The organism is Methylobacterium guangdongense (assembly GCF_038442355.1).
Lineage (GTDB): Bacteria > Pseudomonadota > Alphaproteobacteria > Rhizobiales > Beijerinckiaceae > Methylobacterium > Methylobacterium guangdongense.
Genome location: NZ_JBBXMX010000002.1, coordinates 442710 through 498102, shown reverse-complemented (window position 1 = coordinate 498102; position 55393 = coordinate 442710). Strand labels below are relative to the sequence as shown.

General features: G+C 69.6%; 55 protein-coding genes and 1 pseudogene (2 of these 56 only partly in view). 23 read left to right on the top strand and 33 right to left on the bottom strand.

All coding sequences use genetic code 11. The features are described 5' to 3' along the window. Both AAHG09_RS06195 and AAHG09_RS06190 read left to right on the top strand, forming a co-directional pair. Positions 1-534, top strand: the 3' portion of a protein-coding gene (locus AAHG09_RS06195) for a CatB-related O-acetyltransferase (RefSeq protein ID WP_342106226.1). It extends 78 nt beyond the left edge of the window; 534 of the gene's 612 nt are visible here — the last part of the coding sequence; the start codon falls outside the window, past its left edge; it ends in the stop codon at positions 532-534. Between the two features lie 43 nt (positions 535-577). Next, positions 578-832, top strand: coding sequence for a DUF3297 family protein (locus tag AAHG09_RS06190; RefSeq protein ID WP_342106049.1), 255 nt, complete (start codon positions 578-580; stop codon positions 830-832). Here the strand turns inward: AAHG09_RS06190 and AAHG09_RS06185 are convergent. Genes AAHG09_RS06185 through aspS form a run of 4 tightly spaced genes read right to left on the bottom strand, consistent with a single transcriptional unit; the run spans position 802 to position 4934 of the window. Beyond that, positions 802-1134 carry a hypothetical protein gene (locus AAHG09_RS06185; RefSeq protein WP_342106048.1) on the bottom strand — a complete coding sequence of 111 codons (333 nt, stop codon included), beginning with the start codon at positions 1132-1134 and terminating at the stop codon, positions 802-804. The genes AAHG09_RS06190 and AAHG09_RS06185 overlap by 31 nt on opposite strands. Then, entirely contained in the window at positions 1131-2207 is a 1077-nt protein-coding gene (locus tag AAHG09_RS06180; RefSeq protein ID WP_342106047.1) for an acyltransferase family protein, read from the bottom strand. Before AAHG09_RS06180 ends, AAHG09_RS06185 begins: the two co-directional genes overlap by 4 nt. Then, the gene (locus AAHG09_RS06175) at positions 2204-3076 is read right to left on the bottom strand and encodes a glycosyltransferase family 2 protein (protein ID WP_342106046.1); all 873 of its coding nucleotides are present in this window, start codon (positions 3074-3076) and stop codon (positions 2204-2206) included. The genes AAHG09_RS06180 and AAHG09_RS06175 overlap by 4 nt, the downstream gene beginning before the upstream one ends. Positions 3077-3089: 13 nt before the next feature. Continuing rightward, complete coding sequence (aspS, locus tag AAHG09_RS06170) at positions 3090-4934, bottom strand: aspartate--tRNA ligase (protein WP_342106044.1); 1845 nt, start codon at positions 4932-4934, stop codon at positions 3090-3092. A gap of 157 nt (positions 4935-5091) precedes the next feature. On the opposite strand from aspS, the gene AAHG09_RS06165 reads away from it, so the two are divergent. From AAHG09_RS06165 to xoxJ, 6 genes are all read left to right on the top strand, one after another. Next, positions 5092-5499 carry a hypothetical protein gene (locus tag AAHG09_RS06165; RefSeq protein WP_342106043.1) on the top strand — a complete coding sequence of 136 codons (408 nt, stop codon included), beginning with the start codon at positions 5092-5094 and terminating at the stop codon, positions 5497-5499. Between the two features lie 75 nt (positions 5500-5574). Beyond that, a complete protein-coding gene (rnd, locus tag AAHG09_RS06160; protein WP_342106041.1) occupies positions 5575-6762 on the top strand; it encodes a ribonuclease D in 1188 nt (395 codons plus the stop codon). A gap of 110 nt (positions 6763-6872) precedes the next feature. Further along, positions 6873-7160: a hypothetical protein gene (locus AAHG09_RS06155; protein WP_342106040.1), complete on the top strand. Its 288-nt coding sequence runs from the start codon at positions 6873-6875 to the stop codon at positions 7158-7160. Between the two features lie 681 nt (positions 7161-7841). Beyond that, on the top strand, positions 7842-9647 hold the full coding sequence (xoxF1, locus tag AAHG09_RS06150) for a lanthanide-dependent methanol dehydrogenase XoxF1 (RefSeq protein WP_342106039.1): 1806 nt from the start codon (positions 7842-7844) through the stop codon (positions 9645-9647). Between the two features lie 132 nt (positions 9648-9779). Beyond that, positions 9780-10394: a c-type cytochrome, methanol metabolism-related gene (locus AAHG09_RS06145; protein ID WP_342106038.1), complete on the top strand. Its 615-nt coding sequence runs from the start codon at positions 9780-9782 to the stop codon at positions 10392-10394. Then, the gene (gene xoxJ, locus AAHG09_RS06140) at positions 10394-11239 is read left to right on the top strand and encodes a rare earth element methanol dehydrogenase accessory protein XoxJ (RefSeq protein ID WP_342106037.1); all 846 of its coding nucleotides are present in this window, start codon (positions 10394-10396) and stop codon (positions 11237-11239) included. Before AAHG09_RS06145 ends, xoxJ begins: the two co-directional genes overlap by 1 nt. 6 nt (positions 11240-11245) lie before the next feature. Here the strand turns inward: xoxJ and folK are convergent, their stop codons facing one another. The 16 genes from folK to AAHG09_RS06060 all read right to left on the bottom strand — a co-directional run bounded on the left by folK (position 11246) and on the right by AAHG09_RS06060 (position 25355). Next, complete coding sequence (gene folK, locus AAHG09_RS06135) at positions 11246-11716, bottom strand: 2-amino-4-hydroxy-6-hydroxymethyldihydropteridine diphosphokinase (RefSeq protein WP_342106036.1); 471 nt, start codon at positions 11714-11716, stop codon at positions 11246-11248. Next, a complete protein-coding gene (folB, locus tag AAHG09_RS06130; protein ID WP_342106035.1) occupies positions 11713-12090 on the bottom strand; it encodes a dihydroneopterin aldolase in 378 nt (125 codons plus the stop codon). Before folB ends, folK begins: the two co-directional genes overlap by 4 nt. Positions 12091-12092: 2 nt before the next feature. Continuing rightward, positions 12093-12929, bottom strand: a complete 837-nt coding sequence (gene folP, locus AAHG09_RS06125; RefSeq protein ID WP_342106034.1) for a dihydropteroate synthase — start codon at positions 12927-12929, stop codon at positions 12093-12095. An 81-nt stretch (positions 12930-13010) separates the two neighbouring features. Next, positions 13011-13373 (bottom strand): hypothetical protein, encoded by a 363-nt coding sequence (locus tag AAHG09_RS06120; RefSeq protein WP_243998166.1) that lies wholly within the window; start codon positions 13371-13373, stop codon positions 13011-13013. Then, positions 13354-14064: a hypothetical protein gene (locus AAHG09_RS06115; RefSeq protein ID WP_342106033.1), complete on the bottom strand. Its 711-nt coding sequence runs from the start codon at positions 14062-14064 to the stop codon at positions 13354-13356. The genes AAHG09_RS06120 and AAHG09_RS06115 overlap by 20 nt, the downstream gene beginning before the upstream one ends. Continuing rightward, on the bottom strand, positions 14061-15206 hold the full coding sequence (gene pqqE / locus AAHG09_RS06110) for a pyrroloquinoline quinone biosynthesis protein PqqE (protein WP_342106032.1): 1146 nt from the start codon (positions 15204-15206) through the stop codon (positions 14061-14063). The genes AAHG09_RS06115 and pqqE overlap by 4 nt, the downstream gene beginning before the upstream one ends. Beyond that, a complete protein-coding gene (pqqC, locus tag AAHG09_RS06105; protein WP_342106031.1) occupies positions 15203-16288 on the bottom strand; it encodes a pyrroloquinoline-quinone synthase PqqC in 1086 nt (361 codons plus the stop codon). The genes pqqE and pqqC overlap by 4 nt, the downstream gene beginning before the upstream one ends. Positions 16289-16605: 317 nt before the next feature. Beyond that, complete coding sequence (gene pqqB / locus AAHG09_RS06100) at positions 16606-17505, bottom strand: pyrroloquinoline quinone biosynthesis protein PqqB (RefSeq protein ID WP_342106030.1); 900 nt, start codon at positions 17503-17505, stop codon at positions 16606-16608. Between the two features lie 33 nt (positions 17506-17538). Then, positions 17539-17628, bottom strand: coding sequence for a pyrroloquinoline quinone precursor peptide PqqA (gene pqqA / locus AAHG09_RS06095; protein WP_012317526.1), 90 nt, complete (start codon positions 17626-17628; stop codon positions 17539-17541). 224 nt (positions 17629-17852) lie between these two features. Beyond that, complete coding sequence (locus AAHG09_RS06090; RefSeq protein WP_342106029.1) at positions 17853-18557, bottom strand: response regulator transcription factor; 705 nt, start codon at positions 18555-18557, stop codon at positions 17853-17855. After that, complete coding sequence (locus AAHG09_RS06085) at positions 18554-20188, bottom strand: sensor histidine kinase (protein ID WP_342106028.1); 1635 nt, start codon at positions 20186-20188, stop codon at positions 18554-18556. The genes AAHG09_RS06090 and AAHG09_RS06085 overlap by 4 nt, the downstream gene beginning before the upstream one ends. A gap of 197 nt (positions 20189-20385) precedes the next feature. Then, on the bottom strand, positions 20386-20592 hold the full coding sequence (locus AAHG09_RS06080; RefSeq protein WP_342106027.1) for a hypothetical protein: 207 nt from the start codon (positions 20590-20592) through the stop codon (positions 20386-20388). A 99-nt stretch (positions 20593-20691) separates the two neighbouring features. Next, entirely contained in the window at positions 20692-21486 is a 795-nt protein-coding gene (locus AAHG09_RS06075) for a formylmethanofuran dehydrogenase subunit C (protein ID WP_342106026.1), read from the bottom strand. A 3-nt stretch (positions 21487-21489) separates the two neighbouring features. Beyond that, entirely contained in the window at positions 21490-22437 is a 948-nt protein-coding gene (fhcD, locus tag AAHG09_RS06070) for a formylmethanofuran--tetrahydromethanopterin N-formyltransferase (RefSeq protein ID WP_342106024.1), read from the bottom strand. 207 nt (positions 22438-22644) lie between these two features. After that, entirely contained in the window at positions 22645-24291 is a 1647-nt protein-coding gene (locus tag AAHG09_RS06065) for a formylmethanofuran dehydrogenase subunit A (RefSeq protein WP_342106022.1), read from the bottom strand. Continuing rightward, positions 24285-25355: a formyltransferase gene (locus tag AAHG09_RS06060; RefSeq protein WP_342106021.1), complete on the bottom strand. Its 1071-nt coding sequence runs from the start codon at positions 25353-25355 to the stop codon at positions 24285-24287. The genes AAHG09_RS06065 and AAHG09_RS06060 overlap by 7 nt, the downstream gene beginning before the upstream one ends. A gap of 566 nt (positions 25356-25921) precedes the next feature. On the opposite strand from AAHG09_RS06060, the gene AAHG09_RS06055 reads away from it, so the two are divergent. From AAHG09_RS06055 to fae, 7 genes are all read left to right on the top strand, one after another. Continuing rightward, entirely contained in the window at positions 25922-26899 is a 978-nt protein-coding gene (locus tag AAHG09_RS06055; protein ID WP_342106020.1) for a beta-ribofuranosylaminobenzene 5'-phosphate synthase family protein, read from the top strand. An 86-nt stretch (positions 26900-26985) separates the two neighbouring features. Next, positions 26986-27879 (top strand): NAD(P)-dependent methylenetetrahydromethanopterin dehydrogenase, encoded by an 894-nt coding sequence (locus tag AAHG09_RS06050; protein ID WP_243998221.1) that lies wholly within the window; start codon positions 26986-26988, stop codon positions 27877-27879. Positions 27880-27895: 16 nt separating this feature from the next. Beyond that, positions 27896-29026: an ATP-grasp domain-containing protein gene (locus tag AAHG09_RS06045; protein ID WP_342106019.1), complete on the top strand. Its 1131-nt coding sequence runs from the start codon at positions 27896-27898 to the stop codon at positions 29024-29026. Between the two features lie 18 nt (positions 29027-29044). Next, complete coding sequence (mch, locus tag AAHG09_RS06040) at positions 29045-30019, top strand: methenyltetrahydromethanopterin cyclohydrolase (protein WP_342106018.1); 975 nt, start codon at positions 29045-29047, stop codon at positions 30017-30019. Positions 30020-30283: 264 nt separating this feature from the next. Beyond that, entirely contained in the window at positions 30284-31192 is a 909-nt protein-coding gene (locus AAHG09_RS06035; RefSeq protein WP_342106017.1) for an ATP-grasp domain-containing protein, read from the top strand. Continuing rightward, positions 31189-32022, top strand: coding sequence for a triphosphoribosyl-dephospho-CoA synthase (locus AAHG09_RS06030; RefSeq protein WP_342106016.1), 834 nt, complete (start codon positions 31189-31191; stop codon positions 32020-32022). Before AAHG09_RS06035 ends, AAHG09_RS06030 begins: the two co-directional genes overlap by 4 nt. Positions 32023-32259: 237 nt before the next feature. Next, positions 32260-32772 (top strand): 5,6,7,8-tetrahydromethanopterin hydro-lyase, encoded by a 513-nt coding sequence (gene fae, locus AAHG09_RS06025; RefSeq protein WP_091713492.1) that lies wholly within the window; start codon positions 32260-32262, stop codon positions 32770-32772. 1238 nt (positions 32773-34010) lie between these two features. On the opposite strand, the gene AAHG09_RS06020 is transcribed toward fae, so the two are convergent. The 4 genes from AAHG09_RS06020 to groES form a co-directional block, all read right to left on the bottom strand. Then, on the bottom strand, positions 34011-34826 hold the full coding sequence (locus AAHG09_RS06020; protein ID WP_342106015.1) for a S1C family serine protease: 816 nt from the start codon (positions 34824-34826) through the stop codon (positions 34011-34013). Between the two features lie 33 nt (positions 34827-34859). Beyond that, a complete protein-coding gene (locus AAHG09_RS06015; RefSeq protein WP_342106014.1) occupies positions 34860-35198 on the bottom strand; it encodes a hypothetical protein in 339 nt (112 codons plus the stop codon). Positions 35199-35528: 330 nt separating this feature from the next. Further along, on the bottom strand, positions 35529-37169 hold the full coding sequence (groL, locus tag AAHG09_RS06010; RefSeq protein WP_342106013.1) for a chaperonin GroEL: 1641 nt from the start codon (positions 37167-37169) through the stop codon (positions 35529-35531). Between the two features lie 72 nt (positions 37170-37241). After that, positions 37242-37532 (bottom strand): co-chaperone GroES, encoded by a 291-nt coding sequence (gene groES / locus AAHG09_RS06005; protein WP_007567860.1) that lies wholly within the window; start codon positions 37530-37532, stop codon positions 37242-37244. Positions 37533-37724: 192 nt separating this feature from the next. Here groES and AAHG09_RS06000 point away from each other — a divergent pair, with 192 nt between their 5' ends. Both AAHG09_RS06000 and AAHG09_RS05995 read left to right on the top strand, forming a co-directional pair. Continuing rightward, a complete protein-coding gene (locus tag AAHG09_RS06000; protein ID WP_342106012.1) occupies positions 37725-38711 on the top strand; it encodes a CorA family divalent cation transporter in 987 nt (328 codons plus the stop codon). Between the two features lie 202 nt (positions 38712-38913). Then, positions 38914-40374: a methyl-accepting chemotaxis protein gene (locus AAHG09_RS05995; protein WP_342106011.1), complete on the top strand. Its 1461-nt coding sequence runs from the start codon at positions 38914-38916 to the stop codon at positions 40372-40374. A gap of 83 nt (positions 40375-40457) precedes the next feature. Here the strand turns inward: AAHG09_RS05995 and pdeM are convergent, their stop codons facing one another. The 4 genes and pseudogenes from pdeM to AAHG09_RS05980 all read right to left on the bottom strand — a co-directional run bounded on the left by pdeM (position 40458) and on the right by AAHG09_RS05980 (position 44776). Further along, positions 40458-41171 (bottom strand): ligase-associated DNA damage response endonuclease PdeM, encoded by a 714-nt coding sequence (gene pdeM, locus AAHG09_RS05990; RefSeq protein ID WP_342106010.1) that lies wholly within the window; start codon positions 41169-41171, stop codon positions 40458-40460. Positions 41172-41209: 38 nt separating this feature from the next. Next, entirely contained in the window at positions 41210-43069 is a 1860-nt protein-coding gene (locus AAHG09_RS05985; RefSeq protein ID WP_459558965.1) for a helicase-related protein, read from the bottom strand. A 117-nt stretch (positions 43070-43186) separates the two neighbouring features. Then, a pseudogene (locus AAHG09_RS32040) lies at positions 43187-43841 on the bottom strand (DEAD/DEAH box helicase); the annotation flags it as partial. After that, positions 43820-44776, bottom strand: coding sequence for an alpha/beta hydrolase (locus AAHG09_RS05980; protein WP_342106009.1), 957 nt, complete (start codon positions 44774-44776; stop codon positions 43820-43822). The gene AAHG09_RS05980 and the pseudogene AAHG09_RS32040, both read right to left, overlap by 22 nt. A gap of 276 nt (positions 44777-45052) precedes the next feature. On the opposite strand from AAHG09_RS05980, the gene AAHG09_RS05975 reads away from it, so the two are divergent. Both AAHG09_RS05975 and AAHG09_RS05970 read left to right on the top strand, forming a co-directional pair. Beyond that, positions 45053-45406: a DUF6460 domain-containing protein gene (locus AAHG09_RS05975; protein ID WP_342106008.1), complete on the top strand. Its 354-nt coding sequence runs from the start codon at positions 45053-45055 to the stop codon at positions 45404-45406. Positions 45407-45457: 51 nt separating this feature from the next. Further along, a complete protein-coding gene (locus AAHG09_RS05970; protein WP_412759993.1) occupies positions 45458-46822 on the top strand; it encodes an MATE family efflux transporter in 1365 nt (454 codons plus the stop codon). A 29-nt stretch (positions 46823-46851) separates the two neighbouring features. On the opposite strand, the gene AAHG09_RS05965 is transcribed toward AAHG09_RS05970, so the two are convergent. Then, positions 46852-47205 (bottom strand): hypothetical protein, encoded by a 354-nt coding sequence (locus tag AAHG09_RS05965; protein WP_342106007.1) that lies wholly within the window; start codon positions 47203-47205, stop codon positions 46852-46854. 216 nt (positions 47206-47421) lie between these two features. Between AAHG09_RS05965 and AAHG09_RS05960 the strand changes: the two genes are divergently transcribed. Next, positions 47422-48315, top strand: coding sequence for an HpcH/HpaI aldolase/citrate lyase family protein (locus AAHG09_RS05960; protein ID WP_342106006.1), 894 nt, complete (start codon positions 47422-47424; stop codon positions 48313-48315). Between the two features lie 333 nt (positions 48316-48648). Here the strand turns inward: AAHG09_RS05960 and AAHG09_RS05955 are convergent, their stop codons facing one another. From AAHG09_RS05955 to AAHG09_RS05940, 4 genes are all read right to left on the bottom strand, one after another. Beyond that, positions 48649-48918, bottom strand: a complete 270-nt coding sequence (locus AAHG09_RS05955) for a hypothetical protein (RefSeq protein WP_342106005.1) — start codon at positions 48916-48918, stop codon at positions 48649-48651. Beyond that, complete coding sequence (locus AAHG09_RS05950; RefSeq protein ID WP_342106004.1) at positions 48915-51212, bottom strand: FdhF/YdeP family oxidoreductase; 2298 nt, start codon at positions 51210-51212, stop codon at positions 48915-48917. The genes AAHG09_RS05955 and AAHG09_RS05950 overlap by 4 nt, the downstream gene beginning before the upstream one ends. Positions 51213-51371: 159 nt before the next feature. Then, positions 51372-52448 (bottom strand): quinone-dependent dihydroorotate dehydrogenase, encoded by a 1077-nt coding sequence (locus AAHG09_RS05945; RefSeq protein WP_342106002.1) that lies wholly within the window; start codon positions 52446-52448, stop codon positions 51372-51374. Further along, positions 52445-52795, bottom strand: a complete 351-nt coding sequence (locus AAHG09_RS05940; protein WP_342106001.1) for a DUF952 domain-containing protein — start codon at positions 52793-52795, stop codon at positions 52445-52447. The genes AAHG09_RS05945 and AAHG09_RS05940 overlap by 4 nt, the downstream gene beginning before the upstream one ends. Before the next feature lie 311 nt (positions 52796-53106). On the opposite strand from AAHG09_RS05940, the gene AAHG09_RS05935 reads away from it, so the two are divergent. From AAHG09_RS05935 to AAHG09_RS05925, 3 genes are all read left to right on the top strand, one after another. Next, positions 53107-53739 (top strand): S24 family peptidase, encoded by a 633-nt coding sequence (locus tag AAHG09_RS05935; RefSeq protein WP_342106000.1) that lies wholly within the window; start codon positions 53107-53109, stop codon positions 53737-53739. Positions 53740-53843: 104 nt separating this feature from the next. After that, a complete protein-coding gene (locus AAHG09_RS05930; RefSeq protein WP_342105999.1) occupies positions 53844-54932 on the top strand; it encodes a two-component system sensor histidine kinase NtrB in 1089 nt (362 codons plus the stop codon). 145 nt (positions 54933-55077) lie between these two features. Then, positions 55078-55393, top strand: the 5' end (the start) of a protein-coding gene (locus AAHG09_RS05925) for a TIM44-like domain-containing protein (protein ID WP_342105997.1). It continues 644 nt past the right edge of the window; 316 of the gene's 960 nt are visible here — the first part of the coding sequence; its start codon is at positions 55078-55080; the stop codon falls past the right edge of the window.

Sequence of the window (55393 nt, the reverse complement as noted above, 5' to 3'; positions counted from 1 at the left end):
TTCTCCATAGGCGCGTACTCGTACGGCCGTCCAAAGGTGCGGTTCCCCGAGAGCGGGCGGCGGCTGACGATCGGCCGCTATTGTTCCATCGCCGACAAAGTCGAGATCCTGCTCGGAGGCGACCACCGGCTGGACTGGGTATCGACCTACCCGTTCGCAGCGATGCGCGGGCTGTTTCCGGAGGCGCAGGCGCCGGAGGATTTCCATGCGTCCCGGGGCGACGTGGTGATCGGGCACGATGTCTGGCTCGGATCGGGCTGCATGATCCTGTCGGGCGTCACGATCGGCCCCGGGGCCGTGGTGGCGGCCCACGCCGTCGTGACCCGCGACGTGCCCGCCTACGCGGTAGTGGCCGGCAACCCGGCGCGGGTGGTGCGGCACCGGTTCGATGCCGCGACCGTGGAGGCGCTCCTGGCGGCGGCGTGGTGGGACCTGCCGCACGCCGAGGTGACGCGGCTCGTGCCGCTGCTGCAGGGCGGCGACGTGGCGGCCCTGGTCGCCGGCGCCGTTGCGGCGGGGCGGGGGATTGCGTAATCCGCGGCGCATCTTTGCCGCTCAGGCAAACCGGAGCCCGATTATGTCCGATCCCGCGCTGCCCGACCGCCTCTCCGTCAACCCGGACAGCCCCTATTATGACGCGGCCCTGCTGGAGCGCGGCGTGGGCATCCGCTTCAAGGGTGTCGAGAAGACCAATGTCGAGGAGTATTGCGTCAGCGAGGGCTGGGTGCGCCTCTCGGCCGGCAAGACCCTCGACCGCGCCGGCAACCCGATGACGGTGAAGCTGAAGGGCCCGGTGGAGCCCTATCTGCGCGAGCCCGTCTCCGAGGCCTGATCAGCCTTCCGGGCGAGCGAGGCCTGGAAGTTGCGGATCGCCTCTGCGACCAGCGCCTCGATGCGCTCCGCAGAGCGCGGTCCGTCAATGACGAGGCTCGCGAGGATGTCGGTGCGCCGGGCGCGCTGCTTGGCGGTGCGGGCGTGGTTCGACAGGCGCAGATGCCACGGGCAGTCGGGCGGCCTGAGATAGAGGCTGTCGCCGCGCTCGTTGCGCGCGACGACCGTGAAGCCGTGGGCCTCGAGCCGGCGCGCAGCCAGACCAAGCGCTGCCGAGGGCGGGAGCGGTGCGTCGCGCTTCACGGCCCCGCCGGCTCGATCGTACCGAGGCGTCGGCGCCCGAGCGCCCGCGCCTTCAGCGCCAAGGCCGGCCGCTCGATCCCGTACCAGGACAGGGCCGCCACCGGCAGCGTCACCGCGAGGGCCGGGGCCAGCAGCGCGGGCCCCGACATCTGCGGCCACAGGGCGTGCAGGGCCTGCTGGATCGGCCAGCCGTACAGATAGATCCCGTACGACAGGTCCGCCCGCGGATCGAACAGCCCGCGCGCCAGCGGCCCGAGGGCGAGCCAGATCACGCCGTAGGCCTCCGCCAGGAACAGCAGAGGCGGATAGGCCGGCGTCCGTGCGAGGACGAAGGCCCCGAAGGCCAGGCAGGCGAGGGCCGCCCCCGAGATCCGAAGGCGCTCGCGCCAGAGATAGAGGCAGGCACCGGCCGCGAAGATCAGGGGCAGTCGCAGGGCCGTCTCGGTGCCCTTGGGCAGGTCGGCGCCCCGCAGGCCGCCCGCGATGGTGAGCGCCAGCGCGAGCCCGGCGACGATCGCGAGGGCCGACCAGCGCCGCTTCAGCAGACCGCACAGGGCTGCGGCGAGCACGCCGAGATAGCACAGCACCTCGTATTTCAGCGTCCAGACCGTGCCGAGCGGGGCCCGATACGGGTTGGCCTCGAACACCCCGGGGAGGGCGGCGTTGCTCTTGAAGGTCGTCAGCGTCCCGCGGATGAACGACCACAGGTGCGGATCGCGAAGATACTCGGCGACGGGCAGGCGGGTCAGCGCCGCGCCGAGGCCGAGCGCCACGACGAGGGTCGCGGCGACCAGCCCCGGCAGGATGCGCAACGTCCGGGCCAGCGCGTAGTCACGGATCCCGCGCCGGTCGCAGCTCATGGTCACGAGAAAGCCCGACACGGCGAAGAAGCCGTTCACCGCGTGCTCGCCCAGCGTGTAGCCGGTCAGCCGGACCAGGGGCTCGTCGCCGGCGGCGCCGGTCGCGACGCTGAACGTGTGGGACACCACCACGGCGACAGCCAGAGCGAGCCGCAGGCCGGTGAACCCGTTGCGCCCGGCCCCGAGCGCATCCGCGATGGTTCGGGCGCTCATCCGGGCAGGCCCTCGCGGGCCAGCGCGGTCCGGCCGCGCAGGAAGGCGAGGGCGCCGGCCGCCGAACCGCCGTAGCGCTCCATCCCGCTCCGGCGCAGCACCAGGGCCGAGAGCAGCGCCTTCGGCAGGTTGGTCATGAGGGCTGCGAGGCTCGGATCGGGCAGGCCGTATTTACGGCTGACATAGGCCCGCGACCACGCCTGATGCCAGCGGGTGCGGAACACGCGGCCCCGCTCGGGCGCCGAGGATCGACCGCGGCCATGCAGCGCCTCGGCGGCGTGAACATGGATGATCGCCCGGCCGGTTTCGGCGATGCGCCGGCACAGGTCGTCGTCCTCGTAGAACAGGAAGATCCGCTCGTCGAAACCGCCGAGGTCCAGGAACAGGCGGCGCGGCATCATCAGGCAGGCCCCCGAGAGGAACGGCGCGCAGGCATCGCCCTCCGGCAGCGCGAGACGGCCGCCGGGATTGGTCAGGTACGGCGCGAGCAGCGAGCGCGGCTGGAAGAAGAAGCGGCCATCGGGCTCGACCAGCCGCGGGGCCAGCAGGCCGGCATCCGGCCAAGATCGGGCCGCCGCCGCCAGGGCCTCCACGGCCCCCGGGCGCAGGATCACGTCCGGGTTGACGATGAGGACGTGCTCCGCCGTCTCGGCGGCGCGGACGCCCCGGTTGTTGGCGCGGCCGTAGCCCTCATTGCGGGCGTTGCGGATCACCTGTGCGCCGGCCGCCTCCGCTACGGCGGCGGAGGCATCCCGGCTGGCATTGTCCACCACGATCGCCGGCACGTGCTGGCCGGCGAGGGCGGCGAGGCAGGCCGACAGCACCTCGGCGCTGTCGTGCGCGACGACGATGGCGACGAGGCGCGGCACCGCCCGGCCGGGCTTACGCCTTCTTCTCGGGCAGGTTGAGCCGGATGTGCAGCTCGCGCAACTGCTTGGGCGTCGCCTCGGAGGGCGCACCCATCATCAGGTCCTCGGCGCGCTGGTTCATCGGGAACAGCACCACCTCGCGGATGTTCGGCTCGTTGCACAGGAGCATGACGATGCGGTCCACCCCCGGCGCGATGCCGCCGTGCGGCGGGGCGCCCATGCGCAGCGCGTTCAGCATGCCGCCGAACTTCTGCTCCAGCACCTCTTGGCCGTAGCCCGCGATGGCGAAGGCCTTCTCCATCACGTCCGGACGGTGGTTGCGGATCGCCCCGGAGGACAGCTCCACGCCGTTGCAGACGATGTCGTACTGGAACGCCTTGATATTGAGGATCCGCTTGGTGTTCGGGCCGTTCTCGTCCTCGGCCGACAGGGCATCGAGGTCGAGGGCCAGGAACTCCTCCCGGTCGATGTTCGGCATCGAGAACGGATTGTGGGAGAAGTCGATCCGCTTCTCCTCCTCGCTCCACTCGTACATCGGGAAATCGGTGATCCAGCAGAAGGCGAACTGGTCCTTGTCGCACAGGCCCAGCTCGTCGCCGATGCGGATGCGGGCCTTGCCGGCGAGCCCGGCCGCCTTGCCCTCGACGCCGGCGGAGAAGAACACCGCGTCGCCGGCCTTCGCCCCGGCGCGCTCCGCGATGAGCGCCTGGACCTCGGCCGGGATGAACTTGGCGATCGGCCCCTTGCCGGAGAGCTGGCCGTTCTCCTCCTCGAAGACGACGTAGCCCAGCCCCGGCGCGCCCTCGGAGCGGGCCCAGTCGTTCAGCCTGTCGAAGAAGGAGCGCGACTGCGCCGCCGCCCCGGTCGCCGGGATCGCCCGGACGACGCCGCCGGAGGCGATCACGCCCTTGAACGCCTTGAAGGCCACGTCCTCGCGGGCGAACAGGTCGGTCACGTCGGCGATGATCAGCGGGTTGCGCAGGTCCGGCTTGTCGACGCCGTACTTCAGCATCGAATCCGCGAAGGTGATCCGCGGGAATTCCCGGGTGACGCGCTTGCCCTCGGCGAACTCGTCGAACACGCCACGCAGCACCGGCTCCACCGCCTGGAACACGTCCTCCTGGGTGACGAAGCTCATCTCGATATCGAGCTGGTAGAATTCGCCCGGCGAGCGGTCGGCCCGGGCGTCCTCGTCGCGGAAGCAGGGCGCGATCTGGAAGTAGCGGTCGAAGCCCGCGATCATCGTCAGCTGCTTGAACTGCTGCGGCGCCTGCGGCAGCGCGTAGAACTTCCCGGGATGGACGCGCGACGGCACGAGGTAGTCGCGGGCGCCCTCGGGCGAGGAGGCCGTCAGGATCGGCGTCTGGAACTCGAAGAACCCGCCTTCGCGCATCCGGCGGCGGAGCGAGTCGATGATCGCCCCGCGCTTCATGATGTTGGCGTGGAGCTTCTCCCGGCGCAGGTCGAGGAAGCGGTAGCGCAGCCGCGTCTCCTCCGGGTACTCCAGGTCACCGAAGACCGGCAGCGGCAGCTCGCCCGCCGGACCCAGCACCTCGAGGTCGTCGATGTAGACCTCGACCGCGCCGGTCGGCAGCTCGGCGTTCTCGGTACCTGCGGGCCGCGTCCGCACGCGGCCGTCGATGCGCACGACCCACTCCGAGCGAACGCCCTCGGCCGCCTTGAAGGCCGGGGAATCGGAATCGACCACGCACTGGGTCAGCCCGTAATGATCGCGCAGATCGATGAACAGCACGCCGCCGTGGTCGCGGATGCGGTGACACCAGCCTGAGAGGCGGACGGACTGCCCGACATCGGACGGGCGGAGCGCCCCGCAGGTGTGGGAACGGTAACGGTGCATGACGGGCTTCTTCTCTGGGAAGGCCGGCACCATTCACGCGAGGCCCCCCAAGTCAAGCACGGTTCTGCCGTGCGGTCGGCGCGAAGCCCCTCAGGAAGCGGCCATCGCCGGACCCGCCGGACTACCGGATTGGGCCCGGAATCCCCATATCATGTCCATGAGCCAGAACACTTTTTTCCCATCGGTGGTCGAGCGGGCGGCGCCCCGTGAGACGCTGGTACATGCGTGGCGGACGCTGCCGCTCGACGGGCATTTCGACCTCGTCTACGAGGATGCGGCCGGTGCCTGGAGCAACCGGTCCCTCGACGCGCGCGAGCTCAAGCTCGGGCCCGGCCGGACCCTGCTGGGCGGCATCGACGCAAGACGGGGTGGTTATCGCGGCTTCCGCGTCGACCGGATCCGCCGCCTCGTCGACGGGGCCACGGGCGAGCGCATCGAGACCGGGATCCTCGATCGTCTGCTCGGACGTGCGGAGGCGCAGCGCCGGGCCGATGCGCTCCGGTTCAAGCGACGGGCCAAGGCGCGCCGGAACGCCGCCGCACGGTCGGTCGAAGCGGTCCCGTGACGGGAATGCGGGAAAAACCGGGACGCGACGCGGGTTTCCCTCCCCAGCGCCGCGCCGGTTGCGTATAGCCGGTGCATGGATCTGATTTCTTCAACCGACACGCTGCGGGACATCTGCACGCGTCTGGCCGCGCAGCCCTTCGTGACCGTCGACACGGAGTTCATGCGTGAGACGACCTATTATCCCAAGCTCTGCCTGATTCAGATGGCGGCCCCGGACGGTACCGCCGTGCTGGTCGATCCCCTGGCGCCTGGGATCGACCTCAAGCCGTTTATCGATCTGATGGCGGATACCCGGACCGTGAAGGTCTTCCACTCAGCACGCCAGGATCTCGAGATCGTCTGGATGCTGGGCGGGATCCTGCCGCATCCGTTCTTCGACACGCAGGTCGCCGCCATGGTGTGCGGCTACGGTGATTCCGTCTCGTACGAGCAGCTCGTCAACGATGTCGCCAAGGCCAAGATCGACAAGTCGTCCCGGTTCACCGACTGGTCGCGGCGTCCCCTCTCGGATGCGCAGCTCATCTACGCGCTGTCCGACGTCACGCATCTGGTGAAGGTCTACGAGGTCCTCGTCGCCGAGTTGCTGCGCACCGATCGCGGCGTGTGGCTCGACGAGGAGATGGCGGTGTTGACCTCGCCGGAGACCTACCGGGCCGACCCGTCCCAGGCATGGCGGCGCCTCTCCGGCCGCATGCGCAAGCCGCGGGAGATCGCCGTCCTGATGGAGGTCGCGGCGTGGCGCGAGGGCGAGGCCCAGAGCCGCAACGTCCCGCGCGGGCGCGTTCTGAAGGACGAGGCGGTGATCGACATCGCTTCGGCCGCGCCCCGGAGCGTCGAGGCGCTCGGCCGCCTGCGCACGATCCCGGCGGGCTTCGAGCGATCCCGTACGGGCGCCGATATCCTCGCGGCGGTGGAACGCGGGCTGTCCCGCGATACGGCCGACATCCGCATGCCGGAACGGCTCCGCCGCAGCGGCGGCAATGGGGCGATCGTCGAACTCCTCAAGGTGTTGTTGAAGGCGGTCTGCGAGGCCGAGGGTGTCGCCCCGAAGATCATCGCGACCGTCGATGATCTGGAGGCCATCGCCGACGATGATGCGGCCGAGGTGCCGGCCCTCGAAGGCTGGCGGCGGATGCTGTTCGGCGAGAAGGCTCTGGCGCTCAAGCAGGGCCGTCTGGCGCTGTCCGTCGAGCGCGGTCGTATCGTGGTACGGGATCTCGATACGCCTGCGCCGGCCGAGGTAAGCGGCACGACGGTGTGAACGATCATCGGCGCTTGTACCGCGCCGCCGGCGTCCAAGCGTGACTTAGCCGCTGGGTGGGATTAAGTGGCAATTCGATTGCCGTTCCTTCCCGCCCGTGCGTCCCGCGTATGTTCGAGCCGAACGAAGTCCTCAAGACGTTGACCGGCCGCGGTCTGGTTACGGCGGAGGGATGCGCTTCGGTTCGGGTTCGCTACCGCGTCGTCGTCGAGCGCCGGGATGGCGGGATCGTTGCCTACGGCACGCTCAACGGCAGCCACGCCAACCTGCGGCCGATCTGGCTCGAGCCGGACGCACAGCTACGGCTCACGAATGGTCGACGGCTCAGCATTTCGATCACCGACCTGATCGGCGACGAGGCGGAGTTCGAGAGCACTGGCCCAATCGGCATCCTCTGACATCCGGCGCCCGCCGCTCAGGCGCGGCCACCATCGAACAGAACGGTGGGGACGCTTGGGATAATTCGGCAATTTGTCGCGCCCCTTCGGACCATCGGTGGATCGATCCCGATTATCGGGGTCTGCGGCGACCGGGCGCATAAGTGCTACACTGCACAATAGATCATGCCGCGCGTCATCCGGCGATACCGCACTGCGCTCCTTGGCAGCCGCGACGCCATATCGGCATCAGGCTATTCCAGCACTATCCACGCGAATGCCGCATGCTGGCGTCCAGCAACGCTTACTCAGTTGCAAGTTCTGCATAGGGTACGCTCACGTCGCCGTGAGAAGCGACCGGAAACGCCATCCTGCCATTGTGCGATGCACCATTTATTTTCGTGGCTCGATGACGTTTGACTGGCCTTTGTAACCTCCGAAGAAGCCTTCACCCTGTGTCGAGAACCGGGGAACGGCGAGTTGACGGCGCTCAAAAATCTCTTAAGGTCCGGGCAAGCCTCGGTTTCGAGGGGGCCGCCTCAGGGATGGCGGTTCCTGGCCAGGGGATCTCAAGATCTCCTGAAGTCAATGAAGCCCGCTACCGAGGCGTCCATCCCTGTCGCAAACAGTCAGGTCGGAGTCCGAGCGACGACGTTCTCCAAGCGCGTCGCGAACACTCTCAAAGACTTGTCGGAGGAACCCATGAGAGCAGTGCATCTCCTTGCGCTCGGCGCGGGTGTCGCGGCGGTTGCCGCGCCGGCGCTGGCCAACGAAAGCGTTATGAAGGGCATCGCCAACCCGGCGGAGCAGGTGCTCCAGACGGTTGACTACGCCAACACCCGCTATTCGAAGCTCGACCAGATCAACGCGTCGAACGTGAAGAACCTCCAGGTTGCCTGGACCTTCTCGACCGGCGTTCTGCGCGGCCACGAGGGCTCGCCGCTCGTCGTCGGCAACGTCATGTACGTGCACACGCCGTTCCCGAACATCGTGTACGCCCTCGACCTCGACCACGAGGCGAAGATCCTCTGGAAGTACGAGCCGAAGCAGGATCCGTCCGTGATCCCGGTCATGTGCTGTGACACGGTCAACCGTGGTCTGGCCTACGCCGACGGCGCCATCCTCCTGCACCAGGCCGACACCACCCTCGTGTCGCTCGACGCCAAGACCGGCAAGGTCAACTGGTCGGTCGTGAACGGCGACCCGAAGAAGGGCGAGACCAACACCGCGACGGTCATTCCGATCAAGGACAAGGTCATCGTCGGCATCTCGGGCGGCGAGTTCGGCGTGCAGTGCCACGTCACCGCCTACGACCTGAAGACCGGCAAGAAGGTGTGGCGCGGCTACTCCGAGGGCCCGGACGATCAGATGCTGATCGACCCGGAGAAGACCACCTCGCTCGGCAAGTCGGTCGGAAAGGACTCCTCGCTGAAGACCTGGGAAGGCGATCAGTGGAAGACCGGCGGCGGCTGCACCTGGGGCTGGTTCTCCTACGATCCCAAGCTCGACCTGATGTACTACGGCTCGGGCAACCCCTCGACCTGGAACCCGAAGCAGCGTCCGGGCGACAACAAGTGGTCGATGACCATCTGGGCGCGTAACCCCGACACGGGCGTGGCCAAGTGGGTCTACCAGATGACCCCCCACGACGAGTGGGACTACGACGGCATCAACGAGATGATCCTCACGGATCAGAAGATCGACGGCAAGGAGCAGCCGCTCCTGACCCACTTCGACCGTAACGGCTTCGGCTACACGCTGAACCGCGCGGACGGCAGCCTGCTCGTGGCTGAGAAGTACGACCCGGCCGTGAACTGGGCGACCAAGGTCGACATGGACAAGGGCTCGAAGAACTACGGCCGGCCGCTGGTCGTGTCGAAGTACTCGACCGAGCAGAACGGTGAGGACACCAACTCCAAGGGTATCTGCCCGGCGGCCCTCGGGTCGAAGGATCAGCAGCCTGCGGCCTACTCGCCGAAGACCCAGCTGTTCTACGTGCCCACCAACCACGTCTGCATGGACTACGAGCCGTTCCGGGTGACCTACACCCCGGGCCAGCCCTACGTCGGTGCGACCCTCTCGATGTACCCGGCCCCGAACTCGCACGGCGGCATGGGCAACTTCATCGCGTGGGATGGCGTCAACGGCAAGATCAAGTGGTCCGACGCCGAGCAGTTCTCGGTGTGGTCCGGTGCTCTGGCCACCGCCGGCGACGTGGTGTTCTACGGAACGCTTGAGGGCTACCTGAAGGCGGTCGACGACAAGACCGGCAAGGAGCTGTTCAAGTTCAAGACCCCGTCGGGCATCATCGGCAACGTGATGACCTACCAGCACAAGGGCAAGCAGTACGTGGGCGTCCTGTCGGGCGTCGGCGGCTGGGCCGGCATCGGCCTCGCGGCCGGCCTGACCGACCCGAACGCCGGCCTCGGCGCGGTGGGTGGCTACGCGGCTCTGTCGCAGTACACCAACCTCGGCGGCCAGCTGACCGTCTTCGCTCTGCCGAACTAATCGGCCGCAGGGTATAAGATGAGATGGGTGCCGGCGCGGGCTTCCGCGCCGGCACTCTTTTGACTAGACTTGCGCGTAAGAGGCTGTCGCTCGCAGGAAGACGAAAGGCCTCGGAACAGGGAGACAGATGCGTTGCTCAACCTCAGCAAGATCGTAACGCGGCCGGTTATCGCCGCCCTCGCCCTAGTGACCGTTTCTGCGGTTGCCGTACATGCTGAGGATGCCAAGCCCGCTGCCGACCCCAGACTCGCCGATTCGTTGAACCCGAACGACAAGACTGCCGAGCAGGATCCCGCCTTGCTCAAGCGGGATGCGGCGGTGAAGATCGAAGACGGCAAGTACATGGATGCCGAAGGCCACCCGACGTTTCACGTGACCCAGGACGGCAAGATGCTCGACTGGTACACCTACTCGGGTTACCGCCGGTATCACGCCGAGTGCCACGTCTGCCACGGCCCGGACGGCATGGGCTCGACCTACGCCCCGGCTCTGAAGGACTCGTTGAAGCACCTCTCGTACGAGGAGTTCATCGGCATCCTGGTCGGCGGCAAGCAGGACGTGAATGCCGCCGAGCAGAAGGTCATGCCGGCCTTCGGCGACAACAAGAACGTCATGTGCTACTCGGACGATCTCTACGTCTATCTGAAGGCGCGTGCTGCGGGCGCGATCGGACGGATTCGTCCCTCCGAGCACGAGGACAAGCCTGAGGCGGCCAAGAAGGCCGAGAAGGAGTGCATGGGCTTCTGATGGCGCCCTTTGCCCGGATCCTCGCCCTTTGCGCCCTGTCGTTGACGACGGCGCAGGGGGCGCTCGCCCAGCATCTGCCGGACACGGTGACCACGGACGTGCTGCGCGTCTGTGGGGACCCGGGCAACATGCCGTTCTCCGAACGCAAGGAGGACGGCTTCGAGAACAAGATCGCGTCGATCATCGCCGACGAGCTCAAAGTCAAGGTCCGCTATTACTGGCTGACGCAGGGTCCCGGTTTCGTGCGCAACACGCTCGGAACCGGCCTGTGCGACCTGATCATGGGCCAGGCCTTCGGCAGCGACCTCGTCCAGACGACCAATCCGTACTATCGCTCGGCCTACACGCTGGTGACCCGGGCCGGCGACTTCGACGGCATCACGGCCCTCGACGACCCGCGCCTGAAGGGTAAGAGCATCGGCGTGATCGCCGGAACGCCGCCGGTCAATCGGATGGGTGAACTCGGCCTCGTGTCGAGCATGAAGGCCTATGCGCCCTACCAGCTCGATCCGGCCCGCAAGTACCAGACGGTGGCGGCCGAGATCGTCGCGGCGCTCGCCGCGAAGGAGATCGACGCGGCGGTGCTCTGGGGCCCGGCCGCAGGCTGGCTGGCCAAGCAATCCGGTACGGCGATGACCGTCGTACCGTTGCTCAAGGAGCCGGAGCGGCCGCCGATGGCCTATCGGATCGCCATGGGCGTCCGGATCGGCGAGAACGATTGGAAGCGCACGCTCAACACCGTCCTGCGCAAGCGCAAGGCCGATATCGACAAGGTCCTGCGCGACTACGACGTGCCGCTCCTCGACGAGGAGGAGAACAAGCTGGCCCAGCCCAGGGAGCGGTGAGCGGGTTCAGGCCCGCTCGATTCCGGTCCGGTCGAGCTTCTCCAGCGCATCCACCACCCGCTCGCCGCCGATGACGAGATACGGTGCGATCTCGGCCAGCGGCACGAGCACGAAGGCGCGCTCCCGCACATAGCGGTGCGGCAGGACGAGGCGGGCATCGTCCACCGCGGCGCCCTCATAGGCCAGCACATCGATGTCGATGACCCGCGGCCCCCAGCGCTCCTCGCGCACCCGCCCGAGATCCTGCTCGATGCCGAGGCAGGCATCCAGCAGGCCGTGCGGATCGAGATCCGTATCCACCGCCACCGCGCCGTTCAGGAACCAGGGCTGATCGGTCTTGCCCCAGGGCGGCGTGCGATAATCGGCCGAGCGCGCCAGGACCCGGATGCCGGGCGTCGCCGCGAGACCCGCCACGGCCCGATCGAGCGTCGCGGCCATGTCGCCGATATTGCTGCCGATACCGAGATAGGCTCTCATGCCTGCGCTCCGCGGCGACGGAGGATCTCGATGCTGACGCCCTCAAGGATTGCGGGCACCGGGGCACTCGGCTTGTCGATCCGCACCGTAATGGCGTCCACACGCGTGTGTCGGTCGAGGATCGCCGCCGCGATGGTCTCAGCCAGCGCCTCGATCAGGTTGAAGCGGCGCTCCGTGGCGATCTCGACGGCGATCTGCGTGAGATCCGCGTAGCTCACCGTGCCGGCGACCTCGTCGGAGCGCCCCGCCTCGCCGAGATCCAGCTGGGCTTCGAGGGAGATGTAGAAGCGCTGCCCGAGGACCGCCTCCTCGGGCAGCAGGCCATGCCGGCCGAATACGGCGATCCGCGTCACGCGGATGAGATCACCCGCCATGCTCAATGCGCCTCCGGACGCATGACGGCGTCGACCACGCGCAAGGCCTCGACATGGGCCGCCACGTCGTGGACGCGTACGATGTCGGCACCGAGCGTCGCTGCGACCGCGTGGGCGGCGAGGGACCCGGTCAGGCGATCGGCGGGACGGGTGTCGCGATCGTGCAGCCGCCCCAGGAGCGATTTCCGGGAGACGCCGACCAGCACCGGGAAACCGAGGGCTCGGATCTCGGGCAGGCGCCTCAGGGCTTCGAGGTGCTGGGCCCAGGTCTTGCCGAAACCGACGCCGGGATCGAGCACGATATCCGAATCCGCGATTCCGGCGCGGTGGGCGATCTCGAGCGAGCGCTCGAAGAAGGTCAGCATGTCGGCGACGATGTCGATCTCCGCTTCGATCGTCTCGCGGTTGTGCATGACGATCACCGGAGCCCCGTGAGCGGCCGCCACCGTGGCGATGTCGGGCTCGCGCTGGAGGCCCCAGACGTCGTTGACGATTCGCGCTCCGGCTTCCAAGGCGAGTCGCGCGGTGGATGCCTTGTAGGTGTCGATAGAGATCGGCACGGCGAGATTCGGTGCCACGGCGCGGATCACCGGCAGGACGCGGGCCTGCTCCTCCTCGGCCGGCACCGGGACGTGGCCCGGCCGGGTCGATTCACCCCCGATGTCGAGAATCGCGGCACCCTCCGCCACCAGCCGCTCGGCCTGAGCGACGGCCGCGGCCTCCCCGGCGAACAGGCCGCCGTCGGAGAACGAATCGGGCGTGACGTTGAGAATACCCATCACCAGCGTGCGCCCGCCGAGGTTGGGCAGCAGATCGGACAGGCCGGGGGAGGGGGTCACGGTGCGGGTCCCGTTCAGGTGCGCGGTTCGGGGCCCGGTGTGCGCGAATCACAGGGCCGGCGCAACGCCGGCCCCGCGCATTCAGCCGCGGTAGCAGCGGATCTCGGCCTCGGCCTGGGCGCGGCGGAGTTCCGCGACCTTGTCGTCGAAGATCTTGGTCGACTTGAACTCGTTGGCCCGGTTGCCGATGCCCTGCCGCATCGACAGGACCGTGCTCGCCTGCACGTACTTGTCGTAGGGCAGGATGGCGGCGAGCTGGTCGAGCGAGCAGGAGCACTTCTGCAGGCTGTCCCGGGTCTGGCCGTTGGCCGCCATGCAGCCGAACACGTAATCGACCCGCGCATCGGTCGGATAATCGTTCTCCTCGGCCGCCCAGCCGGCCAGCCCCGAGAGGGTTAGGGCGAGGACGGCCAGCGCGCCGCTTTTAGCCAGCCTTGTGGTCATAGTTCAGCTTCTCCTCGAGCAACTCGCCGCCATCCTTGTTCTTCGAGGACGCCTCGATCGAGACGATCTCGCCGGGGACCGACGGGGCCGTGACGAAGGTATAGGTCATGTCGTCCATGCCGCGCATGCGCTGCGCCAACGCGTCGCCCGCGAAGGGCTTGGTGACCACCTGCCAGCCGTCGACCTCCTTGCCACCGACGCTGACCTTCGTGGGCGTCACGACGGCCTTGTCGCGCAGGCCTTTGCGGATCGCGAGCTTCAGGTAGCGCGGGTTCGCCTCCAACACCTTGGCCAGGCCCCGGAGGTGATTCTCCAGGAAGAGCGACACGACCGGATTGCCGGCCATGTCCTCGAAGGGGCCGGCCGGGACGCGGTTCAGGCCGGAGAACATCGTGACGCTGATATCCCGCGCGTCGGGGCTCTTGCCCGGCTCGACCTTCAGGATCAGCGTGTCCTCCAACGGCACCCCGAACGGCCCGCCGGAGATACCGGAGCGGCGCAGGTAATCGTACGTGATCGTCGATCCCGGCGCCGTATTCTTCATCTGCGGCTGATCGAACAGCAGATCGGCCGCCGAGGGCGGCGCTGCGGCGTTGGCTTGGGTGACAGTGGCGGGTTTCGGCGCATCCTCGGCGAAGGCGGGCAGCGCGGCTAGCGTCAGCGCCAGGGCGGTCGTGGCAACAAGTCTCACGAGTGCACTTCCTCCTTGAACGGCGACCGGACATTGCTCCCGATCGTCCGATAGACGTAATCGGGCGGGTTCTCGGCCGCCTCCTCGACGGCGAGCGCCCGCACCTTGGCGTGGAGCGGCGAGAGCGAGCAGGCCGGATCGGTCGCTGCAGCATCGCCGGCCAGCGCCAGCGCCTGGCAGCGGCAGCCGCCCCAGTCCTTCTCCCGCCGGTCGCAGGAGCGGCAGGGCTCCTGCATCCAGTCGGTGCCGCGATAGGCCGTGAAGGCGGGGGAGTCGCGCCAGATCTCACCGAGGGAATGATCGGCGACGTTCCAGAATTCCAAGTTCGGGATCGTCTCGGCGGCGTGGCAGGGCAGGACCTTTCCCTGCGGGGTCACGTTCATGAGCTTGCGGCCCCAGCCGCCCGCGCAGGCCTTCGGATACTTCGCGTAGTAATCCGGCACCACGAGATCGATCACGAGCTGGCCCTTCAGCCGCTCCCGCGCCGCCTCGACGATCCGGATCGACTCGTCCACCTGGGCCTTGTCGGGCATCAGCGCGGCGCGGTTGACGTAGGCCCAACCGTAATACTGCGTGTGCGCCACTTCGAGGCGCTTGGCGCCCATCTTGACCGCGAGATCGATGAAGCCCGAAACCTCGTGGATGTTGCCGCGGTGGATCACGGAATTCAGCGTCAGCGGCAGGCCAAGTTCAACCACCTTGGCGGCGAATTCGAATTTCTGCGGCTGCGCGTTCTTCAGCCCGCCGATCCTCTCGGCGTTCTGCGCATCGACGCCCTGCACCGAGAGCTGTACGTGATCGAGCCCGACATCGTAGAGGGCCTGGAGCTTGCCCAGCGCGCCGCCGACGCCCGAGGTGATCAGATTGGAATAAAGGCCGAGATCCGCACAGGTCTTGGTGATCTCGACGATGTCGTTGCGCGCCGTCGGCTCGCCGCCGGACAGGTGGACGTGGAGCACGCCGAGACTCACGGCCTCGGTGAAGACGCGCTGCCACGTCGCCGTGTCGAGCTCGCCCGAGCGGCGGTCGAGCTCCAGCGGATTCGAGCAATAGGGGCAGCGCAGCGGACAGCGATGGGTCAGCTCGGCGAGCAGACCCACCGGCGCCGGCGCCTCGGGCCGGTTCGGCGTGAGGGCGTTCATCGCTCCAGAACCCGCTTCTCGGCCAAACCGTCGAGCATCACCAGGATGTCGGCCTCGATGGCCCGGGGATCGGCCGCGTAGGTCTTGCCCAGCTCGTCGGCGATCGCCGCCACGCTGCGGTCGCCATCGACCAGCTTGAGAACCGCCACGGCGTTGTCGTCGAGGTCGAAGGTGCGCTCGGGGGCGAGCAGGACGTACTTGCCGCGGGTCTCGTCGTTGCGCAGGCGCACGCCCCGGGGGAGCCGCGGACGATCCTCGGCCACCATCTTGCGGGTGCCGCCCGCCGCCTGGACCGGCGCCGGCTCCGCGACGAGCCCCTCGCCCGGACGCCACGCGTCCGGCGGGATCATCCCGGGGGCGACATAGGCGAAGTACAGGGCGTCGAGCTGCGTCCAGAGAACGTTGCATTTGAACGTCAGCGCAGCCATCGCCTTGTGCTGCAACTCCGGCGTGGTCGCGTGCTGCTTGACGTAATCGAGGGCGAAGTCTGCATCCCGCGGCGCCTGGGTCAGACGCTTGTCGAAATAGGCCAACGTATCCTTGGTGATGAAGTCGTAGTTCTTGAGCATGCCGGCGACACGCTCGGAGATGATCGTCGGCGAGAACATCTCGGTCAGCGACGAAGCGATCGCCTCCAGGAGCGGCTTCTCGGCGACGAAGTGAACGTAGGCCTCCACCGAAAACTTGGTGGCCGAAAGGATGCCGCGGGTCGAGAGCACGTAATCCCGATCGAAGCCGACGCCCTCGGCGAGCTTCAGCCAGCGCTCGATGCCGCCATCGCCCTCGTGATCGCCGTCGTGGTCGACGATGCGCTGGCGCCAGATCCGGCGCAGCGACGCGTCGGTCATCCGCGCGAGCACAGCGGCGTCCTTCACCGGGATCATCGCCTGATAGTAGTAGCGGTTCAGCGCCCAGGCCCGGACCTGGTCCTTCGACAGTTTGCCGTCATGGAGCAGGCGGTGAAACGGGTGCAGGTTGTGATAGCGGCGCGCGCCGATATCGCGCAGCGCCGCCTCCAGTTCCTCAGGGCTCAGGAGACGCTGGCTCTCGGCGGCATCAGGGGTCGGGAAAACTGCGTTCATGGCGTGTCTGGCGTCCGTTCTCGGGTCGCGTTTCCTGTGTCGTCCCGCCCTCGGCAACGGGGCGTGTTCCTGAACTCACGGACGATATAGTGCCGAGACCCGATCGGCCCAACCGTCGTCGCCTGCCGAGATATTCTGTCGCGTCGTTGGACCTTCGGCCCGAGTGCTCCAATCCGGGTCCTCATCCTGAGGCGCCGGAGCGCAGCGCAGGCCTCGAAGGAGCCCGCCAGAAGGCTCTGCGATCCCTGGGGCCCTCCTTCGAGGCCCGCTGACGCGGGTGCCTCAGGATGAGAGGGTTGGGTTGGCTATGCAGCACCTTATAGCGACAGGCTCAGCCCATCATGGGCCACTGTCCATCCCGCCGCCTCGACATCCCCCCGCTCAGGGGATCCCTCGACCAGCACCGGATTGGTGTTGTTGATGTGCACGAAAACCCGCTGGCCTATTTCGGTCGCCGCCAGGGCGTCGATCGAACCGTTTTCGCCGCGCATCGGGACATGCCCCATGCGCCAACCGGTCTTCGTCCCGACGCCGGCCCGGATCATATCGTCGTCGTGTAGCACGGTGCCGTCGAACAGGAGTGCGTCGACGCCGGCGATGCGCGACCGCAAACCATCGGTCACCCGGGCGCAGCCTGGGATGTAGGCGAGACGCCGACCGCCGGCCTCGATCAAGGCGCCGACCGTGGTCTCGGTCTCGGCGCCGATCTCCATGGTCTCGTCCTCAAGCCAGAGCGGCACCTTGCCGGGGACCGGGAAGAGCGTGACCGACAGGCCGGGCAGGGGCTCGAACCGCTCATCCATCCCGATCGCCTGACGGGCCACGACGCCCTCGGCCATCACGTCGAAGACGCGGTTCGCGTTCACCGAGTCGAGGATGCCACGGGTGGCGTAAAGCGTGTAGGGCTGACCCTCACGCAGGGTCAGCAGACCCGCGACGTGATCGACATCGCCGTTGGTGAGAAGCACGGCGCGGATCGGCGAGTGGCGCAGGCCCTCGCGCGGATGCATGACCTGATTATCGAAAAACTGTTGCCGGATGTCCGGCGAGGCGTTGATCAGCAGCCAATCCGACCCATCCGCGGAGACCGCGATGCTCGACTGGGTCCGGGGCCGCACCCGGTCCGGCTCGGACCGCGCCAGTGTGCAGATGGGGCAGCGGCAATTCCACTGGGGAAGGCCGCCGCCGGCCGCGGAACCGAGGATCACGACGCGCATGGTGCGGCTCCCGAGATCCCCGGCCCGTAAAACTCAGTTGAAGGTGTCGATCTCGGCCGACTCGTAGCTCGTCACTTCCATGCCGACGCAGATCTCGGACACGATCGGGGCAGCCCACTTCATGGTGTTTCTCCTTGGCGGTATCCTCACCGAGCGTCACGCGGATCCTAAGAAGACCCTAAGACACTGATGGCGCTCTCGTTTTTAGGCGCGGACTTGGTATCGACCATTCGGACGCGCGCTTCAAGCACGAAATTGCCGGATCCTCCCAAATTTTTCGTGAGACACGACCTAAACATCCGGGAGCCTACGGGAAACGTCGGCACCTAAGACTTAAGTATAGTCGGTCATTGTCGAAAATCGGGGCCGCGCAACTCCAGCATGAAGCCCTTGCCGCGCACGGTCGTCAGCGCCGGGCCGCCGTAGCGGACGAAGTCGGCCATCTTCGAGCGCAGGTAGCCGATATAGACGTCGACCACATTGAGCGAGAGGCCGCCCTGGCTCGCCCAGAGCCGGTCGAAGATGTCGGCCCGGGAGACCGGCTTGCCGATGCTCTCCATCAGCATGGCGAGCAGGTCGGCCTCGCGGGGGGTGAGGCGGGCGCTGGCCTCGCCGCAGCTCGCCTGACGGGTATCGAGGTCGAGGCTCAGCCGGCCCGCCGTGATCCGCGAGCGCGGCGCCTCGGCCTGCTCGCGCCGCATCAGGTGGGTGCGCAGGCGCGCCACGAGCTCGTCGAACTCGAAGGGCTTCACGATGTAGTCGTCCGCCCCGAGCGCCAGACCCTCGGCGCGATCGCGGATCTCGTCGCGGGCCGACAGGAACAGGATGGCGCCGGGGAATCCGCCTTCGCGCAGGGACCGGCAGACATCGTGGCCAGACCCGTCCGGCAGGTTGATGTCGAGGAGCACGGCGCCGGGGGCGGGATCATGTGCGGCCTTCAGGGCCTCGTCGACGCAGGCCGCCGTGCCGACCTCGAACCCCTCCGCCTCCAGGCCGCGGGCCAGCAGGCCGCGGATGTCGACATCGTCCTCGACGATCAGGATCCGCGTCATGCGGCCGGCTCCCTCACCTGTGCGGCGCCGGCCGTGTCCCCGACCGTGCCCACCTCCCATGCCGGATCGAGCGCCGGGATGTCCAGGCTCACGCGGGCGCCGCGCCCGTCCGGACCCACGCCGAGGCGGATGGTGCCGCCATGCTGCTCGACGATCCAGCGCGCCAGGGCGAGGCCGATGCCGAAGCCGGTCTCGTCGGGTCCCGCGCCGGCGCCCCGCTTGAAGCGCTCGAACAGCTCGGCCTCGGAGGCGTCGAAGCCCGGCCCGTCATCCGTGATGGTGATCCGGCCCGCGGGCCCGGGCGCCGCCGTCAGCGCGACCTCGACCCGGGTGAGACCGGCGGCGTGGCGCAGGGCATTATCCACGAGGCTCTCGACGGTCTGCCGGATCCATTCACGATCGGCGACGCATTCGACATCCTGATTGCCCGGATCGAGGGTGAGGGTGACCCGGCGGCGGGCCGCCTCCGAAGCCATGTTGTCCACCGCCTCCGACAGGACGAGGGCCAATCCGAGCGGGCGCTTGTCGAACGCGATCTCGCCGGTCTCGGACCGGGCGACGCGGAGCAGGTCCTCGACTCGCAGCTTCAGCCGCTGCGCCCGCTTCTTGATCGTCGCGAAGACCGGTCCCGGATCGCCGCCGCGGGAGGCGCCGCGCAGGGCGAGGTCGCACTCGCCCAGGATCACGGTGAGCGGCGTGCGCAGCTCGTGGCTGACATCGGCGAAGAAGCGGCGCCGCGACTGATCCACGGATTCGAGCCGCGCGTTGGCGGCCCGGAGATCCGCCGTCCGGGCCGCGACGGTGTCCTCCAGCGCCGCCCGATCGGCCGCGACCCGCGATTCCCGCCGGGCGAGGCGGGCCGCCATCCGGTTGACGTTGGTCATCAGCAGGCCGAGCTCGTCCCGGGTCGCCACGGAGAGGCGGGTATCCAGGGCGCCGTGGCCGATGGCGCTCGCGGCCCGGCGCACCTCCTCGATCCGCGCCAGGGTCGGCCGGGTGACGCCGCGATAGAGGATCGCCAGCAGAACCAGGGCCGCCGTCACCGCCGCAGCAGCGGCGAGGCGCAGGCGCTCCGAGAGGGCGCGGGCCTGCTCGGAGCCGAGCGCCATGCTGCGCCGCTCGGCCTCGATCAGGAAGGAGAGCGGCTGGCCCGTCATGGCGCCAAAACCGTTGAGCGCGCCCTTGATCGAATCCTGGCGCTTCTCGGGATCGGTCTGACGGCTGATCAGCGCGACCTGCCGGTCGAGGACGGCGCGGGCGGCCCGCAGAGCAGCCATCGGACGGGTCCGCGCAGCATACTGCATCCGATCCGCGGGGTCGTCGCTCGGCGGAAAGCTCTTCGCCAACGCCTCGTCGACGGTCCGCAGCGCGCGGTCAGCGTTGTCGCGGGCGATGGCCATCGCCTCGGGCTGGCCGTCGGGATTGCCGACGGTCTCGACAGCGGCCAGGCCGAACTGCGTCAGGCGTCCCGACAGCTCGGCGAGCAGTTCAAGTCGCCGCTGCGCTTCGAGCGTCCGGTCGACCGTCCGCTCGGCCGCTCCGATCGCTGCCAAAGCGGCCACGGCGGCGAGCATCACCACGACGGCGGTGCCGCCCAGCAGAAGCGCGAAGCGGATCTTCAGCGAGCGCATGGTCGCGCCCCTGCCGCGAAAGCTGATGTCCGTTGATCCACCCCCGCCCTCATCCTGAGGTGCGGCGCAGCCACCTCGCAGGCACTCTCCAGCCGGCCGTGCGATCCCTGGACCCCGCCTTCGAGGCCTCCGCTGCGCTCCGGCACCTCAGGATGAGGTGGTGGGTGGGAGAAGCGTGATCCGGCCATCGGTCCCGCTCAGAGATCCTTCGGCACGCTGCCCTTGGCGGCGCAGCGCCAGCGCTCGACGTGCCATTCGGGATGGGACGCCTGCCAGGTCGCCAGCGCGCTCTGGGAGTTGCGCAGGCAGACGAAGGGGCTCGACTTCTCGAACGACATCTCGATCCGGTCCTCGCGACAGGTCGAGGGCTGGGCGACGAGGCAGATCGACAGCAGCAGCAGCATGGGCGCGTTCCCGGATTGCCGGTCTCATGCGGGCCGGCTTGATCGGGAGCATAGGACGCGTTCACGCCCCTTGCCCAGACGTCCCTGGCCCGGGCGGCATCAGGCCGCGACCCAGATCTCGCCCTTCGCGATGGTGGCGAGATCGCCGGAATAGCGCCGCAGGGGCTTGGCCAGCAGGTCGGCGTGCTCCGGGCTGAGGCCGCGCAGGGCCTTGGCCAGGAGCCGCAGGAACACGAGATCGTGCGCGCCGGTCTCCACGAAGGTCTCGGCCATCCGACCGTGGGCGCCAAGCAGAAGCGTCCCGCGGCGCATGCCGAGACCCGGATGGTCGCCGACCGACAGGGCCGCCAGGGTACCGGCGATCATGCGCGAACCCGCCAGGGCACCCGCCCGCCCCGCCAGGATCGTCCCGCGCCGCATCCGGTCGCCGAGATGGACGCCTGCGGTACCGCGGATGATCAGCGTCGCCCCGTCGAGCCCCACCTTGGCGGCGTAGACCGCACCGCCGGCATGGTCGCCGGCATCGCCCGCGATGGTGATCGTGCCGCCGGTGGCGCCGGAGGCCGCATAGGGGCCGGCATTGCCGGTGACCGTCAGGCTGCCGCCCGCCATGCCGGCGCCGACGCGCTGGCCGACATCGCCGGTCACCCGGATCGTGCCCTCCGACAGGGAGGCCCCGACCCGATCCAGGCGCTCGTGGCCGCCCTCGATGGTGAGGGTGTCGGACTTATCGAGGGCCACGGAGAAGCAGTCGCCGAGGCGCACGCCCGTCCGGGTCGTGCCGACCTCCAGGCGCTCGGCCTCGCCCTGGGACAGGCGGCTCAGCGCCAGGGGGTTGATGTTGAGGAAATCCAAGCGCTCGGGCGGCGCTTCGCGCAGGGTGAGGGTGCTCACGGCTCAGCCCTCCGGCTTGGCGTCGTCGCGCGCGATCAGATCGCGCAGGTGGTAGTGGTGGCGGCCGAGATTGCCGCCGTAATTGCCCGCCGTCACGGCAATCAGCCCGTGCTTGCCGCCGATCTCGGTGGCGGCGTGCAGGCCGGCGCGCATCGAGTCGGACACGCCCTGCGAGGTGAGGGCGTCGATCACGATCTCCAGCACCACGCCGCATTCCGCTGGCAGCGCCGAGCCGGCACGGCCCTTGAGGGTCGGGCAGTAGGCGTCGTTGGTCGAGGCCATCATGCCCTTGGTCCGCCCACCGACCTTCGAGCCGGAGCGCACGATGCCGCCCGGGAAGGGCAGGATCGCGCCCGGCACCGCCTTGGCGGCCTCCACCGCCACCTCGGCGACCTTCAGCGTCTCGGCATGGGTGCGCCCGAGGAACAGCAGGTTGCCGCCGCCGACCGCGCCATCGACGGCCCGGACCGAATCCTCGCAGAGGAACTCGCCGTCCATGACCGGGATGCGCCAGTAGCGCCGCTCCTTGCCGGCGGCGTCGGACAGGCGCTTGGCCACCGCGAACCCGTCGCCGAAATAGCGGATCGCGCCGCCGAGCTTGATCTTGGTCGGCCCCTCGACACCCGCGTAGCAGGCCGTGCCCGGGCAGGTGAGGATGCACTGGCCGACCCGCTTGATCAGCTGGTCCTTGAGCCCGTTCGGCTCGAAGCCGAACAGCAGGATGCGCACGCCCGGCCGCCCATCCGGAGTCTCATCCGGCGACAGCTCGGCGTCGATCCCGGCCTCGGCGCCGCAGCCGATCACCGAGGTGGCGAAGCCCGTCATCGTGGTGGCGGCGATCATCGCCCATTTGGCGGTGTCGTTCGTGACGACGATGGCCGTGCCGGCCACGTCGAACGCCTCCGCGAAGGTGTCGATCACCCGGATGCCGTTGAGGGAGAGGTCAGACATTGTTTTGGGACTTCCGCGACGGCCTTATCCCTCCCCCCTCTGCGGGGGAGGGTGGCCCCCGAAGGGGGTCGGGAGAGGGGAACCCGGCTTCCGAGAAGGGTACGGCCTTCACATCGGGCGAGATCCTGGTTGAAGCGGCGCTCCCCTCTCCCCCCCTGCTTCGCAGGGTACCCTCCCCCGCAGAGGGGGGAGGGAGGGCGGCGTGAGTCATACCCGACATGGCACCGCCTCGAAATTCTCCGGGCCCTCGCCGAACGCGGCGTCGGGCACCGCGAAGCTGTCCAGGCCTTCGCCGAACCGTTCCGTGAGATAGGTGTCGGCACGCTTCGCCATGGCCTTGTCGGCCTCGACGGTGAGCGAGAGGGTGCGCCCGGAGCGCCACTCCACCACCTCGCCATCCTCGACGATCGGCACGCCGTCCTTGAGGACGAGCTTGGCCGCGTTGAACATCGCGGTGCGGTTGGCGTCGTCCCGGTAGACTGCGACATCCGCCCGGGCTCCGGCCCGCAGATGGCCGCGGTCCGACAGCCCCAGGAGCTTGGCCGGCCCGGATCGGGTGAGCTGCGCGATCTCGGAAAGCGTGTATTCCCGCTCCAGTCCCGGCAGGCTCGACCGCTCGCCCACGATCTTGGGCAGCGTCGCGATCTCGCGGTCGCGCTCGGACTTGTCCATCAGCAGGTGGATGATGCGCGGGTACTGGGTGAACGGGCCGCCGTTCGGATGGTCCGTCGTCAGGATCGTCCGCTCAGGGTCCGTGGAGAGCAGCATGATCTCCAGGCCGATCGCCCATTGCAGCGAGCTGGTCAGGCCTTTTGGCCGGTACAGGAACGGGACCACGCCGCCGCCTTCGGCATCGCCCGCGTTCAGCACCCACTTCTTCGGGTTGGCGCCCTTCCGCCCCGCGAATTGGCGCAGGATATCCAGGGACACCGTGACCGTCTGGCCGAACACCACCTGGCCGATATCGAGAGTCGCGTTCGGATTGTCGGTGATGGCCTGCGCGATCCGCTCGGCGGCCGAGCGGAAGCCGCCGGTGCCGGGGTTGGCCGGATCGACCGCGCCGTAGGCGTAGAACTGCGCGTGCGCGAAGTGGATGCGCCGGCCTTCCGCCGCGTCGAGCGTGGCCATGAAGCTGTCGTCGGCGCCCGGCAGGCCCAGATTGTTGCAGTGGACGTGCAGCGGATGCGGCACGCCGATCTCCTCGACCGCGTCGAGGAGCGAACCCATGATCTGCCGCGTCGAGAGACCGTAGCAGGGGATCTCGTCGTCGAGCGACAGGCGAAGCGCCCCGTCCTTGAAGGCGGAGGCACCGCCCGCGTTGATGCACTTCACGCCCAGCCCGCGCGACTGCGCCACCGACAGGCTGACGAGGTCGCGCACGGCGTTGCCGCCCTGGCGCTCGCGCAGCAGCTGCAGCAGCTGGTCGTCGTTGCCCATCACGGTGAGCGCGCCGCGGTCGAGCAGCGGGATGTCGGCGAGTTCGAGCTGCGTGGCGAGCGCATGGGTCGGCGGCATCGCGGGCTCGACCGCGGTGGTGTAGCCCATCCGCGCGTAGGTCGAGCCGATCCAGGCCGCGGCCCCGCCGGCATGCGCAAACGGATGGCCCTCGGGCGCCGCCTCGCTCACGTAGAGATCGGGCAGGAGCAGGCGCGAGGTGATCACGTTGCCGCCCGCGATGTGCGAATGCACCTCGACGCCGCCGGCCATCACCACGCAGCCCGCCGCATCGATGACGGCGTCGGCCTCGCGGCCCGGCGGATCGATGATCTGGCCGTCCTCGATCCAGACATCCCCGACGGAATCGCGGGACGCGGTCGGATCGACGACGCGCCCGCCCCGAATCACGCTCAGCATGCGGGTTCACTCCTCGACGCGGTCTGGCCGGAGATCAGGCGCTCCTTCAAAGCGCCGAGGATCGACGCGGCCGACGGCAGATCCGTGGGCGCCGAGGCCGGCCAGTAGGTCAGCGCGGCACGCGGCTCGTTCCAAAGGACGCCACCGTGGTCGCGGCCGGGCAGGCCGACCGCGATGACGATCTCGCCGGCCTTCGCCTCGCCATCCGCGACCAGCGCCACGGAGGGGATTGCGGACAGCCAGTCCGGGCGCGCCACCGGCACGGAGGCGAGCCAGAGCACCGCGTCGGCCTCGCCGGCGGCGACCTGCCGGGCGGCATCGAAGCGCCAGGGGTCATGCTCGGGCACGCGCCGGCCGAAGCCGCTGCGCGGCGCCTGACCGGTCATCCAGGCCGAGACCGGCACCACGGCCCGATCCTGCCCAATGCCGCCGGTGGCGAGGGTGAAGCAGCGGGTCGTCTCGCTCAGCTCCATGGCGAGGCCCTGGAGCATCTCGATGCCGGCCTCGCCGAGCTCGGCGGGGTCGTAGAGCAGGACGCCGTATTGTGCGGAGGCGAGCCGGGCGGCGATCTGCCCGGGCAGCGCGTCGCCGGCGAGATGGCCGCGGGCATAGGCGCGCAGCACGCCGACGGCCTCGGTGAGGCCGCCCTCGGCCGGCCACGCCAACGACGCGGAGGCGTTGGCCCCGACCGCCAGCACGGCGCGGTCGGACCCGGCGGCACGGCCGCGGGTCGGCTTCGTATCGATCAGGCGCTTCATCAGCGGCGCCTGCCAGGGGGCGGCGCCCACCACCAGCACCGCATCGGCGCGCCCGACGGCCTCGGCGGGCGTCGACGTCAGGGCGCCGACCCGGCTTAGCGCCCCCAATTCGGCATAGGTGCCGGCCGAACCGGCGGTGTCGACGGAGGCGCCGATGCGCCCCGCGAGATCGTAGGCGGCGCGAATCGCGGCCACGTCGGCGCTGAGGCCGGCGATCACCGGCGCGCGCGCTTTGGCGAGCAGGGATGCGGCCGCCTCGATGGCGGTGCCCGCGTCCGTCGCGCCACCCTTCACCCAGGCTGCCATGCTCCCTCTCGCGCCGTTCTTGTCTTGGATTCGGAGCGGGCGACGGCCGTAAGACCGGACGAAGCGAGCCACCCCGAAACAGGGCTCCCGCAGCGTCGGAATGGCACGCCCACCCGTCAAGTTCCGGGCAGACGGCAAACTCGGCACGCCGTCGCAGGGCCTAGGTTTGCATTCATCGACCCGTCGCGGCAAGGGGGGGGCGGCGGGATTGCGGGACTGGAAACAGGTAGCAGGCGGTCCGTTCGCCGGTTCTGGCGGCTCCCATCTAGCGCAGCTTCCGGTCCGCGCCGGGTCGCCGATCGCCGTTCATCGAAGCGGCCTGGGCCAGGAAAAGATGTTGTTCATCGCCCTTCGCCGGGTCGCTTCCGGGCCAGTCGGGCGCATGGTCGGGCGTATGCGGGAGCCGGTCGGGGACACGCATGCGGACGGCCCGCGCGAGCCGCGCGACACGACCGCAGCTCCGGCCCATCCGGGCGCGACGAACCCGAACTCGGTCCGCGCCGTTGCCCCAGTCCCGGCACGCGTGTGACAAGCGCGCCGGGCAGGCGAGATTCGAGGATTTTTTGGTGGCTGAGGTCCCCGGGCGGAACGAAGCAGCTGCGGAGCTCTCCGTGCGGGTCGAGGCACCCGCGCGGCTGCATTTCGGCTTCCTGGACCTGCACGGCGGCCTCGGCCGGCGCTTCGGCAGCATCGGCCTCGCCATCGACGAGCCCTCCCTGGCGCTCACGGTGCGGCGCTCGGCGCACCTCACGGTCGCAGGCCCCGAAGCCGAGCGCGTGCGCGGCTACGCCGAGGCCGCCGCCGCCCATCTCGGGCGCGACACGGGCGTGGCGATCACGGTCGAGCGGGCCATCCCCGCTCACGCCGGCTTCGGCTCCGGCACCCAGCTCGGGCTCGCAGTGGCGGCCGCGATGGCCCGCCTGAACGGAACACCCTTCGCCGCCGCGGCCTTCGCCGCCACGCTCGATCGCGGCAACCGGTCCGGCGTCGGCCTGTGCGCCTTCACCGAGGGCGGTCTGATCGTCGATGGCGGGCGTGGACCCGATGGCGGGCCGCCGCCGGTCATCGCGCGCCTGCCCTATCCCGACCCTTGGCGCATCGTCCTGATCATCGACCCCGAGCGGGACGGGGTCCACGGCGTACCGGAAGTAGAGGCGTTCCGCGACCTGCCACGCTTTCCTGAAGCGCAGGCTGCCGAGATCTGCCGAATCACGCTGATGCAGGTCCTGCCGGCCGCCGCCCTTGCGGAGCCGCAGGCTTTTGGCGCCGGAATCACCCGGATCCAGGACCTGATCGGCGATCATTTCGCCCCTCACCAGGGCGGCCGCTACGCCAGCACGGCGGTGGCGCAGGTGCTGGCGAGCGTCGCCGCACAGGGCGTGCCGGGCTACGGGCAATCCTCCTGGGGACCGACGGGATTCGTGCTGATGCCCTCGGAGGCCGACGCCCGCGCCCTGGTGGCCGGTCTCGACCGCGGCGGCCCGCTCCGGTTCGTCATCGCCCGCGGCCGAAACGCTGGCGCTTCGGTAACCGGTCCGACCTGAGGCACCCGTCCCGGGCTTGACCCGGAACCCCGCTCCGGGTTTGGACGATGGTGAGGTGCACCGGTTACGCGCCGCTTGGGGAAGCCATGGCCCGCTCGATCCTGCATATGCTCACGCCCCTCCGGCACATGAGCCCGTTCGATGTGAACATGGCCGTCGATGCCGGGTTCGAGACGGTGGTGACCTACACGGAGGTCAGCCTCGCCGATGTAGTGTCGCTCACCCAGGATTCGATCTTCTCGCGGTCCCCGGCGGATGGGACGCGGACCGGCATCTTCATCGGCGGCAAGAACGCCGAGGATGCCCTCGACATGGTCGACCGGGCCAAGAAGGCCTTCGTGCCGCCCTTCGTGAACCACGTCTTCGCCGACCCGGCGGGCTCGTTCACCACCGGCGCCGCGATGGTGGCGCAGGTCTCCCGGGCGCTGCGGCAGACGTTCAACACCGACCTTCAGGGCAAGCGCATCGTGATCTTCGGCGGCGCCGGCGTCGTCGCCTACGTGGCGGCGGTGATCGGCGCGCTGCAGGGCGCCACCACCGTTCTGGTCGGCCATGACGGCGAGGAGCGCGTCTCGAAAATCGCCTTCACGATGAAGTGGCGCTTCGGCATCGAGGTCGGTGCCGTCGACGGGACGACGCCCGAGGATCGCCGCGTCGCGATCCGGGACGCCGACGTGATCCTCTCGGCCGGCCCGGCCGGCATCCCGATCCTGACGGCCGAGGATCTGCAATCGGCGCCGAAGCTCCTCGTGGCCTCGGACGTCAACGCCGTGCCGCCCGCCGGCATCGCGGGGATCGACGTGAACGCCGTGGACGTGCCCTTGCCCACCGGCAAGGGTGTCGGCATCGGCGCGCTGGCTGTGGGGAATGTGAAGTACCAGACGCAGCGCCGCCTGTTCGACCGGATGCTGGCCTCCGACACGCCGCTCTGCCTCGATTTCCGCGACGCCTACACCCTCGCGGTCGAGATCGCGGGCTAGGGTCGACCCGGCCCGGATGGCCGACGCGATCCTGATCGCCACCCAGGCCGGGCGTGCCCTGGCGCAGGCGGCGCGCCGCGCCGGCCTGCGGCCCTACGTGGCCGACCTGTTCGGGGATTCGGATACCCTGGCCGCCGCCGAGGCCTATCGTCCGTTGCCGGGCCGCTTCGGCACGGCGCCCTGCGCCGCCGAGACGCTGGCCGCCCTCGACGACCTCGCGGGGGCGGCCGGGCACCCGCTCGGCCTCGTCCTGGGCAGCGGCTTCGAGGACGCGCCGGGCCTCGTGGCGGAATTCGCTCGCCGACACCGGCTGCTCGGCGCCACCGCGGAGACCATCGTAAGCCTCAAAGATCCGGTTGCCTTCGCGGCCCTCTGCGCGCGCCATGACGTGCCGCATCCCGCAATCGCGCTGGATCCGCCGGCCGAACCATCGCGATGGCTGCTCAAGCGAACCGGCGGAAGCGGCGGCGGCCATATCCGCGCGGCGACGCGGTCATCCGCGCCACCGGGCCATTATTTTCAGGCGCGCGTCCCCGGCCGGGCCCATGCCCTGAACGTCCTTGCCGACGGCCGCGCCATCCGGATCCTGGCCGCGACCGAGCAATGGTGCGCGCCGACCCCGATCCGGCCCTACCGCTATGCCGGGGCGGTGACCCGCGGCGCCGCCGAGCCGCCGGCTCTGCCCGAACGCCTCGTTGCGGCGATCGCGGACGCGACCGCCCGCATCGTGGCGGCGACCGGGCTGAGGGGGCTCGCCAGCGCCGACATCCTGGTCGACGGCGCCGACTGGTGGCTGATGGAGATCAATCCCCGCCCCGGCGCGACGCTCGATCTCCTCGACCGGCGCCCGGTACCGTTGCTGGGAGCCCATATCGGTGCCTGCCTCGGCGCGATGCCCGAACTCGGCGCCCCGCCGGTGGGTGCGGCGGCGGCGCAGATCTGTTACGCCGACCGGGAGCTTGCGCCTGTGCCGGACCATGATTGGCCGGACTGCGTGCGTGACCGACCGCGCCCCGGCTCGGTGGTCCGCCGCGACGCGCCGCTCTGCACGGTGCTGGCCGAAGGCGCGGACCGGGCGGAGGCGCTCGACCTGTTGGAATCGCGAACGGCCTGCCTGCGGGCGGCCCTCGCAGCGCAGAAAACATAAGTTCGAGGAAGCCCCGTGATGAGTGCCAGTCCGTCCTACCCCAGCATCAACGCGCTCTCGGGCCCGCTGGTCGAGCGCCTCGTGGCCGACGCCGCGACCCTGCGGCTCTCCGTGTCGCAGGCGGCGGGCGGTGCCCGGATGGTCGATGCCGGGGCGCAGGCGCGGGGATCGATCGAGGCCGGGCGGCGCATCGCCGAGATCTGCCTCGGCGGCCTCGGCACCGTCACCATCGCGCCGAGCGGGCCGATCGCGTCCTGGCCCTATTCGGTGACGGTGCATGCCGCCGATCCGGTGCTCGCCTGCCTCGGCAGCCAGTATGCGGGCTGGAGCCTCGCCGACGAGACCGGCGATTCCGGCTTCTTCGCCCTCGGCTCGGGCCCGGGCCGGGCGGTGGCGGTGGTCGAGGACCTGTACCAGGAACTCGGCTACCGCGATTCGGCGACCAGCACCGCCCTTGTGCTCGAGGCCGCCGGCGGGCCGCCCGACAGCGTCGTCACCAAGGTCGCCGAGGCCACCGGCCTGCGGCCCGAGGACCTGACCTTCATCTTCGCGCCGACCCAGAGCCTCGCCGGCTCGACGCAAGTGGTGGCCCGCGTGCTGGAGGTCGCCCTGCACAAGGCCCACACGGTGGGCTTCGACCTGCACGCCATCGTGGACGGGATCGGCTCGGCCCCGCTGTCGCCGCCCCATCCCGACTTCATCAAGGCGATGGGCCGAACCAACGACGCGATCATCTACGGCGGCCGGGTCCAGCTCTTCGTGGATGCCGACGATGCGGATGCCAAGCAACTCGCCGAGCAGTTGCCCTCGACCACGTCGAGCGATCACGGCGCGCCCTTCGCCGAGATCTTTTCCCGGGTGAACGGCGACTTCTACAAGATCGACGGCGCGCTGTTCTCTCCGGCCGAGGCGATCGTCACGTCCGTGCGCTCGGGCGCCACCTACCGCGGCGGCCGCCTGGAGCCGTCGCTGGTGGAGGCGTCCTTCGCCTGAGGGCCTCTTTCCGAGGTCGAACCTTTCGGCAAGAGGGCGCCATTCCCTCCCCCTTGCGGGGAGGGGCCAGGGGTGGGGGTGGTGCAGACGGCACCGCTTCACCCCATCCTGCGCCACCTTCGACTCCTCCCCGCAAGGGGGAGGAGAGAATGCCGCCGCCATCGGTGTGCGAACCCGGGACGCGCAGGATTCCGCGCTGCCCCGGCGGACAACCACTTCCCGAGGCCGCCGTACGGGCGAGCCCTTCCAAACTACTGGGCACCCATGCGCATCGGGCTCGCGGCCGATAACGGCAACTGGCACAAGAACCGCCTGCTGACGGCCCTCCAGGCTCAGGGCTTCGAGCCGGTGCTGTTCTCGCTCGCCGACGTCGCCGTGGTGACCGGCGGCGGCGAGCCCCTGCGTGTACCCGGCTTTCCCGATGCCCTTCCGGACGGCGTCCTGATGCGCACGATTGCGGGCGGCACCTTCGAAGCCACCACGATGCGGCTCGGCGTGCTGCACGCCCTGGTGGCGGCGGGCGTCACCGTGTGGAACAGCCCGACCGCCACCGAGCGCTCGGTCGACAAGGCCGCCACCTCGCTGCTCATCGCCCGGGCCGGCCTGCCGACCCCGGCGACCTGGGTGTTTTCCAAGCGCGAGGCCGCGGCCGACCTCGTCGCTGCAGAAGCCCGGCCCGGCGCGCCCCTCGTGCTCAAGCCGCTGTTCGGCTCGCAGGGGGAGGGGCTCGCCCTGATCGAGCGCCCGGAGGATCTGCCCGACGAGGAGTCGGTGGCCCGGGTCTACTACCTCCAGCGCTACGTGCCGCGGCGCGACGGGCTGTGGCGCGACTACCGGGTGTTCGTCTGTGACGGGCGGGCGATCGCCGGCATGATCCGCGAGGGCGACGGCTGGATCACCAACGTCCATCGGGGCGGCCGGCCGCTGCCCTGGGCCATGCCGCGCGCCGCCGCGGAACTCGCCGAAGCCGCCGCGCAGGCAATCGGCGTCGATTATTCCGGCGTCGATCTGGTCGAGGACGGGGAGGGCGGCTTCTCCATCCTGGAGGTCAATTCCATGCCGGCCTGGTCGGGACTCCAGACCGTGTGCGAGACCGATATCGCCGCCGCGGTGGTCCGCGGGTTCCTGGCCGCGGCGCGGGGCGCGAGCCGGCCACGGCTCGTCGTGGCATGAAGAGGCTCGACCCGGGACTGATCGGCACCCTGTACCGGGCCGCCTGCCTCGCTGAGCTCGACGCCCTGAAGCCCGGCAACGTCCACGCCTTTGCCCCCGGCCACCGCATGGTGGTGGCCGATTTCGTCACCAGCGCCGAGGTCTCTGCTCCGGCCCTGGCGCGGCCCGGAGCGGGCGTCGGCGCGCGGATCCGCGACGGCGTCGCGGCCACGATGGCGGCGGTGGGCCAGAACACCAATCTCGGCATCCTGCTCCTCTGCGCCCCGCTCGCCACCGCGGCCGAGCGGGGGGAGGGTGTCGCGGCGGTGCTGGACACCCTCGACCGTGCGGATGCCGCGGGGGTCTTCGCGGCGATCCGGCTGGCCAATCCCGGCGGCCTCGGCCGGGCGGACAGACACGATGTTGCCGCCGCCGCCCCCGATTCCCTCCGCGACGCGATGGCGGAGGCTGCCGACCGTGACCGCATCGCCCGCGCCTATGGGACCGGCTTCGACGACCTGACGGCGATCGGCCTCCCGGCCCTCGCGGAGGCCCGGGGGCAGGGGCTCGACCCGTCCTGGTGCACCACGGCCGTGCATCTCGCCTATCTGCGCTCCGTCCCGGACAGCCACGTCGCCCGCAAGCACGGCCGCGCCGCCGCCGAGGAACTACGCCGGGAAGTTGAGGAAGGCCTGGCGGGGCTGGACCTCGCCGCGCAGCCGGTCGCGGCGCTGCTCACCCTCGACGCGTCGCTGAAGGCGCGCGGCCTCAACCCGGGCACGAGCGCGGATTTCACCGTCGCGACCCTGTTCTGGGACGCGCTGGCGGAAGCGGGCGCCGCGCTGGCCTGAGCCGTTTAAGTTCCCGTGCTGCCGAGGGCGTAGGCTAAAAAAATTCCTTCGCGGCAGGGCCTTGCGCGGGTTGTGAGCCGCAGGGCCCCGCTGTAGGGTCCGCCGCGCTGTCCGGCCCAACCGGCTCGACCCTTCCGGCTCGGCCGGTGGTCGGGCGCCGATAACAAGGATGGCTTCCCGGCCGCGGCGCTGCCCCGGCGCGGCGGCTCTAGTTCGGAATCCAGGGAGAGACACCGAATGGCGAAGATCACCAAGGTTCAGGTCGGCGAGGCCCTCGTCGGCGACGGCAACGAGGTCGCCCACATCGACCTCATCATCGGACCGCGCGGTTCGCCCGCCGAGACGGCGTTCTGCAACGGCCTCGTGAACAACAAGCACGGCTTCACCAGCCTGCTCGCGGTCATCGCGCCGAACCTGCCCTGCAAGCCCAACACCCTGATGTTCAACAAGGTCACCATCAACGACGCCCGTCAGGCCGTCCAGATGTTCGGCCCGGCCCAGCACGGCGTTGCCAAGGCCGTTCAGGACGCGGTGGCCGAGGGCATCATCCCGGCGGACGAGGCCGACGACCTGTTCATCCTGGTCGGCGTGTTCATCCACTGGGAGGCGGCCGACGACGCCAAGATCCAGAAGTACAACTACGAGGCGACCAAGCTGTCGATCCAGCGCGCCGTCAACGGCGAGCCGAAGGCTTCGACGGTCACCGAGCAGCGCAACTCGGCGCAGCACCCCTTCGCCGCCAACGCTTAGATCGGGGACGGTCCTGGGCAGAGCGAGCCTCCGCCCGCACCGCGGGGCCTGCTCCAGCGACTGGCTTCGATCTTCTTAGGCCGATAGGTAGGCCCCGGACGGGACGGCGAAAGCCGTCCCGTTTTTCGTTTGGCCGCCGTGCCCTCGCGGGCGACCGATACGCAAGGCCGGATGGGGTCCGGATGCGCATCATCGTCCCCGCGCGCCATTCGGCGCCGGGGGCATGGCCCAAGAACAACACGCGGGACGCGGAACGCCGCGGGAACCCAGGTGTCGGCCAAAAACGCGCGGGATCCGATCCACGCGGCGCCCGCGGCATCGACCGGGCATGGTCCCTGATCGCTGCCGTCTTTCTCGTCGCGGCGTCTTCGCGACGGCCCGGTCCTGCGACGCGCCGGCAGACGGTCTCGGACGCGGTGCTGGCACCGCCGGAACCCGCAAAGCGCTTTGGCCTTCCAGCCGTTTACCCGCCTCGTAGTGGACGGGTCCGCAGGTCACGTGGGGTCGGCCCAGAAGGGGGGGCGGCGCGGGGGTCATTTCCTCCCCCCGCCGGGTTCAGCGTTGTTTCTCACGCCCCGCATCCGAGCACGCCCTGTACCGGTTCCGCCGCCCGGGGCGATGGCGGCTGAAGCCACCGACGCGGGCACCGCCCCATCCGCAGACCCGACCGGTCAGCCACCGGGCGGGCCCCCGAAGGACGCCGCCGGATCACCCCAAAGGGTCACCCCGGCAACGCCGCGGACAGGTGGCGGCTAATGAGCACAAAATAGGAATATTGTCAAGGCATGGATCGGTCGACACGCCCTCCCTCGCCCGCAAGGGCTTGAAGATTCATACTTGAAGTCCAGACACACCGGTTCAGACTCGAGCGTGCGTCCCCTCTCCCGAGCGGGAGAGGGTGAGGGAGGAGAGCTTTCAAAACGAAGCGCAATGAGCCCGCGCTTCAAGGGTGCGCTCGATCCTGGAACTTCTCGTCCCTCACCCCAACCCTCTCCCGCCCGGGAGAGGGGGTCGGTCACGCTTCGTCACGAGCGTCGATGCACAACTCAGATGTGTGCATCCCGTAGCCTGCACGGGAGAGGTCCCGCGCTCGGCCCTCAACCGAGGTCGCTGAAACCGGCGTGGGACTCGCTGGGCCGCAAAGCGGCGAGGGAGGCGCGGTCATCGTCAGCCCTGCGGACGGCGGTCTCAGTCCGCGCAATGCGACTGGCGCACGCGTCAATCGCCTCACCCGCGCCTCAGTGGCAGACGACCTGAACCGTGAAGTCTCGCGCCTTCTCGGCGATCGCCGTGCCATCCAGCGGATCGGTGGTGCGCACCGTGATCGGCGGCTCGACGCCGTTCGCCTCGAGGAAGTTCAGCGCGATCATCGACTTGATCGCGAAGTTGACGTTCTGCGGAATGTCGCCGGAGGCGAACGCCACCTGCTTCGACTGAATCACCCCGATGACATTCCCGTACTGATCCAGCGCCGGTCCGCCGCTGTTGCCTTGATGGACGGGCGCCGAGATCTGGATCTTGCGGGTATCGTCGCCGGAACCCGCCGTCGCCGTCACGTTGCCGATGGTGAAATTGCCGGTCGAGGCCAGGACGTCGCTCTGCGGGTAGCCGTAGACGTAGACGTTCTCGCCGAGCCGGGCGCGGATCGACATGGGCGGTACCACCGGTTGCGGCGTATCGGTCGTGAGCACCGCGAGATCGTTGGTGGCGTCGCTGGCGACGAAGCGCGCCTTCACGGCGGCGCGGCCCGGCTGCCGAACCATGTAGTCCGAGCAGCTCTCGATCACATGGTGGTTGGTCACGACGTGCCCGCGCTCCGAGACGTAGAACCCCGTGCCCGTGCTGACCATCCCGGCTACGAGCTTGTGCGGTACCTTCGGCCCCGGGCTCTCCTTGGCGGCGGCCGCGGTGGCGTCCTTCTGGCAGCCCATCACCGCCTCGAACGCCTCGGTCGAGCCGACCAGCGACAGCACGGCGATCTGCTTGCCCTGAAAGATCACCGCGACGCTGCCGGCATTCGACAGGTCGGCGAGGCGGAGTCTCGATCGGGACATGGGCGGCCTGGATTCGGCGGAACGGGAATCGCGTCAGCGCGTCTGGCTCACCGCCGTGGTGGCGCTGCCCGCCGACGGGGCGAACGGATCCGCCGAGGCGTTGACGACCTGTGCCCCGGTCGGACCCGCGGCCGGCTGCATCGGGCGCTGCCGGCGGCTCGCCACCCGGCGCCGCGGGGCCTGCCGAACCTCGTGGATGACGCGGACCGTCCGGCGCGGCGCGGCGTAGACGACGACCGGGCGTTCCCGCGCGGCCTGGGCGGCGATCGAACCGGCGATCACCCCGCCGAGCACGCCGCCGGCAAGACCTCCGAAGAGTGCGCCGGCACTTTGAGCCTGTACAGGCGCCGGCGCCAGGCCGAAGATCAGCACAGCACCGACCGCACCCGCGGCAACGACACTCCGTCCCCTCGTGATTCAACCCCCTCCACGGCCGGTACTGATCTCGCCGAAAGCCTCGAAAGCTTAGCGGTTCGAATCAACCTGGGCAGTGGACTTTCGTCGTTGCGCACGCGTTATTCTACGCATTTGAGGTTGTCTTATTCAGAGGATGATCAATGGAAGGTTACGGCAATCCGCGACCGCACCCATGAGGACGAGGCGATACATCGCGTCGGCCGTGCGCTCCGCCGACCGGTGGTCAAACGAAAAGGGGCCGCCTCTCGGCGACCCCCTTCCTTCGTCTCATCGGATGGCGTGGACTTAGAAGTCCATGCCGCCCATGCCGCCGCCCGGCATCGCCGGGGCAGGGCTGTCCTTCTTCGGGGCGTCGGCGACCATCGCCTCGGTGGTCACCAGCAGGCCAGCGACCGAGGCCGCGTCCTGCAGGGCAGTGCGCACCACCTTGGCCGGGTCGACGATGCCGGCCTGGATCATGTCGACGTACTCTTCGGTCTGGGCGTTGAAGCCGAAGGTCTCCGAGGAGGTGTTGTCGGTGATCTTGCCGACCACGATCGAGCCTTCCACGCCCGCGTTCTGGGCGATCTGGCGCAGCGGGGCCTCAAGGGCCTTCAGCACGATCTTGATGCCGGCCTGGACGTCCGGGATCTCGGACTTCAGCTCAGCAACGGCCTTCTTGGCGCGCAGCAGCGCGGTGCCGCCGCCGGGGACGATGCCTTCCTCGACCGCCGCGCGGGTGGCGTTGAGGGCGTCGTCGACGCGGTCCTTCTTCTCCTTGACCTCGACCTCGGTCGCGCCGCCGACGCGGATCACCGCGACGCCGCCCGCGAGCTTGGCCAGACGCTCCTGCAGCTTCTCACGGTCGTAGTCCGAGGTGGTCTCCTCGATCTGCGCCTTGATCTGGCTGATGCGGCCCTCGATGTCGGCCTTCTCGCCGACGCCGTCGATGATCGTGGTGTTCTCCTTCTCGATCCGCACGCGCTTTGCGCGGCCGAGCATGGGGAGCGTCACGTTCTCGAGCTTGATGCCGAGATCCTCGGCGATCATCTGGCCCTTGGTCAGGATCGCGATGTCCTCGAGCATCGCCTTGCGGCGGTCGCCGAAGCCCGGCGCCTTCACGGCCGCGACCTTCAGGCCGCCGCGCAGCTTGTTGACCACCAGGGTGGCGAGCGCCTCGCCCTCGATGTCCTCGGCGATGATCAGCAGCGGCTTGCCGGTCTGGACCACGGCCTCGAGCACCGGCAGCATCGCCTGGAGCGAGGAGAGCTTCTTCTCGTGGATGAGGATGTAGGGATCCTCAAGCTCGGCGACCATCTTCTCCGCGTTCGTGATGAAGTACGGGGAGAGGTAGCCGCGGTCGAACTGCATGCCCTCGACGACGTCGAGCTCGGTCTCGGCGGTCTTGGCCTCCTCGACCGTGATCACGCCCTCGTTGCCCACCTTCTGCATGGCGTGGGCGATCATCTCGCCGATCTCCTTGTCGCCGTTGGCGGAGATCGTGCCGACCTGGGCGACCTCGTCGGAGGTCGAGACCTTCTTGGCGCGCGCGATGATGTCCTTCACGGCGGCCTGGGTGGCGAGGTCGATGCCGCGCTTCAGGTCCATCGGGTTGATGCCGGCGGCGACGTACTTGGCGCCCTCGCGGACGATGGCCTGGGCCAGCACGGTCGCGGTGGTGGTGCCGTCACCCGCGATGTCGTTGGTCTTCGAGGCCACTTCGCGCACCATCTGGGCGCCCATGTTCTCGAACTTGTCGGCGAGCTCGATCTCCTTGGCGACCGTCACACCGTCCTTGGTGATGCGCGGGGCGCCGAAGCTCTTCTCGATCACGACATTGCGGCCCTTCGGGCCGAGCGTCACCTTCACCGCGTCGGCGAGGATATCGACGCCGCGCAGCATCTTATCGCGGGCGTCGGCGGAGAAACGAACGTCTTTCGCTGCCATTGTGTGCCTCTTAGCTACTGGTTGAACCCCAAGGCCTCAGGCGGCCTCAAAGGGCGGGGCGGGGTGAACCGATCAGAGGGCGACGACGCCCATGATGTCGGATTCCTTCATGATCAGGAGGTCCTGACCGTCGATCTTGACCTCGGTGCCGGACCACTTGCCGAACAGGACGCGGTCGCCGGCCTTGACGTCGAGCGCGTTGACGCGGCCCTGCTCGTCGCGGGCGCCGGGGCCGACGGCGACGATCTCGCCCTCCTGCGGCTTCTCCTTGGCGGTGTCCGGGATGATGATACCGCCCTTGGTCTTCTCTTCGCTCTCAATGCGACGGACGACCACGCGGTCGTGCAGCGGACGGAACTTCATGAGCTGCCCTCTTGCTTCAGGTCTTGAGTTGGCGTTGATGCGGCCGGCGAGACCGCTGGCGAACTCGACTGTTAGCACTCTGTCTCGGCGAGTGCCAAAGACGGCCGCGAGATAGGCGCGCGCCGGTTCCGTGTCAAGGCTGTCGCACCCCGCGCGGCGATGCTCCGCCCCTCCTTTGGATAACGCCCCGCGATGCTGAGCCTGCACGGTCCCGAAGGTCCGGTGGCGTCCGAGACCACCCGGTCGATCACCCGCGACGCCGTCTGGCTGGACCTGAACGACCCGACCTCCGAAGAGGCGGCGGCCGTGGAGGCCGCCATCGGGCTGCGCGTCCCGTCGCGGGAAGCGCTGTCGGAGGTCGAGACGTCGAGCCGGCTGCGGCGGGTGAAGGGCGGCCTGTCGCTGTCCACGCCGATGATCACCTTCGAGCGGAGTGCCTCGCAGCTGAAGCCCCTGGGCTTCCTGCTGACGAAGGATCACCTCGTCACGGTCCGGTTCCACGAGCTGCGCGCCTTCGAGTCCTCGGCCAAGCGGATCGCGGAGGGTGACGGCAGCACGAGCCCCAGCGAGGTCTTCCTCGTGATCCTGGAGGAGCTGGTCGACAGTCTCGCGGACGCCCTGGAGGACATGGGCACCGAACTCGATACGCTCTCGACCCGGATCTTCGACTTCGACGTGCGCGGCGCGGAGCGTCGGCGGCTGGAGAGTCCACCGCCCCGGCGGCGCGACCTCGCCCTGCGCCGGATCCTGCGGGGAATCAGCAATCGCGGAAAGGTGCTGGGCAAGATCCGGGCGAGCCTGCTCGGCCTGGAGCGGATCGTGCCCTTCGTGTCGGCAGCGTGCGACGCCCTCGGCCTACCCGAGGACGGGCGGTTCGACACGATCAAGCGGGATATCGAATCCCTCGACGAGTTCGAGACGCGGCTGGCCGAGAACGTGCAGTTCCTGCTCGACGCCGCGCTCGGCCTGATCAACATCGAGCAGAACAACGTCTTCCGGGTGTTGACCGTCGTGTCGGTGGTGGGCGTGCCGCCGACCCTGATCGCGTCCATGTACGGCATGAACTTCAAACACATGCCCGAGCTGGACTGGACTTACGGCTATCCCTACGCCCTGGCGCTCATCGTGCTGAGCGCGCTCGCACCGATCGTCTACTTTCGTCTTCGCGGATGGTTTTGAGCTAGAAATCTCGTATTCAGTGCATATTTACAATGTTTATGTGCAATATACTGTCAAATATAATACTAAAGCCGGAAATTGGCGTCTGCGCGGGACGGCTCCGGTCTCAAGAATTTTTGCAAATTCAGACTCTGGCGTCGATTTTAGCAATCGATTAACGCTCCCATGTCTTGTTTCGTGGCGCTCGACAGTGAGATTTTCGATGTTCAAACGGTCCTCATTCAGTGAAGCCGATGCCAAGATCGCGGCGCTTGACAGATCTTTGGCGATCATCGAGTTCTCCCTGGACGGCGCCATCCTGCATGCCAACGAAAACTTCCTCAAACTCATCAAATACTCTAAGTCTGAGCTGGTCGGCCAGCATCATCGTATCTTCATCGAGGATGCGCACGCCCGCACGGCCGAGTATGCGGAATTCTGGGCTCAGCTGAGGAAAGGCCAGTTCGTCACCGGCGAGTTTCTCCGCCTCGACAAGGACAAGAATCCAGTCTGGCTCGAAGCCACCTACAATCCGATCCTGGATGCCCAGGGAAAACCCCTGAAGGTGGTCAAGTTCGCCTCCGACATCTCGGCGAAGAAGAAGCAGATCGGCCGGCTGATGTCGATGATCGACAACATGCCGGTCGCGGTGATGACGGCGGATCCGCGGGACAATTTCCGGATCGACTACCTGAACGAGACGTCGCGCAAGACCCTCGGGCCCCTCGAACAGTATCTCCCGATCAAGGTCGACGAGATGATGAACAACTCGTTCGACGTATTCCACAAGAATCCGCACCACCAACGATCGATGCTGGCGGATGCGAGCCGCCTTCCGCACCGGACCAAGATCAAGGTCGGCCCCGAGACGCTCGACCTTCAGGTGACGGCCGTCAACGACGAGAAGGGGACCTATATCGGGCCGATGCTGACCTGGGCTGTCGTGACGGCGCAGGTCCAGATGGCCTCCGAGGTGACGCGGGTGGTCGACGCGGTCGGCTCGGCGATCCAGGAGATGCAGCAATCCGCCGAGGGGCTGACGCAATCGGCCGATGCCGCGCGCGAGCAGGCTGCCTCGGTCGCGGTGAGTTCGGAGCAGATGAACAACGCGATCCAGGAGATTTCCGGCCAGGTCGGGCGCGTCTCCGAGCGGGCGCAGCAGATCGCCACCCAGGCCGAGACCACCGACACGACGATGCGGCAACTCGCCGAGAACGCCCGGAAGGTCGACGCCGTGGTCGCGATGATCAAGTCGATCGCCGATCAGACGAACCTGCTGGCGCTGAACGCCACGATCGAGGCCGCCCGGGCGGGGGCCGCCGGCCGCGGCTTCGCGGTGGTGGCCAGCGAGGTCAAGGCGCTGGCCGAGCAGACCGCCAAGGCCACCGGCGAGATCACCCAGCAGGTCTCGGCGATCCAGAGCGCGACCGGCGATGCGGTGGGCGCCATCGAGATGATCACCGCGGCGGTCGGCGAACTCTCAAAGCTGACCCTGGCCATGGCGAGCGCCGTGGAGGAGCAGGCGGTCTCGACGCAGGAGATGTCGGGCAGCATCGGCGGGGTCTCGCAGGCGGCGAGCGCGACGGGCCAGTTCGCCGTCGCGGTCCGCGGCATCGCCGGCAGCCTGGCGGACCATTCCTCGGGCCTGTCGGAGAGCGTCAGCCGCTTCATGAAGGCGGGCTGATCCGGCGCGCCGCGGTGCTTCTCTCCTCGCCTTTGCGGGGAGGGAAGAACCACCACGCTCCTCCGCAGCACCGATGTCGGCGTTCAATCCCGGGCGAGCTGCGCCCGGCCGATCGCAAAAACCCGCCCGTCTCCGAGAAGATGGGCGGTGAACCCCTTCGCGAACAACCCGTCGATCGCCTTGTCGCGGACGTTCAGACCGCCCGCATAGGCGCCGAAGGCCGGCATCACCAGGCGCGACCCGTCGGTGACGAAGCAACGGCGGCGCACCGCCCGGCCCCGCATCGCGACCTTGCCGCAGGGATGGAGATGCCCGGCAATCTCGCCGGGTGCCTCGCCCGGACTGGGCTCGTGGCGCAGGAGAAGGCCGCCGAGCGTCAGCGCATCGGCATAGCGGCCGCCGACGCCCTCGCTGACCGCGGCGTCGTGATTCCCCGCGATCCAGACCCAGTCCCGCCCCTCCTGAAGCGCCGCCACCAGGGCGCGGTCGCCGGGCTCCATGCGCTCGGGCCCCCGCGCATCGTGAAAGGAATCGCCGAGCGCAACCACCCGGGCGGGGTCGTGCCGGACCACAGCCTCGTGCAGGCAGGCCAGCGTCTCACGGGTGTCGTAGGGCGGCAGGAACTGGCCGGACCGGGCCGCGTAGGAGGAGCCCTTCTCCAGATGGAGATCGGACACGATCAGCGTCCGGTGCTCCGGCAGCCAGAGGCCGCCGCACAGGTCGAGCACCAGGGTCTCGCCCGCGAGCATCAGGTTGGGGTGCTTGTGAGTCTTCTCGAGTCTCAGGCCGGCCGCCAAGATCGCATCCTCGTCGTCGGGGGAGGGCGGATCGACGGTCAGGACAGGGCCTCTTGAAGAAGCTCCGCCTCGGCCTCGGCCAGGATCTCGTCGGCGCCCTCGCCGTAGACCCGCTCGCGCCCGATCTCGAGCATCACGGATACGGAGAGCGGCGAGACCCGGTCGAGAGACCTGTGGATGATTCGCCCCTGGATGCGCTCTAGCATCATACCGAGGCGCCTCACGTCGAGGAGTCCGGTTGCCGCATCCTGCCGCGCGGCCCGCAGCAGGAGATGGTCCGGCTGGTGCTTGCGCAGCACGTCGTAGATCAGGTCGGTCGAGATCGTGACCTGCCGGCCGGATTTCTTCAGGCCCGGATGGTGGCGCTCGATCAGGCCGGCGATCACCGCGCATTGGCGGAACGTCCGCTTCATCATCGCCGATTCATCGAGCCACGCCTCAAGGTCATCACCCAGCATGTCCACGGCGAACAGGTCGCCGATGAAATCCGGATCGATCGCGGCGCGCTCGGCGACGTCGCGGGTCGTCCAGATGGCGATGCCGTAATCGTTGGCCGCGAAGCCAAGGGGCCGCAGACCGGCACGCTCCAGGCGGCGGGTCAGCAGCATGCCGAGCGTCTGGTGAGCAAGGCGCCCCTCGAAAGGGAATGCCGTCAGATAGTGGCGCTTGCCCCGCGGGAACGTCTCGACCAGCAGATCGCGTTCGCCCGGCAGGACCGAGCGGCGGCGCTGCTGCAGCAGGTACGCGCCGATCTGCTCCGGAAGCCGGTCCCACTCGAACGGGTCGGCGATCAGCGCCCGGACCCGCGCGGCCAGGAAGGTCGAGAGCGGGAACTTCGAGCCCGCATAGGAGGGGATCGCCGGATCGGTGTCGGGCGGGGCGCGGGTGACGAGGCACTCGTCCTCGGCGAGGCCCTCGAAGCGCAGGGTCTCGCCGGCGAACAGGAAGGTGTCGCCGACGGTCAGCGTCTCGGCGAACTCGTCCTCGATCTCGCCGAGCACCCGGCCGGTCTTGGGCAGCACCGTACCGGGCTTGCCGCGCAGGGTCCGGCCGAGGCGGACCTTCACCCGGGCCGCCTCCACGATGGTGCCGACATTCATCCGGTAGGCCTGGGCGGTCCGGGCGTCGCGCACCCGCCAGAGCCCGTCCGGCCCGCGCAGGATCTTGGCGAAGCGCTCGTAGGCGCGCAGGGCGTAGCCGCCGGTGGCGACGTAATCGACCACCTGCTCGAAGCTTTCCCAGGTCAGCCAAGCATAGGGCGCGGCTGAGACGATCTCGTCGTAGAGATCCACCGGATCGAAGGCGTCCGCGCAGGCCATGCCGAGCACGTGCTGGGCGAGCACGTCGAGGGCGCCCTGGCGGGCGTCAGGGGTGTCCTGCGCGGCCTCCTCGACGGCGTCGAGGGCGGCTTGGCATTCCAGCATCTCGAACCGGTTGCCGGGGACGAGATAGGCCTTCGAGGGCTCGTCCATCCGGTGGTTGGCGCGACCGATCCGCTGCATGATCCGGCTCGCTCCCTTCGGCGCGCCGACATTGACCACGAGGTCGACGTCGCCCCAGTCGATGCCGAGGTCGAGGGTGGCGGTGCAGACGATCGCCCGCAACTGCCCCGCCGCCATGGCGGCCTCGACCCGGCGGCGCTGCTGGGCGTCGAGCGAGCCGTGGTGGATCGCGATCGGCAGCGCGTCCTCGTTGAGCCGCCACAGCTCCTGGAAGGTGTACTCGGCCTGGAGGCGGGTGTTCACGAAGACCAGCGTGGTCCGGTGCTCCTTGATGAGCTCGTAGATCGCCGGCATCGAGTGCCAGGCGGTGTGGCCGGAGATCGGCAGCGCCCGGCCGAGGTCGAGCATGCGCAGATCCGCCTTCGCGCCGCCGGCGACGGTCACGAGATCGGCCATGGGGGGCGCGACCGGCCCCCTCTCCCGCACGGGAGAGGGGATCCGCGTCCGATCCCGCAGCCGGGTTGGCCTTCCCTTCGTGCAGCTTCGAAGGCGCGCCCGCAGAGGGGGGAGGGGGGAGCGGCCCCTGCGGCACCAGATACTTCCGCAGCTCATCCGGCTCGCGCACCGTCGCCGACAGCCCGATCGCCGCGAGTCCCGGGCTCAGACGGTGCAGCCGTGCCATCGCCAGCGATAGCAGATCGCCGCGCTTCGACGTCACCAGCGCGTGCAGCTCGTCCAGCACCACGCACCGCAATCCGGAAAAGAACTCGGTCGCCTCCCGATGGGCGATCAACAGGGCCAGCTGCTCGGGCGTGGTCAGCAGGATGTCGGGCGGGCGCGAGATCTGCCGGGTGCGCTTGTGGGCCGGCGTGTCGCCGGTGCGGGTCTCGACGCGCACCGGCAGCTCCATCTCGGCGATCGGCGCGTCGAGGTTGCGGGCGATGTCCACCGCCAGCGCCTTCAGGGGCGAGACGTAGAGCGTGTGGAGCCCCGTCGGCTTCAGCTTTTGCGGCCCGCGCTCGGCAAGGGCGACGAGGCTCGGCAGGAAGCCGGCCAGCGTCTTGCCGGCCCCGGTCGGCGCGACCAGCAGGGCCGAGCGTCGGGCTCCGGCGATCCGCAGGAGATCGAGCTGGTGCGGCCGGGGGGCCCAGCCACGCGCGGCGAACCACGCCCGGAACCGCTCCGGCAGGATCTCCGCGGGATCGCTCAGGCGAGGGCCATCAGGAATCGGTCGATCAACTCCAGGGCCTGCTCGCTTATCGGGCTCGGGTAGCGGGCGAAGACATGGCAGCCACCGGGATAGATCGCGGTGTGCCCGCCATTGCCGGCCGCCGCCCAGCGCGCCGACATGTAGAGCGTGTCGTCGAGCAGGGGGTCGGCGGTACCGATGGTGAACAGGGCCGGCGGCAGGCCTTTCAGGTCGGCGTAGATCGGCGACACGTCCGGCCGGCGCCGGTCGATCCCCTCACGGACATAGCCGTCGGCGAAGGCGGTGAGGTCGCGGGTGTTCACAACCAGACGTTCCTCGCCCCAGTTGCGCACCGAAGGGGTCAGGCCCAGGTCGAAGAAGCCGGCATTGAGGTTCGCACCCCGGAAGGCCCGCGGCAGGGCGTGCTTGTCCCGCAGCCGCAGCAGCACCATCACGGCGAGGTGGGCGCCGACCGATTCACCGCCGATCGTCAGGGCGTGGATCCCGAACTCGGCCCGGCCGAGGCCCGCGAGCCACAGGGCCGCCGCCTCGCAGTCGAGGAGCGCGGCCGGATAGGGATGCTCGGGGGCCAGCCGGTACTCGACCGACAAGGCGACGAAGCCGCAGGCATCGGCGATCCGCTCCAGCCAGGGATCCTGCTCGTCCGCCGCGCCCCAGACCCAGCCGCCCCGGTGGATGTGCAGGTAGGCGCCGCGCAGCTTGGTGCCGCTTTTCGGCTTGATCACGCGGAGCTTGAGCGGGCCGCCGGGCCCGTCGATCGTCAGCCATTCGGCCCGGGCACTGTGCGGCATCGCCGGCGCGGCCTTCGTCCCCGCCCGGCGACGGGCGCGCACCTCCGCGATCGGCAGCGACCAGGGATCGGGCAAGCCCGCGTGGGCGGCCACGATCTCGGCGTTCCGCCGGATGGTATCGGGATCGATCGTCGCCGGGTCGAACAGGGCGTGGTCGATCATCGTGCGTTGGGTCCCGTCGGCACTTCGCATCCCTCAGGCAACGTCCGGCCCCGGGACGACGTCCCCTGGCCTCCACGGCGCGCCGGGCGTTTCCCGGCGACGCCTCCCGCCGCGCCGGCCATCTTGGCGAGATCGTCGCCGGTTGCCATCTCGGGGGCGCAGGAGAACTCAGCCAACGCTCGATCGCCCCTCGGGTTTCGATGCGGTGTGATGTACCGGCCACGGTTCTGCCCGCTTCATCGCCGATCGAACGGCGCAGGGTTTCACGAGGACACGATGCTCGTCGATCATCAGCGGCACCGGCGGGACGACACGCAGAACGGGGTGCCGCCGGGTGCCTACGGATCGGATTCCTATCGGCCGCGGGACTCGGCCATGCGGCGCTTCCTCGGCGGCTCGCCCGCTGGCGTGTTTTTGCGCCTGCTGTTCCTGTCGATCCTCGTCGGCGCCTTCATGTCGATGCTCGGCCTGACGCCGGGCCGCCTGTTCTGGCACCTCTACGACTCAGCCCGGGCGCTGCTGGACCTCGGCCTCGCCTCCCTGCACGATTTCGGCGGCTGGATCGTGGCCGGGGCGATCGTGGTCGTGCCCCTCTGGTTCATCGCGCGCCTGTTCTCCGTCTCGCGCTGATCGGTCGCCCACAAGGGTTCACGAATCGTTCGCAGCCGCTAAGGTCGCGGCATGACTCCCGTGACCACGCGACTCGATCGGCCCACGCATCGCCGGGTGCTGGCCCTCGCCCTGCCGATGACGCTCGCCAACGTCACGACTCCGATGCTCGGCTTCGTGGGGGCGGCGGTGATCGGCCGGCTCGGCGACGCGGCCCTGCTCGGCGCCGTCGCCCTCGGCGCGGTGATCTTCGACGCACTCTTCTGGTCGTTCGGCACCCTGCGCATGGCGACCGCGGGGCTCACCGCGCAGGCGGTCGGCGCCCGCGACGACCGGGAGATCGACCGGATCCTGGCGCGGACGCTCGCGGCCGGCGGCCTGATCGGCCTCCTGCTGGCGATCCTGCAGGGACCGATCGGCCAGATCGCCTTCGCGATCAGCGGGGCGAGCGAGGCCGTGCGCGCGGAGCTCGCCACCTACTTCCACATCCGCATCCTGTCGGCGCCGTTCGTGCTGGCGAATTATGGGGTGCTCGGCTCGGTCCTGGGCCGCGGCCGGACCGATCTCGGCCTCGTGCTGCAGGTGGCGATCAACCTGATCAACATCGGTCTGACCCTCGCCCTGGTCCTGGGTCTCGGCCTGGGGCTCGCCGGCGCGGCGCTGGCGACCGTCTGCGCGGAGGCGCTGGGCCTGGGGCTCGGGCTGATCGTCCTGGCGCGGCTCGGCTCACGCCCGTTCCGGGTGCCCCTTCGCGACCTGCGGGACGCGTCGGCACTGCGCCGGACGCTGAGCGTCAACATCGACGTCATCCTGCGGACGCTGGCGCTGATCACCGCGATCGTGCTGTTCTCGGCGCTCGGTGCCCGCCAGGGCGACGTGGTGCTGGCGGCCAATTCGGTGCTGTGGAATCTCTTCCTGATCGGCGGCTTCTTCCTCGACGGCTTCGCCACCGCGGCCCAGACGCTCTGCGGGCGCGCGGTGGGCGCCCGGGACGCGGAGGCGTTCCACGCCGCGGCCCGCTTGAGCCTGCGCTGGTGCCTCGGCTTCGGGCTCGGGGTCAGCCTCCTGGCCTTCGTGGGCGGTGCGGCCTTCATCGATGCCGTCACGACGAACGCGCCGGTGCGCGAGACCGCGCGGACCTACCTCGCCCTGGCCGCATTGGCGCCGCTCGCGGCCGCGGCGCCGTTCGCCTATGACGGGATCTACATCGGCGCGACCTGGACGCGGGCGATGCGCAACCTGATGCTCTGCGCCCTGGCGGCCTATGGCGCGGCGCTCGCGGGGGTGCAGGCGCTCGGCCTCGGCAATGCCGGCCTGTGGATCGCCTTCGTGGCGTTCCTGGGCGCCAGGGGCCTCGGCCAGGCCATCGCCTATCCGGCGCTCGCCCGCGCGACCTTCGGCATAAGCGGACCGCCGCCCCTGCGGTTAGCGGCCTGAGGCGCTGGACGCGGGTCAGGCTGATCCGCTCAGTGCGGATCCTTCCACGTGGTCGTGCCGGGCGCGGGCGCCTGGGCGTTTGCCGATTGACTGACGGGGCGCGTCTCCCGGGGCAGCACGGCCTCCGCCCGGCGCGGGAGCGGCCGCCGCGGGGCCGCATAGCCGTAGTGGCGGCTGCGCCGCACCCGTCGGTGTCTCCGTTCCGTAGAGTTGCCGACGAAGCCGCCGACCACGGCCCCCGCGACGGCACCGATCGGGCCGCCGACCAGTGCCCCCGCGACGGCGCCGGAGCCGACCCCGAGGGTCGTCCGGCTCTGCGCCTGCGCCGCCCCAGGCGCGGCGAGCGCGCCGACCAAGGCGAGGGCGACCAGAACTTTGCGCATGTCGAAATTTCCACAGTCCGAGACTTGAATCAGGGCTGCCTTTAATCGCCGGAACATGACCAAACCACGGCTTCGACACACGAAGATTGAGGTCGGTGTCAAACCGGGCCGGGACTCACCGAACCCGACCTTTGGGGTGTGGCGTGCGACGCGCCATGCTTTAGGGTGCGCCGCAACGACGACAGGCCGCCCGGCGGCCGCATCCGGGAGAAGCCCATGGCCCTGACGACCGACCTGCGCCTGCGCCGGAGCGTGCTCTACATGCCCGGCTCGAATCAGCGGGCGCTCGACAAGGCGAAGACCCTGCCGGTCGACAGCATCATCCTCGATCTGGAGGACGCGGTCGGCCCCGAAGAGAAGGAGATCGCCCGCGCGCAGGTCTGCGCGGCGGTCAAGAGCGGGGAATACGGTACCCGGGAATTGGTGATCCGGGTCAACGCCCCGCAGACCCCGTGGGGCGAAGCGGATCTGCATGCCGCCATCGAGGCCAAGCCCGATGCGATCCTGATGCCGAAGGTCTCGTCGCCGGCCGTACTAGAGAGCATCGCCGATCGGCTCGAATCCCTCGACGCGCCGGAGGATCTCGCGATCTGGGCGATGATCGAGACGCCGGCCTCGATCCTCAACATCCAAGAGATCGCCCGGGCCAAGCGCGACCCGCGCAACCGCCTGACCTGCCTGGTGCTGGGCACCAACGACCTCGCCAAGGACACGTGGGCCAAGATCGTGCCGGGCCGCGTGCCGATGCTGCCCTGGATGATGATGGCCTTGGCCGCCGCCCGGGCCGAGGGGCTGGCGATCCTCGACGGCGTCTACAACGACATCGCCGACACCGAGGGCTGCCGCGACGAGTGCCGGCAGGCCCGCGACCTCGGCTTCGACGGCAAGACCCTGATCCACCCGACGCAGCTGGAGCCGGCCAACACCTCCTTCGCGCCGACCGACGAGGAGGTGCGCCGGGCCAAGCTGGTGATCGAGGCGTTCGAGCGACCGGAATACGCCAAGCGCGGCGCGATCAAGCTGGAGGGCCGACTCTACGAGCGGCAGCATCTCGGGGTGAACCGCCGGGCCGTGACCTGGGCGGAGGCCATCAAGGCGAAGGGGTTCTGAGGGAAGGGGCGGGCGGCTCTCCGTCCCCTCCACAGTTCAGTGTTCACAAATCTGGCTTGGGCAACGGCGTTCATCAGAGAGCGCGACCGGCCCCCTCTCCCGTGCGGGAGAGGGTTGGGGTGAGGGTCGGGAAGGTTCAGTATCGAGCGCAATCGTGAAGCGCCGACGCGGCGCGCCCGTTTCTGGAAGTTCTCATCCCTCACCCTGTCCCTCTCCCGCTCGGGAGAGGGGACCCGCACTCGATCCTGAATCGATGTGGCCGGCCTGATGCGTAAATCCGCAAGCTCCCTGCGGCGAAGGAAGGGCGCGCGGGCCGGACAATCCCCGCAGCCGTCAGGAAGCCACCGCCGCAAACCGCGTCCGCTGCGTCCGCGCGTCCCGGGCCGTGACGGCGATGTGGCCCTGCTCCTCCAGTTCGGCCAGCGCCCGCAGCACGAGCGCATGCTCCACCCCGAAAGTCCGCGCGAAGGCCCGGCTGTCGCCCGGCAGCCCCAGATCGAGCGCCGCCAACAGACCGGCCTCCAGGGGCGGCAGCGTCGGATGGGCCGCCGTCACCCGGTCGAGGGCCGCCACGAACGCCGCTTCCTCGGGCGTCCCGCTCACGCCGCCGCGCGCGCCTGGAGCGTCACCAGCACCGACTTCGAGGTCGGCGTGTCGCTCTTCTCGCCGAAGGTCGAGAGCGGCACCAGAACGTTCAGCTCCGGGTAATAGCCCGCCAGCGCGCCGCGGGGCATGTCGAACGGCACGAGGCGGAAATCCTCGGCCCGCCGGGTGATGCCGTCCGCATGCGTCCCGACGATGTCCACGCGCTCGCCCAACCGCGCGCGAATCTCCGCGAGGTCGTCCGGATGGGCGAAGACCACGCGGCGCTCGCCGTAGACGCCGCGATAGCGGTCATCCAGACCGTAGATCGTGGTGTTGTACTGGTCGTGGCTGCGGAAGGTCTGCAGCACGTAGGTGTCGTGGGTCTTCCGCGCGGCCTGATGCTCGGTCTCGTCCGGCAGGGCATCGGCGGAGAAATTGGCCCGGCCCGTGGCGGTCTCGAACACCCGCTCGGCGGCGAGGTTGCGGAGCTTGAAGCCGCGCGGCTTGCGGACCCGGGTGTTGTAGTCCGAAAATCCCGGGATCGTGGCGGCGATCGCCGCGCGGATCCGATCGTAATCGGCCGCGAACCCGGCCCAGTCGATCGCCGCGGAGCCGACCGCCGCCGCCGCCATCCCGGCGATGATCGCGATCTCCGAGCGCAGCTCCTTGGAGGCTGGCTTGTTGATGCCGCCCGAGCCGTGGACCATGCTCATCGAATCCTCGACGGTCACGATCTGGACCTTGCCCTCCGGGTTCCGGTCGATCTCGGTCCGGCCGAGGCAGGGCAGCAGGTAGCCGACCGCGCCGGGCACGAGATGGGCGTGGTTGAGCTTCGTGGCGATGTGCACGGTGAGCCGGCACGAGGCCAGCGCCTGCGCCACAACCGGGGTATCGGGCGTCGCGCGCAGGAAGTTGCCCCCGAGCCCGATGAACGCCTTGGCGGTGCCGTCGCGCATCGCGCGGATCGACGCCAGGACGTTGTGGCCGTGCCGGCGCGGCATCGCGATCCTGAAATGCCGCTCCAGCGCGTCGAGGAAGTCCGCCGCCGGTCGCTCGTTGATGCCGACCGTCCGATCGCCCTGCACGTTGGAATGGCCCCGCACCGGGCAGAGGCCCGCGCCAGGCCGGCCGATATGGCCGCGCAGGAACAGGAGGTTGGCGATCTCGCGGATCGTCGCCACCGAGTGCTTGTGCTGGGTCACGCCCATCGCCCAGGTCGCGATCACCCGCTGCGCCCCGAGATAGACGTCCGCCATGGCGGTGATCGCGTCCAGCGTCAGGCCCGACTGGTCGAGGATCGCCGCCCAGGTGGTCGCCTCGACGGCGGCGCGATAGGCGTCGAGCCCCGCCGTGTGGTGCTCCAGGAAGGCGCGGTCGAGGAGCGACGGCCGGCCGGCCGCGAGCGCCTCGGCGTCGCGGGCGAACACGATCTTGGCGATGCCCCGGAACGCCGCCATGTCGCCGCCGGAGCGCGGCTGCAGGTAGTGACTGGCGATCGGGCGGCTCGAACCGCGCAGCATCTCGACGGTGTTCTGCGGGTCGGCGAAGCGCTCCAGCCCGCGCTCGCGCACCGGGTTCAGCACCACGACCTCGGCGCCGCGCTCGGCCGCCCGGCGCAGATCGCCGAGCATGCGCGGATGGTTGGTGCCGGGGTTCTGGCCGACGCAGAAGATCGCGTCCGCCTTCTCGAAATCCTCCAGCAGCACCGTGCCCTTGCCGATGCCGATCGCGTCGATCAGGGCCACGCCGCTCGCCTCGTGGCACATGTTCGAGCAGTCGGGGAAATTGTTGGTCCCGTAGGCTCGGGCGAAAAGCTGGTAGATATAGGCGGCCTCGTTCGAGGCGCGGCCCGAGGTGTAGAACTCGGCCTGATCCGGATGCTCAAGGGCGCGCAGTTCCGCGCCGATCTCGGCGAAGGCCTCGTCCCAGCGCACCGGCACGTAACGGTCGGTCGCCGCATCGTAGCGCAGCGGATGCGTCAGGCGACCCTCGCCCTCCAGGGCGTAGTCGCTCCAGGTCCGCAGCTCGGTCAGCGTGTGCTTGGCGAAGAAGGCGGGCGGCGTGCGCTTGTCGGTCGCCTCCCACGAGACGGCCTTCACGCCGTTCTCGCAGAACTCGAACGACGAGCCGTGCTCCGGATCGCCCCAGGCGCAACCGGGGCAGTCGAACCCGTCGGGCTGGTTCGCCTTCAGCAGGGCGCGGGCACCCGTGAGGGGCGCACGGCTGCCGAGCAGATGCTTGCCGCAGCTCTTCAGAGCACCCCAGCCGCCGGCGGCGGACGAGCGCTTGGAAGCCCCATCGGACTGGGCCATGAATCGGTCCTGGATTGGCTGACGCGAACTGTTTCGCAGACGCGAGATAAGCGTGTCCGCGCCACGCTCACAATGGCGTGCGCGCGCAGGCCCCTCATGCGCCGGACACAGGCTAAACGTCCGCCGCGCAAAGTTTTTCTAAGGACAAGTCAAATCTATCTACGCCGCGCGGGCGAGGTCTTCCGCATCGCGTCCGACCAGCGTGTCCAGCCGCGTCACGCCCGCGCGGTCCATCCGCTCCAGCAGACCCGCCTTGATGCGCCCGACGAGCCCCGGGCCGTCATACACGAGGGCCGAATAGAGCTGCACGAGGCTCGCGCCGGCCAGGATCTTGGTCCAGGCGGCCTCGGCCGAGTCGACACCGCCGACGCCGATCAGCGGGAGATCGCGACCGACGCGCAGCCGCGCCTGGGCCAGCATCCGCGTCGCCGGCCCGAACAGCGGCCGACCGGAGAGACCGCCGGTCTCCCGGGCGAGGCCCTGCTCGACGAGGCTCGCCGGCCGCGCCACCGTGGTGTTCGAGACCACGAGCGCCTGCACGCCCCGGCGCCGGGCCGTGGCGCAGACGGCATCGAGGGCATCGAGGGCCATGTCGGGGGCGATCTTCAGCAGGATCGCCGCGGACGCGCCGGTCGCATCGCGCGCCTCGACCGTGCGGGCGAGCAACTCGTCGAGGAACGCCTCGCCCTGGAGATCGCGCAGGCCCGGCGTGTTCGGCGAGGACACGTTGACGGTGACGAAATCCACGAGGGGCGCCAGGGTGGAGGTACAGATGGCGTAATCGGCGAGGCGGTCGGTCGACTCCTTGTTGGCCCCGATATTCACGCCGACGATGCCGGGCCGTCCGGCCCGGGCGCGCAACCGCGCGGCCACCACCGCCAGCCCCTCGCTGTTCAGACCGTAGCGATTGATCACCGCCCGGTCGGCGGCGAGGCGGAACGCCCGCGGCTGCGGGTTGCCCGGCTGCGGCTGTGGCACCACGCCGCCGACCTCCACGAAGCCGAAGCCGAGGCCGAGCAGCGCATCCGGCACCCGGGCGCCCTTGTCGAAGCCGGCGGCCAGTCCGACCGGGTTGGGGAACCGGCGGCCGAGGCAATCGACCGCCAGACGCGGATCGTCCTGGGCCGGGCCCGCGGACGGCAGGAGTGCCAGGGCGCGCAGGGTCAGGTCGTGGGCGCGCTCCGCGTCGAGGCGGTGCAGCAGCGGCCGGACCAGCGGGAAGGCGGCGCCGATCATGCCGGCAGGACCCCGGCCGGAAAAACGTGCCGGCCATCCCCGCCGAGCGGCAGGGCGTCCACGGAGATCACAGAGTCGAGCGCCAGCGGGCCATAGAGATGCGGGAACAGGTCGCCGCCGCGCGAGGGCTCGTAGCGCAGGGCATCGCCGAGGGCGTCCGCGTCGACGGCGATCAGCAGCAGGTCGTCCTGCCCGGCGAAGTGGCGGGCCGCCGTCTCGGCCGCCTGCGCCGCAGTGGAGAAGTGGATGAAGCCGTCCTGATGGTCGATCGGCGCGCCGGTGAACCGCCCCGCCGTCTCGGCCTCGCGCCACAGGGCGCGCGGACAGATCTTGTAGATAAGCGCCATCGAAGCTCCCCGAACCACGGCGTGGATAGAGATGCCGCCGGCCTGCGGCAACACCGGCAGGCCATGCAATTCGGGGAACGATTGCAATCTGCGGTCGGTAGTTCTACTTTCCTACGCTTAGGTGGTGCGTCACAGAGCGGCGTCCGGGCTGGAGCCCGGCGCATGACCGTCCAAGGTCCATTGTTTCGTGCGTAACCGCCGGGTGTTGACCCTGCCCGGCGGGATCACGTCCTCGTGCACCCCAGACAGCCAGCCCCCCGCTGGCGGGCCGGGGTGCCGGCCCCGGTCAGGGTCAAGCCTTCGAGCCCGCTATGCTGTCGCACGAGCAGATCTGGAACGCCATCGACCGGCTCGCCGAACGGCACGGCTACTCGGCCTCGGGCCTCGCCCGCCGGGCCGGGCTGGACGCGACGAGCTTCAACCGCTCCAAGCGCGTGGGCGCGGACGGCCGGAAGCGCTGGCCCTCGACGGAATCGGTCTCGAAGGTTCTGGCCGCTACGGGCTCCAGCCTCGACGAGTTCCTCCGGCTGATCGAGGCCCGGGAGATCCCCGCCCGCACCATGGTGCCGCTGATCGGCCTGACCCAGGCCGGCGCCGGCCGCCTGTTCACCGACGAGGGCATGCCCACCGGCGGCGCCGGCTGGGAGGAGATCGAGTTCCCGGATCTCGGCGAGGAGCGGGCCTTCGCCCTGGAGATCCAGGGCGATTCGATGATGCCCCTGTTCCGCGACGGTGATGTCCTCATCGTCTCGCCCACCGCCAGCGTGCGCAAGGGTGACCGGGTCGTGGTCCGCCTGCACGGGGGCGAGGTCGTGGCCAAGGAGCTGAAGCGACGGACGGCGCGGACCGTGGAGCTCGCCTCGCTGAACCCGGAGCACGAGGATCGGGTGCTCAATCTCGGTGAGGTCGCCTGGATGGCCCGGGTGATGTGGGTGCGGCAGTAGACGGCCGGGGACCGCGATCGCAACCGGCGGCTTGGCCGCGGCGGCATTCGCCGCTATCGCTGGCCCGTCGCGGGCCTTCCGCATCCGCTGAGCGCAGACGCAGCATGGCGCAGCCCGGGACGGATTATGACGCGGAGGCGCTGACCCGCGAGGCGCGCGCGCTCCTCGACGCCCTGCCGACACCGAGCCTCCTGCTCGACGCGCAGGGCCGGATCCGCCACGCCAATCCCGCCCTCGAACGCCTGACCGGACACCCCGCGGCGGCGCTGAGCGGGAAGGGGCTCGACTTCATCCAGGCGCCCCATGCGGGGCCACCCGATTGGGCCCAGGGCGACGCGCAGGAATTCCCGGCGGCGCACGCGGACGGGACCAGCTTCTGGGCCTGCCTCACCACCGCGCCGCTGCCCGGCACGCCCTTCCGGATCGGCCAGATCCTCGACGTCACGACGCGCCGCGAGGTGGAGGGGGCGCTGGCCCTGTCCCGCCAGCGCGAGGCGCTGGGGCTGCTGACCAACAGCGTCGCCCACGAGTTCAACAACTTCCTCCAGATCCTGATCGGCTACATCGACGGCCTGAAGCGCCGGCTCGGCGACCGCCAGGAGCCGTTCATCCAGCGGGCGATCTCCCGCTCGGCCGATGCCACCGAGCGGGCCGCCGTCCTGACACGCCAGCTGCTCGCCTATTCGCGGCGCATCGCCCCGGAGGTGCGGGCGGTCGATCTCAACGCCATCGTGGCGGAACTCGCCGGGCGCATCGGGCCCGATCTGCCCCCCGGCATCCGGCTGAACGTGACGCCGGCCGAGGGCCTGCCGCGGGCGATCAGCAACCCGACCCAGATCGAATTCGCCGTGCGCCACCTCGTCGCCAACGCCTGCGAGGCGATGCCGTCCGGCGGCACCCTGACGCTCGCGACCTTCCGGGTCGATCCCGGCGACCGGGCGATGCAGCAGCCGGGCCCGGGGAGCGTCGGCATCCTGGTGGCCGATACCGGCCAGGGCATGTCGCCCGAGATGCTGGCGCGGGCACTCGCGCCGTTCCAGACGAGCCGCGAGGCCGGGCGCGGTGCGGGACTGGCCATCGTCCATGGCCTGATGAAGCGCCAGAACGGGACCATCACCCTCGACAGCCGGACCGGCGAGGGGACCGAGGTCCGGCTCTCCTTCCCGGCGGCGCCGGACCGGACGCTGCATTGAGTGCGCTTCAGCCAGCGGGCTGGGCGCGGCGCACCGGGAACGTCACCGCGCCGTCGCCGGCGCAGGACTAAAACCCACGCTCAGCCGTTCCCATATTGTTGATGGCGCTCCGCGCCGTTCGGTTCTCGTCCCCAGGGGCCTGTTCATGTTGACTCAGATTTCGCGCCGCCGGCGTGTGGCCGCCCTCCTGGCGCTGGCCACGGCGCTGACCGTCGCGGCGCCCGTCGTGGAGGCCCGTCCGGGCGGCGGCGGCTCCATGGGCTCGCGCGGGTCGCGCACCTTCAACGCACCGTCCGCGACGCCGACCGCGCCGGGCGGCGGCATGACGATGCAGCGCTCGCAGACCGCGCCGTCCCCCGGCATGGGCAGCCCGGGCATGCAGGCGCCCGCGCAGGGTCGCCGGTTCGGCGGCGGCTTCTTCGCCGGCCTGCTCGGCGCCGGGCTGATCGGCGCGCTGCTCG

Excerpts from the sequence above, each read along its gene's own strand:
- AAHG09_RS06190 (WP_342106049.1), top strand. The coding sequence starts at position 578 with ATGTCCGATCCCGCGCTGCCCGACCGCCTCTCCGTCAACCCGGACAGC.
- AAHG09_RS06180 (WP_342106047.1), bottom strand. The coding sequence starts at position 2,207 with ATGAGCGCCCGAACCATCGCGGATGCGCTCGGGGCCGGGCGCAACGGG.
- aspS (WP_342106044.1), bottom strand. The coding sequence starts at position 4,934 with ATGCACCGTTACCGTTCCCACACCTGCGGGGCGCTCCGCCCGTCCGAT.
- AAHG09_RS06165 (WP_342106043.1), top strand. The coding sequence starts at position 5,092 with ATGAGCCAGAACACTTTTTTCCCATCGGTGGTCGAGCGGGCGGCGCCC.
- rnd (WP_342106041.1), top strand. The coding sequence starts at position 5,575 with ATGGATCTGATTTCTTCAACCGACACGCTGCGGGACATCTGCACGCGT.
- AAHG09_RS06155 (WP_342106040.1), top strand. The coding sequence starts at position 6,873 with ATGTTCGAGCCGAACGAAGTCCTCAAGACGTTGACCGGCCGCGGTCTG.
- xoxF1 (WP_342106039.1), top strand. The coding sequence starts at position 7,842 with ATGAGAGCAGTGCATCTCCTTGCGCTCGGCGCGGGTGTCGCGGCGGTT.
- xoxJ (WP_342106037.1), top strand. The coding sequence starts at position 10,394 with ATGGCGCCCTTTGCCCGGATCCTCGCCCTTTGCGCCCTGTCGTTGACG.
- folK (WP_342106036.1), bottom strand. The coding sequence starts at position 11,716 with ATGAGAGCCTATCTCGGTATCGGCAGCAATATCGGCGACATGGCCGCG.
- folB (WP_342106035.1), bottom strand. The coding sequence starts at position 12,090 with ATGGCGGGTGATCTCATCCGCGTGACGCGGATCGCCGTATTCGGCCGG.
- AAHG09_RS06120 (WP_243998166.1), bottom strand. The coding sequence starts at position 13,373 with ATGACCACAAGGCTGGCTAAAAGCGGCGCGCTGGCCGTCCTCGCCCTA.
- pqqE (WP_342106032.1), bottom strand. The coding sequence starts at position 15,206 with ATGAACGCCCTCACGCCGAACCGGCCCGAGGCGCCGGCGCCGGTGGGT.
- pqqC (WP_342106031.1), bottom strand. The coding sequence starts at position 16,288 with ATGAACGCAGTTTTCCCGACCCCTGATGCCGCCGAGAGCCAGCGTCTC.
- pqqB (WP_342106030.1), bottom strand. The coding sequence starts at position 17,505 with ATGCGCGTCGTGATCCTCGGTTCCGCGGCCGGCGGCGGCCTTCCCCAG.
- pqqA (WP_012317526.1), bottom strand. The coding sequence starts at position 17,628 with ATGAAGTGGGCTGCCCCGATCGTGTCCGAGATCTGCGTCGGCATGGAA.
- AAHG09_RS06090 (WP_342106029.1), bottom strand. The coding sequence starts at position 18,557 with ATGACGCGGATCCTGATCGTCGAGGACGATGTCGACATCCGCGGCCTG.
- AAHG09_RS06085 (WP_342106028.1), bottom strand. The coding sequence starts at position 20,188 with ATGCGCTCGCTGAAGATCCGCTTCGCGCTTCTGCTGGGCGGCACCGCC.
- AAHG09_RS06080 (WP_342106027.1), bottom strand. The coding sequence starts at position 20,592 with ATGCTGCTGCTGCTGTCGATCTGCCTCGTCGCCCAGCCCTCGACCTGT.
- fhcD (WP_342106024.1), bottom strand. The coding sequence starts at position 22,437 with ATGTCTGACCTCTCCCTCAACGGCATCCGGGTGATCGACACCTTCGCG.
- AAHG09_RS06065 (WP_342106022.1), bottom strand. The coding sequence starts at position 24,291 with ATGCTGAGCGTGATTCGGGGCGGGCGCGTCGTCGATCCGACCGCGTCC.
- AAHG09_RS06060 (WP_342106021.1), bottom strand. The coding sequence starts at position 25,355 with ATGGCAGCCTGGGTGAAGGGTGGCGCGACGGACGCGGGCACCGCCATC.
- AAHG09_RS06050 (WP_243998221.1), top strand. The coding sequence starts at position 26,986 with ATGGCCCGCTCGATCCTGCATATGCTCACGCCCCTCCGGCACATGAGC.
- AAHG09_RS06045 (WP_342106019.1), top strand. The coding sequence starts at position 27,896 with ATGGCCGACGCGATCCTGATCGCCACCCAGGCCGGGCGTGCCCTGGCG.
- mch (WP_342106018.1), top strand. The coding sequence starts at position 29,045 with ATGAGTGCCAGTCCGTCCTACCCCAGCATCAACGCGCTCTCGGGCCCG.
- AAHG09_RS06035 (WP_342106017.1), top strand. The coding sequence starts at position 30,284 with ATGCGCATCGGGCTCGCGGCCGATAACGGCAACTGGCACAAGAACCGC.
- AAHG09_RS06030 (WP_342106016.1), top strand. The coding sequence starts at position 31,189 with ATGAAGAGGCTCGACCCGGGACTGATCGGCACCCTGTACCGGGCCGCC.
- fae (WP_091713492.1), top strand. The coding sequence starts at position 32,260 with ATGGCGAAGATCACCAAGGTTCAGGTCGGCGAGGCCCTCGTCGGCGAC.
- AAHG09_RS06020 (WP_342106015.1), bottom strand. The coding sequence starts at position 34,826 with ATGTCCCGATCGAGACTCCGCCTCGCCGACCTGTCGAATGCCGGCAGC.
- groL (WP_342106013.1), bottom strand. The coding sequence starts at position 37,169 with ATGGCAGCGAAAGACGTTCGTTTCTCCGCCGACGCCCGCGATAAGATG.
- groES (WP_007567860.1), bottom strand. The coding sequence starts at position 37,532 with ATGAAGTTCCGTCCGCTGCACGACCGCGTGGTCGTCCGTCGCATTGAG.
- AAHG09_RS06000 (WP_342106012.1), top strand. The coding sequence starts at position 37,725 with ATGCTGAGCCTGCACGGTCCCGAAGGTCCGGTGGCGTCCGAGACCACC.
- AAHG09_RS05995 (WP_342106011.1), top strand. The coding sequence starts at position 38,914 with ATGTTCAAACGGTCCTCATTCAGTGAAGCCGATGCCAAGATCGCGGCG.
- AAHG09_RS05985 (WP_459558965.1), bottom strand. The coding sequence starts at position 43,069 with ATGGCCGATCTCGTGACCGTCGCCGGCGGCGCGAAGGCGGATCTGCGC.
- AAHG09_RS05980 (WP_342106009.1), bottom strand. The coding sequence starts at position 44,776 with ATGATCGACCACGCCCTGTTCGACCCGGCGACGATCGATCCCGATACC.
- AAHG09_RS05975 (WP_342106008.1), top strand. The coding sequence starts at position 45,053 with ATGCTCGTCGATCATCAGCGGCACCGGCGGGACGACACGCAGAACGGG.
- AAHG09_RS05970 (WP_412759993.1), top strand. The coding sequence starts at position 45,458 with ATGACTCCCGTGACCACGCGACTCGATCGGCCCACGCATCGCCGGGTG.
- AAHG09_RS05965 (WP_342106007.1), bottom strand. The coding sequence starts at position 47,205 with ATGCGCAAAGTTCTGGTCGCCCTCGCCTTGGTCGGCGCGCTCGCCGCG.
- AAHG09_RS05960 (WP_342106006.1), top strand. The coding sequence starts at position 47,422 with ATGGCCCTGACGACCGACCTGCGCCTGCGCCGGAGCGTGCTCTACATG.
- AAHG09_RS05950 (WP_342106004.1), bottom strand. The coding sequence starts at position 51,212 with ATGGCCCAGTCCGATGGGGCTTCCAAGCGCTCGTCCGCCGCCGGCGGC.
- AAHG09_RS05945 (WP_342106002.1), bottom strand. The coding sequence starts at position 52,448 with ATGATCGGCGCCGCCTTCCCGCTGGTCCGGCCGCTGCTGCACCGCCTC.
- AAHG09_RS05940 (WP_342106001.1), bottom strand. The coding sequence starts at position 52,795 with ATGGCGCTTATCTACAAGATCTGTCCGCGCGCCCTGTGGCGCGAGGCC.
- AAHG09_RS05935 (WP_342106000.1), top strand. The coding sequence starts at position 53,107 with ATGCTGTCGCACGAGCAGATCTGGAACGCCATCGACCGGCTCGCCGAA.
- AAHG09_RS05930 (WP_342105999.1), top strand. The coding sequence starts at position 53,844 with ATGGCGCAGCCCGGGACGGATTATGACGCGGAGGCGCTGACCCGCGAG.